Source organism: Cecembia calidifontis (assembly GCF_004216715.1).
Taxonomy (GTDB): Bacteria; Bacteroidota; Bacteroidia; order Cytophagales; family Cyclobacteriaceae; genus Cecembia_A; species Cecembia_A calidifontis.
This window is the reverse complement of sequence record NZ_SGXG01000001.1, coordinates 1,786,958-1,844,628: the sequence shown is the minus strand read 5'-3', so window position 1 is coordinate 1,844,628 and position 57,671 is coordinate 1,786,958. Positions and strand designations below refer to the sequence as shown.

The 57,671-nt window shown below is 40.8% G+C and carries 59 protein-coding genes and 3 pseudogenes (2 of these 62 running past the window's edge); 23 read left to right on the top strand and 39 right to left on the bottom strand.

The window, feature by feature from the left end; genetic code table 11:
• A protein-coding gene (locus BC751_RS08060) for an acyl-CoA carboxylase subunit beta (RefSeq protein WP_130275101.1) crosses the window boundary here: on the bottom strand, positions 1-959 show its 5' portion. 625 nt of this gene lie to the left of the window's left edge; the window shows 959 of its 1,584 coding nt (coding positions 1-959); its start codon is at positions 957-959; the stop codon falls past the left edge of the window.
• Positions 960-1,126: 167 nt separating this feature from the next.
• Here BC751_RS08060 and BC751_RS08055 point away from each other — a divergent pair, with 167 nt between their 5' ends.
• From BC751_RS08055 to BC751_RS08040, 4 genes are all read left to right on the top strand, one after another.
• Positions 1,127-2,083 carry a Ppx/GppA phosphatase family protein gene (locus tag BC751_RS08055; protein ID WP_130275100.1) on the top strand — a complete coding sequence of 319 codons (957 nt, stop codon included), beginning with the start codon at positions 1,127-1,129 and terminating at the stop codon, positions 2,081-2,083.
• Positions 2,084-2,107: 24 nt separating this feature from the next.
• Positions 2,108-3,178, top strand: a complete 1,071-nt coding sequence (locus BC751_RS08050) for an Ldh family oxidoreductase (RefSeq protein WP_130275099.1) — start codon at positions 2,108-2,110, stop codon at positions 3,176-3,178.
• A 325-nt stretch (positions 3,179-3,503) separates the two neighbouring features.
• Complete coding sequence (locus tag BC751_RS08045) at positions 3,504-4,871, top strand: Gfo/Idh/MocA family protein (RefSeq protein ID WP_130275098.1); 1,368 nt, start codon at positions 3,504-3,506, stop codon at positions 4,869-4,871.
• A gap of 119 nt (positions 4,872-4,990) precedes the next feature.
• The gene (locus tag BC751_RS08040) at positions 4,991-5,707 is read left to right on the top strand and encodes a DUF4397 domain-containing protein (protein ID WP_130275097.1); all 717 of its coding nucleotides are present in this window, start codon (positions 4,991-4,993) and stop codon (positions 5,705-5,707) included.
• A 58-nt stretch (positions 5,708-5,765) separates the two neighbouring features.
• Here BC751_RS08040 and cysM read toward each other — a convergent pair whose 3' ends face one another.
• From cysM to BC751_RS08020, 4 genes are read right to left on the bottom strand one after another with little or no spacing between them, the layout of a single operon-like run.
• Complete coding sequence (gene cysM / locus BC751_RS08035; RefSeq protein WP_130275096.1) at positions 5,766-6,644, bottom strand: cysteine synthase CysM; 879 nt, start codon at positions 6,642-6,644, stop codon at positions 5,766-5,768.
• Positions 6,645-6,646: 2 nt separating this feature from the next.
• A complete protein-coding gene (locus BC751_RS08030; RefSeq protein ID WP_130275095.1) occupies positions 6,647-7,474 on the bottom strand; it encodes a serine O-acetyltransferase in 828 nt (275 codons plus the stop codon).
• 23 nt (positions 7,475-7,497) lie between these two features.
• Entirely contained in the window at positions 7,498-8,049 is a 552-nt protein-coding gene (locus BC751_RS08025) for a hypothetical protein (RefSeq protein WP_130275094.1), read from the bottom strand.
• Positions 8,030-8,317, bottom strand: a complete 288-nt coding sequence (locus BC751_RS08020; protein WP_130275093.1) for an FtsB family cell division protein — start codon at positions 8,315-8,317, stop codon at positions 8,030-8,032. Before BC751_RS08020 ends, BC751_RS08025 begins: the two co-directional genes overlap by 20 nt.
• 166 nt (positions 8,318-8,483) lie before the next feature.
• On the opposite strand from BC751_RS08020, the gene BC751_RS08015 reads away from it, so the two are divergent.
• Positions 8,484-11,273 (top strand): WD40/YVTN/BNR-like repeat-containing protein, encoded by a 2,790-nt coding sequence (locus BC751_RS08015; RefSeq protein ID WP_130275092.1) that lies wholly within the window; start codon positions 8,484-8,486, stop codon positions 11,271-11,273.
• Positions 11,274-11,335: 62 nt separating this feature from the next.
• Here BC751_RS08015 and BC751_RS08010 read toward each other — a convergent pair whose 3' ends face one another.
• The 10 genes from BC751_RS08010 to BC751_RS07965 form a co-directional block, all read right to left on the bottom strand.
• Positions 11,336-11,923, bottom strand: a complete 588-nt coding sequence (locus tag BC751_RS08010) for a porin family protein (protein ID WP_130275091.1) — start codon at positions 11,921-11,923, stop codon at positions 11,336-11,338.
• 77 nt (positions 11,924-12,000) lie between these two features.
• Positions 12,001-12,378, bottom strand: a complete 378-nt coding sequence (locus BC751_RS08005) for a response regulator (RefSeq protein WP_130275090.1) — start codon at positions 12,376-12,378, stop codon at positions 12,001-12,003.
• Between the two features lie 131 nt (positions 12,379-12,509).
• Positions 12,510-13,898, bottom strand: coding sequence for a sodium-dependent transporter (locus tag BC751_RS08000; protein WP_130275089.1), 1,389 nt, complete (start codon positions 13,896-13,898; stop codon positions 12,510-12,512).
• A gap of 39 nt (positions 13,899-13,937) precedes the next feature.
• The gene (locus BC751_RS07995) at positions 13,938-14,855 is read right to left on the bottom strand and encodes an SDR family oxidoreductase (RefSeq protein WP_130275088.1); all 918 of its coding nucleotides are present in this window, start codon (positions 14,853-14,855) and stop codon (positions 13,938-13,940) included.
• A gap of 3 nt (positions 14,856-14,858) precedes the next feature.
• Positions 14,859-15,698 (bottom strand): peptidylprolyl isomerase, encoded by an 840-nt coding sequence (locus BC751_RS07990; RefSeq protein ID WP_130275087.1) that lies wholly within the window; start codon positions 15,696-15,698, stop codon positions 14,859-14,861.
• A complete protein-coding gene (hemC, locus tag BC751_RS07985) occupies positions 15,695-16,633 on the bottom strand; it encodes a hydroxymethylbilane synthase (protein ID WP_130275086.1) in 939 nt (312 codons plus the stop codon). Before hemC ends, BC751_RS07990 begins: the two co-directional genes overlap by 4 nt.
• Complete coding sequence (rimK, locus tag BC751_RS07980) at positions 16,605-17,537, bottom strand: 30S ribosomal protein S6--L-glutamate ligase (RefSeq protein ID WP_130275085.1); 933 nt, start codon at positions 17,535-17,537, stop codon at positions 16,605-16,607. The genes hemC and rimK overlap by 29 nt, the downstream gene beginning before the upstream one ends.
• On the bottom strand, positions 17,534-17,965 hold the full coding sequence (locus BC751_RS07975; protein ID WP_130275084.1) for an ATP-dependent zinc protease family protein: 432 nt from the start codon (positions 17,963-17,965) through the stop codon (positions 17,534-17,536). Before BC751_RS07975 ends, rimK begins: the two co-directional genes overlap by 4 nt.
• Positions 17,966-17,967: 2 nt before the next feature.
• On the bottom strand, positions 17,968-19,113 hold the full coding sequence (locus BC751_RS07970; protein ID WP_130275083.1) for a DNA polymerase III subunit: 1,146 nt from the start codon (positions 19,111-19,113) through the stop codon (positions 17,968-17,970).
• 6 nt (positions 19,114-19,119) lie between these two features.
• On the bottom strand, positions 19,120-20,322 hold the full coding sequence (locus tag BC751_RS07965; RefSeq protein WP_130275082.1) for a GlmU family protein: 1,203 nt from the start codon (positions 20,320-20,322) through the stop codon (positions 19,120-19,122).
• A 24-nt stretch (positions 20,323-20,346) separates the two neighbouring features.
• On the opposite strand from BC751_RS07965, the pseudogene BC751_RS07960 reads away from it, so the two are divergent.
• Positions 20,347-20,634, top strand: a pseudogene (locus BC751_RS07960) (Uma2 family endonuclease); the annotation flags it as partial.
• 59 nt (positions 20,635-20,693) lie between these two features.
• Here the strand turns inward: BC751_RS07960 and BC751_RS07955 are convergent.
• From BC751_RS07955 to BC751_RS07945, 3 genes are all read right to left on the bottom strand, one after another.
• Entirely contained in the window at positions 20,694-20,939 is a 246-nt protein-coding gene (locus BC751_RS07955) for a type B 50S ribosomal protein L31 (RefSeq protein ID WP_106568998.1), read from the bottom strand.
• Positions 20,940-21,147: 208 nt separating this feature from the next.
• Complete coding sequence (locus BC751_RS07950) at positions 21,148-22,029, bottom strand: hypothetical protein (RefSeq protein ID WP_242617405.1); 882 nt, start codon at positions 22,027-22,029, stop codon at positions 21,148-21,150.
• Positions 22,030-22,290: 261 nt separating this feature from the next.
• Positions 22,291-23,598, bottom strand: a complete 1,308-nt coding sequence (locus BC751_RS07945) for an IS1380 family transposase (RefSeq protein ID WP_130273823.1) — start codon at positions 23,596-23,598, stop codon at positions 22,291-22,293.
• A 414-nt stretch (positions 23,599-24,012) separates the two neighbouring features.
• On the opposite strand from BC751_RS07945, the gene BC751_RS07940 reads away from it, so the two are divergent.
• From BC751_RS07940 to BC751_RS07910, 7 genes are all read left to right on the top strand, one after another.
• Positions 24,013-24,627 carry a hypothetical protein gene (locus BC751_RS07940; RefSeq protein WP_130275081.1) on the top strand — a complete coding sequence of 205 codons (615 nt, stop codon included), beginning with the start codon at positions 24,013-24,015 and terminating at the stop codon, positions 24,625-24,627.
• A complete protein-coding gene (locus BC751_RS07935; RefSeq protein ID WP_130275080.1) occupies positions 24,617-24,922 on the top strand; it encodes a winged helix-turn-helix domain-containing protein in 306 nt (101 codons plus the stop codon). Before BC751_RS07940 ends, BC751_RS07935 begins: the two co-directional genes overlap by 11 nt.
• Positions 24,923-24,964: 42 nt before the next feature.
• Positions 24,965-26,218 carry a DUF4153 domain-containing protein gene (locus tag BC751_RS07930; protein ID WP_242617404.1) on the top strand — a complete coding sequence of 418 codons (1,254 nt, stop codon included), beginning with the start codon at positions 24,965-24,967 and terminating at the stop codon, positions 26,216-26,218.
• Positions 26,219-26,343: 125 nt separating this feature from the next.
• Positions 26,344-28,029 carry a hypothetical protein gene (locus BC751_RS07925; RefSeq protein WP_130275079.1) on the top strand — a complete coding sequence of 562 codons (1,686 nt, stop codon included), beginning with the start codon at positions 26,344-26,346 and terminating at the stop codon, positions 28,027-28,029.
• Positions 28,030-28,064: 35 nt separating this feature from the next.
• Positions 28,065-29,897, top strand: coding sequence for an ABC transporter ATP-binding protein (locus BC751_RS07920; RefSeq protein WP_130275078.1), 1,833 nt, complete (start codon positions 28,065-28,067; stop codon positions 29,895-29,897).
• A gap of 31 nt (positions 29,898-29,928) precedes the next feature.
• Entirely contained in the window at positions 29,929-30,294 is a 366-nt protein-coding gene (locus BC751_RS07915; RefSeq protein ID WP_130275077.1) for a hypothetical protein, read from the top strand.
• A gap of 79 nt (positions 30,295-30,373) precedes the next feature.
• Positions 30,374-31,912, top strand: coding sequence for a YifB family Mg chelatase-like AAA ATPase (locus BC751_RS07910; RefSeq protein ID WP_130275076.1), 1,539 nt, complete (start codon positions 30,374-30,376; stop codon positions 31,910-31,912).
• 233 nt (positions 31,913-32,145) lie between these two features.
• Here the strand turns inward: BC751_RS07910 and BC751_RS07905 are convergent, their stop codons facing one another.
• Both BC751_RS07905 and BC751_RS07900 read right to left on the bottom strand, forming a co-directional pair.
• Positions 32,146-33,246 carry a trans-sulfuration enzyme family protein gene (locus tag BC751_RS07905; RefSeq protein WP_130275075.1) on the bottom strand — a complete coding sequence of 367 codons (1,101 nt, stop codon included), beginning with the start codon at positions 33,244-33,246 and terminating at the stop codon, positions 32,146-32,148.
• A gap of 75 nt (positions 33,247-33,321) precedes the next feature.
• Entirely contained in the window at positions 33,322-33,801 is a 480-nt protein-coding gene (locus tag BC751_RS07900) for a DUF4293 domain-containing protein (protein ID WP_130275074.1), read from the bottom strand.
• A 106-nt stretch (positions 33,802-33,907) separates the two neighbouring features.
• Between BC751_RS07900 and truA the strand changes: the two genes are divergently transcribed.
• The 8 genes from truA (at position 33,908) to BC751_RS07860 (ending at position 40,944) form a co-directional block, all read left to right on the top strand.
• A complete protein-coding gene (gene truA / locus BC751_RS07895; RefSeq protein WP_130275073.1) occupies positions 33,908-34,660 on the top strand; it encodes a tRNA pseudouridine(38-40) synthase TruA in 753 nt (250 codons plus the stop codon).
• 12 nt (positions 34,661-34,672) lie between these two features.
• On the top strand, positions 34,673-36,445 hold the full coding sequence (locus BC751_RS07890; protein ID WP_130275072.1) for an ABC transporter ATP-binding protein: 1,773 nt from the start codon (positions 34,673-34,675) through the stop codon (positions 36,443-36,445).
• Between the two features lie 102 nt (positions 36,446-36,547).
• A complete protein-coding gene (locus BC751_RS07885) occupies positions 36,548-37,132 on the top strand; it encodes a hypothetical protein (RefSeq protein WP_130275071.1) in 585 nt (194 codons plus the stop codon).
• 2 nt (positions 37,133-37,134) lie between these two features.
• The gene (locus tag BC751_RS07880) at positions 37,135-37,662 is read left to right on the top strand and encodes a hypothetical protein (protein ID WP_130275070.1); all 528 of its coding nucleotides are present in this window, start codon (positions 37,135-37,137) and stop codon (positions 37,660-37,662) included.
• A 57-nt stretch (positions 37,663-37,719) separates the two neighbouring features.
• A complete protein-coding gene (locus BC751_RS07875; RefSeq protein ID WP_130275069.1) occupies positions 37,720-38,280 on the top strand; it encodes a hypothetical protein in 561 nt (186 codons plus the stop codon).
• A gap of 49 nt (positions 38,281-38,329) precedes the next feature.
• Positions 38,330-38,812 carry a collagen-like triple helix repeat-containing protein gene (locus BC751_RS07870; RefSeq protein WP_130275068.1) on the top strand — a complete coding sequence of 161 codons (483 nt, stop codon included), beginning with the start codon at positions 38,330-38,332 and terminating at the stop codon, positions 38,810-38,812.
• 118 nt (positions 38,813-38,930) lie between these two features.
• Positions 38,931-39,956: a uroporphyrinogen decarboxylase gene (hemE, locus tag BC751_RS07865; RefSeq protein WP_130275067.1), complete on the top strand. Its 1,026-nt coding sequence runs from the start codon at positions 38,931-38,933 to the stop codon at positions 39,954-39,956.
• A 250-nt stretch (positions 39,957-40,206) separates the two neighbouring features.
• On the top strand, positions 40,207-40,944 hold the full coding sequence (locus BC751_RS07860) for a DUF6733 family protein (RefSeq protein ID WP_242617403.1): 738 nt from the start codon (positions 40,207-40,209) through the stop codon (positions 40,942-40,944).
• 54 nt (positions 40,945-40,998) lie between these two features.
• Here the strand turns inward: BC751_RS07860 and BC751_RS07855 are convergent, their stop codons facing one another.
• Entirely contained in the window at positions 40,999-41,793 is a 795-nt protein-coding gene (locus tag BC751_RS07855) for an MOSC domain-containing protein (protein ID WP_130275066.1), read from the bottom strand.
• Between the two features lie 4 nt (positions 41,794-41,797).
• A complete protein-coding gene (locus tag BC751_RS07850) occupies positions 41,798-42,172 on the bottom strand; it encodes a hypothetical protein (protein ID WP_130275065.1) in 375 nt (124 codons plus the stop codon).
• A 163-nt stretch (positions 42,173-42,335) separates the two neighbouring features.
• Here BC751_RS07850 and dnaK point away from each other — a divergent pair, with 163 nt between their 5' ends.
• Both dnaK and BC751_RS07840 read left to right on the top strand, forming a co-directional pair.
• Positions 42,336-44,249 carry a molecular chaperone DnaK gene (gene dnaK / locus BC751_RS07845; RefSeq protein ID WP_130275064.1) on the top strand — a complete coding sequence of 638 codons (1,914 nt, stop codon included), beginning with the start codon at positions 42,336-42,338 and terminating at the stop codon, positions 44,247-44,249.
• A 218-nt stretch (positions 44,250-44,467) separates the two neighbouring features.
• Positions 44,468-44,842 (top strand): co-chaperone GroES, encoded by a 375-nt coding sequence (locus BC751_RS07840; protein WP_130275063.1) that lies wholly within the window; start codon positions 44,468-44,470, stop codon positions 44,840-44,842.
• A 78-nt stretch (positions 44,843-44,920) separates the two neighbouring features.
• Here BC751_RS07840 and BC751_RS07835 read toward each other — a convergent pair whose 3' ends face one another.
• From BC751_RS07835 to BC751_RS07760, 17 genes and pseudogenes are all read right to left on the bottom strand, one after another.
• A complete protein-coding gene (locus tag BC751_RS07835) occupies positions 44,921-46,066 on the bottom strand; it encodes a DUF4221 family protein (protein ID WP_130275062.1) in 1,146 nt (381 codons plus the stop codon).
• A gap of 427 nt (positions 46,067-46,493) precedes the next feature.
• A pseudogene (locus tag BC751_RS07830) lies at positions 46,494-46,631 on the bottom strand (porphobilinogen synthase); the annotation flags it as partial.
• A gap of 144 nt (positions 46,632-46,775) precedes the next feature.
• Positions 46,776-47,141 carry a hypothetical protein gene (locus tag BC751_RS07825; RefSeq protein ID WP_130275061.1) on the bottom strand — a complete coding sequence of 122 codons (366 nt, stop codon included), beginning with the start codon at positions 47,139-47,141 and terminating at the stop codon, positions 46,776-46,778.
• 42 nt (positions 47,142-47,183) lie between these two features.
• Positions 47,184-47,453, bottom strand: coding sequence for a hypothetical protein (locus tag BC751_RS07820; protein ID WP_130275060.1), 270 nt, complete (start codon positions 47,451-47,453; stop codon positions 47,184-47,186).
• A gap of 220 nt (positions 47,454-47,673) precedes the next feature.
• Positions 47,674-48,285, bottom strand: a complete 612-nt coding sequence (locus BC751_RS07815; RefSeq protein WP_130275059.1) for a hypothetical protein — start codon at positions 48,283-48,285, stop codon at positions 47,674-47,676.
• Between the two features lies 1 nt (position 48,286).
• Positions 48,287-48,562 (bottom strand): hypothetical protein, encoded by a 276-nt coding sequence (locus BC751_RS07810; protein ID WP_106569023.1) that lies wholly within the window; start codon positions 48,560-48,562, stop codon positions 48,287-48,289.
• 10 nt (positions 48,563-48,572) lie between these two features.
• Entirely contained in the window at positions 48,573-49,202 is a 630-nt protein-coding gene (locus tag BC751_RS07805) for a hypothetical protein (RefSeq protein WP_130275058.1), read from the bottom strand.
• A 158-nt stretch (positions 49,203-49,360) separates the two neighbouring features.
• Positions 49,361-49,969, bottom strand: a complete 609-nt coding sequence (locus BC751_RS07800) for a hypothetical protein (RefSeq protein WP_130275057.1) — start codon at positions 49,967-49,969, stop codon at positions 49,361-49,363.
• An 11-nt stretch (positions 49,970-49,980) separates the two neighbouring features.
• Positions 49,981-51,273 carry a hypothetical protein gene (locus tag BC751_RS07795; RefSeq protein ID WP_165389814.1) on the bottom strand — a complete coding sequence of 431 codons (1,293 nt, stop codon included), beginning with the start codon at positions 51,271-51,273 and terminating at the stop codon, positions 49,981-49,983.
• A gap of 240 nt (positions 51,274-51,513) precedes the next feature.
• Positions 51,514-51,654, bottom strand: a pseudogene (locus BC751_RS07790) (porphobilinogen synthase); the annotation flags it as partial.
• A gap of 31 nt (positions 51,655-51,685) precedes the next feature.
• On the bottom strand, positions 51,686-52,063 hold the full coding sequence (locus BC751_RS07785) for a type II toxin-antitoxin system death-on-curing family toxin (protein ID WP_130275055.1): 378 nt from the start codon (positions 52,061-52,063) through the stop codon (positions 51,686-51,688).
• Positions 52,060-52,239 carry a hypothetical protein gene (locus BC751_RS07780; RefSeq protein ID WP_130275054.1) on the bottom strand — a complete coding sequence of 60 codons (180 nt, stop codon included), beginning with the start codon at positions 52,237-52,239 and terminating at the stop codon, positions 52,060-52,062. Before BC751_RS07780 ends, BC751_RS07785 begins: the two co-directional genes overlap by 4 nt.
• 136 nt (positions 52,240-52,375) lie before the next feature.
• Entirely contained in the window at positions 52,376-53,344 is a 969-nt protein-coding gene (gene hemB, locus BC751_RS07775) for a porphobilinogen synthase (RefSeq protein ID WP_130275053.1), read from the bottom strand.
• A 398-nt stretch (positions 53,345-53,742) separates the two neighbouring features.
• Positions 53,743-54,951 carry a porin gene (locus tag BC751_RS07770; protein ID WP_130275052.1) on the bottom strand — a complete coding sequence of 403 codons (1,209 nt, stop codon included), beginning with the start codon at positions 54,949-54,951 and terminating at the stop codon, positions 53,743-53,745.
• Positions 54,952-55,297: 346 nt separating this feature from the next.
• On the bottom strand, positions 55,298-56,041 hold the full coding sequence (locus BC751_RS07765; RefSeq protein ID WP_207226854.1) for a hypothetical protein: 744 nt from the start codon (positions 56,039-56,041) through the stop codon (positions 55,298-55,300).
• Between the two features lie 292 nt (positions 56,042-56,333).
• Complete coding sequence (locus BC751_RS22040) at positions 56,334-56,780, bottom strand: hypothetical protein (protein ID WP_207226853.1); 447 nt, start codon at positions 56,778-56,780, stop codon at positions 56,334-56,336.
• Positions 56,758-57,671, bottom strand: the 3' portion of a protein-coding gene (locus BC751_RS07760) for a DUF4221 family protein (RefSeq protein WP_130275050.1). It continues 259 nt past the right edge of the window; the window shows 914 of its 1,173 coding nt (coding positions 260-1,173); the start codon falls outside the window, past its right edge; it ends in the stop codon at positions 56,758-56,760. The genes BC751_RS22040 and BC751_RS07760 overlap by 23 nt, the downstream gene beginning before the upstream one ends.

Below are 57,671 nucleotides of genomic sequence, written 5' to 3'. Positions count from 1 at the left end.
ATGTTGTCCGCGTAATTTTTATGCACTTCAAAGAAAGAACCTTCGTCCACTATTCCATCAATCACCTCACGCATATCGTAAGGATGGTTGGGATTGTCAGGAATAATGCTGTCGAGCACTTCCCTGGTCTCATCTTCCTTCAGCTCATACTCATATACAGGCGCCTCGTCTTCGCAGTTTTGAGGGATATAGCTCAGTAGTTTTTTGATATGGTCGATGCATTCCAATTCATTGGCACAGGCAAAATGGGTGACCCCACTTTTGGTACTGTGGGTGCTGGCTCCTCCCAATTCCTCTGCCGTGACGGTTTCCTGGGTTACAGTTTTCACTACATTTGGGCCAGTCACAAACATATAAGAGGTATTTTCTACCATCAAAATAAAGTCCGTGATGGCAGGTGAATACACTGCACCACCGGCGCATGGCCCCATGATGGCAGAAATCTGAGGTACCACACCGGATGCCAAGGTATTCCTGTAGAAAATATCCGCATAGCCACCCAAGGAAACTACCCCTTCCTGAATACGGGCACCTCCGGAATCGTTCAATCCTATCACAGGAGCCCCATTTTTCATGGCCATGTCCATGATTTTACAGATTTTTTCGGCATGGGTTTCTGAAAGTGACCCTCCAAACACTGTAAAGTCCTGAGAATAAACGTATACCAAACGCCCATTGATTTCACCATAGCCTGTCACGACACCATCTCCCAAGTAGTGTTCTTTATCGAGTCCAAAATCCTTGGCCCGGTGCATAACAAATTTATCTATCTCCTGAAAAGTCCCTTCATCCATTAAAAGGTGGATACGTTCCCTGGCAGTAAGTTTGCCTTTTTTGTGCTGGGCGGCAATTCTGCTTTCCCCTCCCCCTTGTAGTGCCTCTTCATTTTTTTTCTTTAGAAGTTCAAACTTATCCTTATTGGTCGGCAGGGTGTACACACCTTTAATATTGCTATCCATATTTCTAAAGTCATTTTGGTTTGGCCCAAATATAAGGACCGTGGAATAAGGTAGAAAATAATTCTTGATGAAGATAGGGGCAATTCCAAAATCCGGAGATTAAAAAAGTAATTTTCATGGATTTACGATAAACTTTCTATATTCGCACAACTAAAAATCAGGCTGGCATGATTCCTAATAAGGCAGCAATTATTGACATGGGCACCAATACATTTCATTTGTTATTGGTTGAGTTATACGAGAATCGATTCGAAACCATTTACAAAGAAAAGTCCCCGGTAAAAATCGGACAGGGAGGTATCAGTAATAATATGATCCATCCTGATGCGGAAAAGAGGGCGTTTTATACCCTTCAGCATTTTAAAAATCTGATTGACGGAGAAGGTATCACCAATATTTTTGCTTTTGCCACAAGTGCGGTCCGCAATGCGGATAACGGAGCGGAATTTGTAGAAAAAATCCGTGAAAAATTCAAAATTTATGTGAATGTGATCGATGGTGAAGAAGAAGCCCAGCTGATTTTTGAGGGTATTAGGCTCAGCGGTGCACTTAACGACCAAACCAGCCTGATGATGGACATTGGAGGAGGGTCTGTAGAATTTATTATTGGGAACCAGCAACAGGCCTTTTGGAGAAAAAGCTTTGAAATCGGTGGGCAGCGCATGTTGGATCTTTTTCATTATCATGATCCAATACTACCCGAGGAAGTTGAAAACCTAACTGTTTATCTCTCTGAAAAACTTCAGCCTTTGGCAGAAGCCATTCAACATTATCAGCCAACAGGTCTTGTAGGAGCTTCCGGAACTTTTGACACGCTTTCCGACATTTACTATGCTTCATTGCATCAAACAAAACAGAGAACAGAGCAAGTATTTCAACTACCCCGTGAAGAATTTGAGATCATCGCAAGGAAATTATTGACTTTGAATAAGGAGGAAAGGTTGAAAATCCCTGGAATGATTGCCATGCGGGTGGATATGATTGTCGTGGCATCTTGTTTGATAGAATACATATTAAAATTATTACCTGTCAATATCCTCATCTGTTCCAATTATGCTTTAAAAGAAGGGGTGATTGCCCGGTTGATGGGAAAAGATTCCCTTGCAACGGTTGAAAGCAGGTAAATCATTCATTGCTTTATTGATATAATGATCTTCAGTTATTCCCGCTTATTTGAATTTACGCAGTCTGTTTTGGTAAAAATAGGCTGCCCTGAAAAAGATGCACAACTTGCAGCCGACGTACTCTTATCTGCTGATTTAAGGGGAGTAGATTCACATGGAGTTGCCCGCTTATCAGGATATGTAAGACTTTGGGAAAAAGGCCGGATCAATTCAAAACCGGATATCAGGATTGTCCATGAAAGTCCAAGCACTGCGGTGGTAGATGGAGATGGGGGGCTTGGTTTGGTAGTGGCTCCTTACGCCATGCAGGTAGCCATTGAAAAAGCTAAAAACGCAGGTACAGGCTGGGTGGCCGTCAAAAATTCCAACCATTATGGAATAGCCGGATACCATGCCATGATGGCTCTGGAACACGACATGATAGGCATTTCCCTGACCAATGCCAGTCCTTTGGTAAGTCCGACCTTTTCTAAAGAAAGGCTTTTAGGAACTAACCCCATTTCAGTAGCAATTCCAGCCAAAGAGCAACCCCCATTTGTGGCAGACATGGCTACTACCACTGCTGCCAACGGCAAATTGGAAATCCTGCAAAGAAAAAATCTGGATGCCCCTTTAGGTTGGGTCCAGGACAAAGAAGGTAATCCCACTACTGATTCGAATGGGGTAAAAAAAGGAGGGGCTTTACTTCCATTGGGCGGTGACAGAGAACATGGATCGCACAAAGGCTATGCTTTAGGCGCTATAGTGGATATTTTTTCAGCAGTTTTATCAGGTGCCAATTATGGCCCATGGGTTCCTCCATTTGTGGCATTTCTTGATCCAGACCCCAACCCGGTAGGAGAAGGAATTGGTCACTTCTTCGGTGCCATGAGGGTAGATGCATTCCGTCCCGCAGAAGAATTCAAAACACATATGGATAACTGGATCACCCGGTTCAGAAAAGCCACACCTACGCCGGGAAATGAAAAGGTAATCATCCCGGGAGATCCTGAAAGAGAATTGGAGGCTGAAAGGCGCATCAGTGGCATTCCCCTCCTTGCTCCTGTGGTGGAAGATTTAAGTCAATTGGGAGATAGATTTGGAGTAAAACTTTAAAATCTATCGGGTATATTATATCCGCAAAGACTCCAGTATTCGTGAGAAACGCTGTTTTACCCGTGCCGATATTTCTTGATATTTGGATATTAATGGGTCTTGATTTTAAAATACAGGTAGGTTTTAATGCGTTCAGATTGTGGAATGCTTGCGGATAATCTTAATCCTGAAAGGAGTATTGACCTATTCCAGCTTTGAAAGCCTGATTTTGCCCAAAAGCATCTGAATTCTTTTTATTTAGCCATTCATCAAAAGGCATTGGTTTGGTTTTAGGCTTTTTGTAAATTGTCCAAACAATTATGAAAACCTATTAACCCAATAACCTATGGCTCAGCTCAACAGAAGAGAATTTCTTAAAACAGGAAGTGCCGCTACCCTAGCCCTTGCCAGTATGGGGCTGACGGGGATGTATCCCATAAATAACGAACAACCTCTAAAAGTTGCCCTAATCGGTACTGGTTGGTATGGAAAAAGCGATCTTTTCAGGTTGATGCAGATAGCCAACTGTGAGGTAGTAGCCCTATGTGATGTGGATTCAAATCTTCTAAAAGAGGCCGGGGAATTAGTAGCTAAAAGGTCAAAATCCGGAAAAACACCACAGCTTTATAAAGACTACAGGGAATTACTCAAAAACCACAAACTCGACATTACCGTCATAGGAAGCCCAGACCATTGGCATGCATTACAGGCTATTGCAGCTATTCAGGCGGGTTCCCATGTTTATCTCCAAAAACCCATTTCCGTAGACGTAATCGAAGGAGAGGCGGTGGTGGCTGCAGCCCGGAAATATAATAAAAAAGTGCAGGTTGGGGTTCAGCGGCGAAGTACTCCCCACCTGATGGATGCCAAAAAAGAAATTATAGATACAGGTAAATTGGGGAAAATATCCCATATCGAGATTTGCTGCTATTATCATATGCGTGCCAATGGCAATCCACCTGAAGAAGCGGTACCGGATTTTCTGGATTACGAAATGTGGACAGGACCTGCCCCCTTGAGACCTTATGATGGACTTCCCCATATCCGATGGTGGAGAACTTTCATGGAATATGGCAACGGTATTACAGGGGACATGTGTGTACACATGTTGGACACTGTCAGATGGCTCTTAGGGTTGGGATGGCCAAAAAAAATCACCTCAACAGGTGGAATTTATGTCCAAAAAGAAGGAAAATCGAATATTTCTGACACCCAGACTGCCATCTTTGAATATGATGAATTGAATGTGGTATGGCAGCATAGAACATGGGGCAACCCTGTCGACCCCGAATATCCATGGGCATTCAAAATATTTGGAGAACATGGCATGTTGGCAGGAAGTACCCTAAAAGCAGAATACTTCCCTTATGGAAAAGGGGAAAAGATCCTTTATGACTGCCTATACGAAAGAGAAAAATACCCTGAAGATCTAAGTGAAGACAGAATTGAACTCAATGCGGCTCCTGCTACAAGGAGACAGATGCAGAACCTGATAGACGCTATCAAACAAAATAAGCTCCCCGTAGCAGATATTGAGGAGGGCCATATTTCAACAGCTTCCTGTATTTTGGCAAATATTTCAATGGATCTGGGAGGTAGGCCACTGGTATATGATCCTAAAAAAATGATCGTTGTCAATGATCCGGAGGCAACTTCAAGACTAAGGAGACCTTACAGAGGACCCTGGGTTCATCCCGAACCCGACAAAGTTTAACAGAAATAAACCTCCATAAATCCCCAACAAAATTTGGGGATTTTTTTTTATCCTGCCTGTAGCACTTTTGGTTCTGGTTGCGTCTTCATTTTTAGAAGACTAAACCAACTATTTAAAAAATGAAATCCCATTTAATTAAATTCAGCAAAAGCATTGCAGTATTAATGCTGCTCACTTCTTCTTTCCTTTGGTTTGGCTGCTTGCCTGATCACAATGACCGTCCTTTACCGGATGCGGCATTTGTTTCCATTTATCATGGCTCACCGGACGCTCCTGATCTTGACATTTATACAGAAGCCAGAAAAATCACGCAATCTCCACTAAGATTTGGAGAGTCCTTCCCTTATAGTCAGTTTTTTACAGGAAAACGACTGTTGAGATTTACTCCCTACCTTGCCGTAAACACCTTATTGGAATCGGAATTTACTTTTGAAAAAGACAAAGTTTATACACTTTTTTTGGCAAATACGGTTTCTGACCTTGAAGTGGTTCAGGTGGAAGATAAATGGAGCGATCCGGATGCTGATCATGCCCAAATAAGGCTTGCCCATTTATCCCCTGATTCCGGAGAAATAGAGGTTCTTTTGAATGGAAACCTAAAGCTTTTCGGGGAATACCAGGGTTTCAGGGAAATTTCCGAATTCAAAAAAATCGAAAAAGGCAAATACAATGTGGAAGTAAAGTCAAGAGTCACCGGAGAAGTATTGGTAAGCAGCAGTGAAATCGACCTAAGGGGAAACCGGGTTTATTCCCTGGTAATCAGAGGACATGAAACACCTATAAACGGTAGTAAACCATTAAGCATCCAACTAATAACCAACTATATTAAATTCTAAGCTGTTTTTTCTGGGTTAATTTTTATCAATCCCGGAGGCCATAGCTTCCGGGATTTTTTTATCCAAACAAATCTGAACTTAAATACCTGTCTCCTCTATCACAGGTAATGCAAACAATCAATCCCTCATCCAAAGACTCCGACAATTTTAAGGCAGCATGGAGTGCCCCCCCACTGCTCATCCCGGCCAGGATTCCCTCCTCTCTGGCCATCCTCCTTGTCATTAAAGTCGCTTCTTCCTGACTTACATCAATCACTTGATCCACCCTGGAAGCATCAAATATCTTGGGAAGAAATTCCGGTGTCCATCTTCTAATTCCTGGAATATTGGAGCCATGCGTGGGCTGTGTCCCAACAATCTGAATGGCAGGATTTTTTTCTTTCAAATACATGGACACACCCATAATGGTACCCGTAGTACCCATGGCAGATACAAAATGGGTAACTTTCCCATGGGTATCCTTCCATATTTCAGGACCAGTGCTATAATAATGGGCCAAATAATTATCAGAATTTGCAAATTGATTGAGGATAATATAACCCTCTTTTTGAGCCATTTCTTCTGCCAATTCTCTGGAATATTCAATCGTCCTTTCTGCGGGTGTTAGTATTACTTTGGCTCCATAAGCTTCCATAGAAAGTACTCTTTCTCTGGTGGAATTATCCGGCATAATCAAGGTCATCTCCAGCCCCATTACATTGGCTACCATGGCAAGTGCTATTCCGGTATTTCCGCTTGTCGCCTCTACCAGTCTATCTCCAGGCTTAATATCCCCTCTTTCCAAGGCACTTTTTATCATATTGTAAGCCGCCCTATCTTTTACACTTCCTCCGGGGTTTTGGCCTTCCAGCTTACAAAAAATCTTGACCTTAGGCTTCACTGGAATATGAGACAACTCCACCAAAGGGGTATTTCCAATCAAATCCAGTAATTTCATGTTTAATTTTTTATTATGTAGGTATCGGTCTCATCAGAAGCTGGATTGTACATCTTAGCCTGATAATAAATTTTGCTATTGGCAGGCACACTTTTGGTAAGCCATACATTACCTCCAATAGTAGAATGATGGCCTATTACCGTGTCACCTCCAAGGATAGTAGCACCAGCATAAATCACTACAAAGTCCTCAATAGTTGGATGTCTTTTTTTATCGGCGTCAGATTTTTCAACACTGAGCGCACCCAAAGTCACGCCCTGATAAATTTTGACACATTTCCCGATGACCGTGGTCTCTCCTATCACAATACCTGTCCCATGGTCAATGCAGAATCTTTCGCCGATTTTTGCTCCAGGGTGAATATCGACGCCTGTTTTGCTATGGGAATATTCTGTAATCATCCTGGGGATCAGATTTACACCTAATGAATGCAGCAAATGCGCCACCCTGTATGCCGCTACAGCATAAAAGCCGGGATAGCACCTAATAACTTCTGTGGTGCTTTTAGCAGCAGGATCACCATCAAACAAGGCCTGTACATCTTGAATCAAAAGGTCATAAACCTGTTCCAATTTTTGAAAAAAAAGGTTGGCAATTTCGGAACCATCCCCATCATGCAGGTGCTTGTTTCTGATCAGAATCCTGCTCAATTTATGCCTTAACTCTTCAATTTTTTCTGCAATTTGATCTTCCTCCTTCATCAATTCCGTGGCAAAATCCGGAAAAAGTAATCCAAGAATATTGTCAAAAAAGGTATGGATAACTTTAGGAGCAGGACATTCCGGACAGTTTTTGTGGGATTGACTAAGTTTTCGGATCAGGGATTCCATGTTTATTGTAGGGAAAGTTGATGTTATAATACAAAACCTACTCTAATTACATATGGTTCATTGTATGGAGAACGCCTATTATCATGCAAGAGGTTGTACAGAAATGTAAAATTAGCGCCCCCTCTGCTTCCAAACGGCGCGAAGTACCCAGCTCCTAAAAAAAATCCCGGCACCCAGGTCCTTTCAAACCTTTCAGAGAGGGGATTAAATAAATCAAAATTCAAACTTTCATATTCGGTATGGAGAAAAATATTGGGAAACACATTATACCTTCCAAATACCCTCCCGCCATAAAGACTGCTACTTCCCCCTATAAATCTTCTATCATCGAAATATTGGTAAGTAGCACCTACGCCTCCCGAAAGCCTATTGGTAATCATGGCCCCAACCAAAGGTGAAACATCAATAAAGGTGATTGTGCCAAAAGACATTCCGAAATTGCCCCCATAATATAACCTGTCTTTCAAAGGGGGGCGGTTACCTTCATCGATTTCTCTCTGTGCAAAAACACTTAAACTCGAAAGAAAAAAAGAAAAAATTAATAAAAAATGAAGTTTATTCTTCAACCACAACATAAAGATCCTCGGTTTTTCTCTTCATCAAATACCTTTCCCTTGCAAATTTTTCCAACATTTCATAGTTGCTCATAAGTTCCTCTCTGTCCTCCTGTATCTTCTCCTTTCTCTCGAGGTAAAACTCTTTCTGTTTTTCCAACTCCCTCAGCTTTGACCTCAACTTGAACTGTGAAAAGACATCATTGGAATCCATAAAAACCATCCAGATAAGAAAAAACAAGGTAAAGACCACATAGAAGTTTTTGGTGTATTTCAGGTACTTGGCCATTTTATCTAATTTGGTACAAACAAAGATAGGAATTGAACGCATAAAATTCCAATGAAGCAATTTAAGGAAAATTTTTTCCAATTATCTAATTACCGGTCATTCCATCATCAAACAACAGAGAAACAATGCCCAAATGATTATATTGATGAATTAATCTGACAGCAAAATGAACAAAAAACTTTCCATGATCGCTTTTTGGACAGCAGCAATCTGTTTGGCTTTTCAAACCAATCAGGCTGAAGCCCAGCAGATCCGACCCACTTCTGCAAAAGAAATGCAGGAGTCCGTCAAAAAACACCAAGAAATGTTGGAAAACAGCCCATACAGGGATTATCCGGCAAGAAATGTGGGACCTACAAATATGAGCGGCAGGATAGTGGATATTGAGGTCAGCAGTGACTTCAAGACTTACTATGTAGCGGCAGCATCAGGAGGAGTTTGGAAAACCATGGACAACGGGCAATCCTTTACCCCTATTTTTGATCACTTGGGTGCTATGGGGATTGGAGACATGGCCATAGCTCCTTCCAATGATCACATTATTTGGGTTGGTACCGGTGAAAACAATTCCAGCCGGTCTACCTATGCCGGGGCAGGCGTGTACAAAAGCTCTGATGCCGGAAAATCATGGGAATTTATGGGCCTGCCATTTTCGCAGCATATCGGACAGATCCAAATACACCCACAAAACCCGGAAATTGTTTGGGTAGGATCCATGGGCTCACTGTATTCCAGAAATGAAGAAAGAGGATTGTATAAAACCACGGATGGAGGAAAAACCTGGAAGAAAACACTTTATATCAATGACAATACCGGTGTAATTGATATCAAAATCCATCCACAAAACCCCAATATAATCTTGGCTGCAACCTGGGAAAGATTCAGGCAGGCCCATGATTTTGTAGGTAATGGCAAAGGCTCCGGCATTTGGCGTTCTGAAGACGGAGGTGACACTTGGACAAAAGCCATGGAAGGGTTCCCCCAGGATGAATTTGTAGGCAGAATTGGTTTTGACTTTAGTGTAAGCAGGCCTAACGTGGTCTATGCCTTACTGGACAATCAAAAGCCTCAAGAAAATTCCAGGCCACAGGGCCCTAGAAACCTTTCTAAAGTCGACCTCAATTTGGAAAGCATCAGATCCATGACCGTTCAGGATATTTTGAACCTGGAAGATGAAAAACTCGAAAAACTACTTAGAAGCAACAGATTTGCATCGAAATACAATTCGGCCAGTGTTAAAAGGCTGTTAAGATTAGGGAGAATTACTCCAGCCCAAATTGCGGATTACCATGGAGGGGGCCAGGATGCCAATGCCTCTTTGTTCGATACCTCCATTGCGGGTGCTGAAGTTTACCGATCGACAGATGCCGGGAAAAGTTGGTCGAAAGTGAATGAAAGCAATTTAGACAGGCTTTATAACACCTATGGTTATTATTTCGGGGAAATCCGGGTTAACACCCAAAATGAAGAAGAAGTGTTTATCTTAGGTGTACCGCTGCTGGTTTCGAGAGATGGTGGAAAAACTTTCGCCAGGACCGATACGGTCGGTGACGTACATTCTGACCACCAGGCACTTTGGATCAACCCACAAGACAGTAAGCACTTAATACTTGGCAATGATGGGGGGCTTTATATTTCCTATGGTGGGGGAGAAAGGTGGGACCACCTCAACAATGAATTGACCATAAGTCAGTTTTATTCGATCATGGTGGATGAAAAAACACCTTATAATATTTATGGGGGAATGCAGGACAATGGGGTATGGTATGGAAAATCAACTGGAAAACCATCCGATGTCTGGACTTCCCTAATGGGAGGTGATGGCATGGTGGTTGCTGTAGATACCAGAAGCAATGATATAGTCTACACCGGTTTTCAATTTGGAAATTACTTCAGAATCAACACCACAACCGGGGAAAGAAAAATGGTCACCCCATCCCATGATATTGGCAGGGCACCCAATCGTTGGAACTGGAGAACACCTGCCATCCTTAGCCAACATAATCAGGATATTTTCTACATGGGTTCACAGTATGTGTACAGAAGTTTGGATAGAGGGGATACCTGGGAAACCATCTCCCCTGACCTGACCAAGAACCAAAAAAGCGGTAATGTCCCTTTTGCTACCCTGACTGTAATAGAGGAGTCTCCTTTTGAATTCGGAACCCTCTACGCGGGTTCGGATGATGGGAATTTGTGGGTCACCAAAGATCATGGTTCTAATTGGGCGGATATAAGCAAAGGGCTTCCCCAAAATCGCTGGATAAGCAGCATAACCCCTTCCCAACACAAAGAAGGACTTGTTTATGTCACCCTCACTGGATATAGATTTGATGAATTCACGCCTTTTGTTTATAAAAGTCCGGATTATGGAAAAACTTGGACCTCCATTGCTGCCGGATTGCCTTTCGAGGCTGTCAATATTTTAAAAGAAGATCCCAAATTTGACAACATCCTGTATGTTGGAACCGACCATGGACTTTATATCAGTACCGATGGCGGAAAAAGTTATGCACTATTTCAAGGTCACCTTCCCAATGTTGCCATCTATGATATGGCCATTCAAAAAAGAGAAAATGAACTGGTCATAGGCACTCATGGTAGAAGTGTGTTTATTATTGACCTCAAACCCATCCATCAACTTGTCTCTTCTAACTCTAAAGAAATCCAGGTCATCAATACTTCGGAAATCAGGTACAATCCCAGGTTATCTGCTTGGTACGAAGGAATCGTCAATAAACCCAGACAGCAAATACTTTTCTATACTCCAGTGGAAGGGGAAGTGAAGCTGGAAATACAAAATGATAAGGGAGAGGTGATACAATCCTGGTTACAAAAAGCTAGGGCAGGCTTCAATCAGAGTAGTTGGGAATATGGGGAGATGGGAAGAGGAAAATACAAGGTATACGTCTATAGTGGTAATGATAAAGGGGAGTTGGAATTTGAAGTGAAATAAAAAGGTGAGAATTGCAATTCAGACAAATAAAAAAGAGCAGCCAAATAGGTTGCTCTTTTCTATTAAAACAACCTAAAACCTGCAGATAAAACTAACTGGTTGAGTCTTTGGTCCGTCTCAAACCCAGCAACACTCCTGGCTATTTTGCTTAATGAATTTTCATACTTAAAATCCAAAATCAAATTCTTTATATCAAGTCCTATGCCCGCCTGATACCCTAAAGTGGCGGATTTATAATCTACGTTTAGGGCATTTTGAAAGGCATCTTCGAATTGGTAATCCAACAAAACAGAGGCAATAGGTCCTGCCTGAAACCTAAAAAAACCACCTAACTTAAAACCAAACATGACGGGAATATCAATCCTGTTAAAAGTTGCATCATAGGTCAGATCCAAAGCATCCGTGGATTGAATGATCGTTCCGCCTGTTTGGGTAAACAAAAACTCGGGCTGAAGAAAAATAGAATGCCCACCCATCCTGACAAAAGCACCCAGGTGATAGCCGAGTTTTTCTTCACCTGACTCAAAAGTATCTCCATTTACGGTGATGTTAGAACGGGAAAGGCCAAATTTAGGACCAATAGAAAAATCCTGGGCATACGTTAAAACTGCCACATTAAGAAAGTAAAACATAAAAAGGAGCCTTTTCATTTGAGGATCTTTTTGATGAATTTACTTAAAAAAAACTTCAGAAAAAAATTAAGCCTATACCAAAATACGGTTAAACCTTAATTTATTGCACTGCTACCCATTCCAAAGGCTTTGGCGATTCCGTAAAGCTCATGAAAATCCATGGGTTTGGGTAAAAGCCTATCAAAAGAAATGACACTCGTCCTCTTAAAATACTCTATATCACCTGCTGTAAATCCTATGATGGGAATACTACTAATGGCATCGTTTAATTTAATTTCAGCCAAAAGTTGAATGCCGTCCATTTTGGGCATCATGATATCTGTAATGACAACATTGAAGTCAGGTTCTTGGATGAGAATCTCCAAGGCCTCCTCTCCGTCACTTGCCGTGAACACAGTATCATTCTCCCTTTCAAATATTTTTTTCAGAATAAGCCTGTTAATGGCATCGTCATCTACCACAAGGACTTTCATAAATTCAAATTGTTGATGTATCGATGCTAAGTTACATATTTTTTTATGCAAAATGCATTTTAATGAAGTTAATTTACAAAAAAAGAGAGGCGAACACCTCTCTTTTTTATGTATGTTTCTTAAAACATCGATCAACCGCCTTCCTGTGGGGTTCCAAATACCCCAAGTAAATCCAAAAGCACCAAAGCTATCACTATTGGACATACCCACTTGATAAAGAAAACCCAGGCTGTTCTAAAGAAACCTTTGAAACCCGGAGCCCCTTGTGCCAATTCATCGGCATAATCAGAGATTTTCTTTGCCCAACCCGTATATAAACTCAGCATCAAGCAAATCAATACTACTGCAAATGTCCCAAAGGTGAAATCCATAATACTGAAAAATCCCACTTGGGTATTACCAAGGAATGTGATGGTCAGGTCACTAAAATAATTGCCCTCAATGGAAGAAAGTGCAGAAGGAACAGAAAGCGCCATGGCGGCGATTCCAATGGTCCATGCAGCTTTTTTCCTACTCCATTTTCTTTCATCTATAAAATAAGCTACAGGAACTTCCAACATAGAAATGCTGGAGGTAAGCGCTGCCACTAAAAGCAACAAGAAGAACATAGCTCCAATGAAGTTTCCTCCAGGCATGGCATCAAATACAGCTGGAAGAACCTCAAATACCAGCGCAGGTCCTCCTGCCGGATCTTTTCCGGGCAACAAGGCAAACAAAGCAGGAAATACCATCAAACCACCTAAAAGCGCTACAACCGTATCCATCCCTGCAATCCAACCTGAAGATTTGACAATGTTACTGCTCTTAGGCAAATAAGATCCAAAGGTAATCATCAAGCCCCATCCAACAGACATGGAGAAGAAAGCTTGCCCGAGGGCCTGCAATGCAACCTTTGTGCTGATTTTAGAAAAATCAGGTTTCAAATAATACTCTATTCCAGCGCCTGCACCCTCCAGTGTCACTGCTCGACCTGCAATGAAAATGATAATGATGAAAAGTATCGGCATCAAAAACTTAGCAGCCTTTTCAATTCCTCCGGAAACCCCACCCAACACAATACCGATAGTCATTAGAATAAAGATAAAACAAAGCGGAATCACATACATGGGAGTATCTTGAAATTCGCTGAAATTGATCGGAATATTGATCAATTCTGTAAAGATGTACCCTATGGTCCAACCTGCAATTACTGAGTAATAAGACAATACACAGAAACAAACCAAAATACAGAGAATCCCGGCTATCTGCCAGAACTTGTTGCCACCGGTAACTTTAATGGCACCTATTGGGTTTTTACCCGAAATTCTACCAAGGGCAATCTCATTCAGTAAAAGTGGGAGACCTATCAGCAGTACACAAATGGCATAAACAAATACGAATGCGCCACCACCGTTTTCACCTGTGAGGTAAGGAAATCTCCATATATTTCCCAAACCTACCGCAGAACCGGCAGCCGCCATAATAAAACCCAAACTGGAACCCCATTGCCCCCTGCCCTGGGTATCAGAACTCATCGCCATAGTCTATTGATTAGTAGTGTTTTAATGAAAATTTAACATTTAAAGATCGGCTAATTTAATTTGTTTTGATAAAATACCAATTCCGTCCATAAAACTTTTGGGGGAATATCCCAACTGAGACTGGGCTTTTTCAATGATAAAACCGGTTTTTAAAGGACGCCTTGCGGGCTGCTTAAAAATACTTGAATCCACTTCCTTGATGAGGGATTTATCCAGACCAAAATATTCCGCCGTCATCATGGCCATATCATAGGGGGTGAGGAAATCCTTTCCTGAAATATTGAAAATACCGGTAGCTCCCTTTTCCATAATCAGAATGCATCCTTCTGCCAGATCTTCTGCCAAAGTAGGCGTCCTCCACTGATCATTTACTACTTGAATGGTTTTTCCCTCTTCTAGAGACTTTTTTACCCAGAGGATGATATTGGAGCGGCTCATATCTGCTGCCAAACCGTATACCAAAACGGTCCTTGCTATTGCCCATTTGATCTGAGATGCCTGAAGCAATTGTTCGGATTTCAACTTGGTCATCCCATAGTAATTTACTGGATCCGGAACTCCATCTTCATCATATGGCCCATCCTCTCCACTGAAAATAAAATCTGTTGACAAATGAATAAAATGGGTACCTGTGGATTCACATGCATGTATCAAATATCTGACCGCCTCAATATTGCAAAGGTCACATGCTGTTTTATTTGTCTCACAATCATCTACATTAGTCATGGCGGCTGTATGGATCAAAAAATCCGGCCTCACCTTTTCAAATACCTCCATCACCTGTTCAGCATCTGTAACATCGAGTTCTATCCATTGATAGCCTTTTTCCCAATCCTCAGGAAGCCTGGATTTTCCTTTACCTGAAGCGTAAACCTGATAATTCGGATTGTCTTTTAATTTTTGAACCAATTTCTGCCCAAGAAGCCCGTTAGCTCCCGATATCAACACTTTCTTCATGTATTACTTACTATAACTATAACCAAAATCCTTTTCAATTTTGGATTTGGGCAGAAGTTCAACACTAACCTTCATGTAAACCTTATTCACAGGAATATCCCTCTGACCGGTAGGCTCAGCAGCAATTTTTTCCATGACATCCAGACCCTTGACGACTTTTCCAAATACGGTATATTCTCCATCTAAATGAGGCGTTCCTCCAAAAGTAGTATAAGCTTCAATCTGTTCCTTGGTCATGGGCTTTTCCAAGCTGATGCTATAGAATTTCTCCATATTGGACTTCTCTGCCAACATCATTTCATTTAGGGTTTCATACTGCTCTTCTTCATAAAGTTGGGCATATTTTTCCTTTAATTCGGAATTACTGGCCAGCTGAATGTATTTAAAAAAAGTTTCTCCCAACAGCCTCATATCAGTGACCAATTCATCCCTGGTATATACTTTCCCCTGAACGATATAAAACTGGGATCCGCTGGATCTCCTTTCGGGATTGACATTGTTGCCCATCCGGGCTGCAGCTATCATTCCCTTGGAATGGATTAATCCAGGTTTAATCTCTGCGGGAATTGTTGGCCAGGCATCCTGGGGCAGGCCTTCTTTACCAAATACATCTCCTCCCTGGATCATGAAATTTTGAATGACCCGATGAAAGTCCGTGGAATCAAACCTGCCAGCTTTGGCGAGTTCAATAAAATTTTCCTTGTGTCTTGGAGTCTCATCAAATAAAATAGCATACATATCCCCATGTCTGGTATGAATTTTCACCAAATAATCCTTTTCTGATTTACAGGATGAAAATATAGTGAGTAACAGTGCAAATGATGCAAAAACGGTAAGTTTCATTTTTTTAATGCCGATTTGATTTCCTTTAATATTTTTTCTCCGCCGGAATCCATTACAAGACCTGCCAATTGCTCACCTAATTTTTCAGCTTCCTCAGGCTTTCCAACAACTCTATGTACAATCCGCTGATGACCATCCAGAGAAACAATCCCGCCATTTAGTTTAAGTTGACCCTGCTCCAAATTTGCAAGGGCAAAAACAGGAATGCTACAGCCCCCTTCTAAAACTCGTAAATAACTTCTTTCCGCGATCAGCCTGTAACCAGTTTCAACATGATGACAGGCCTCCACAATTTTACTCTTTATTGCCGGGTCCAAACCTACCGCAGACTCTATGGCTACAGATCCCTGACCCACAGCTGGGGTAAACTCCTCCAAAGAAAGTTCATACCTGATCATATCATCATAACCCATCCTGTGGGCTCCGGCATAAGCAAGCAATAAAGCATCACAAATCCCTGACTCCATTTTGGCTATCCTGGTCTGAAGATTTCCCCTGACTTCAACGGTTTGAATGTGAGGATAAAAGTGCTTCAAAGTAGCCACCCTCCTTGTAGAGGATGTCCCCAGCAGCAATGGTTTTGATGCATCTCGGTAATCAATATCCTTATTATGGCTTAATAGAATGTCATTTACCTTTTCACGCTCTGTAAACGCAATGATTTCAAAACCATCCGGCAACCTGGACTGCATGTCTTTGGCACTATGAACAGCGATATCGATTCCTCCGGAAGCCAACTGTTCTTCCAACTCCTCAGTAAATACCCCTTTGCTTCCTATTTTTGCAATGGATACGTCCAGTATCTTATCTCCCTTGGTTTCTATGATCACTATCTCTGCATCCAAACCTTTGGCTTTCAGCAAATCAGCTACATAATAGGCTTGCCAGAGGGCCAGTTTGCTGCCTCTAGTGCCTATCCGGATTGCTCTCTTCATTTTTGCTTTTCTTTTTTCTGATCTTCTTTTCGACCGATTCCTCTATAAATTTCACTATCTCCCCTGCAATATTGACTCCGGTAGCTTTTTCTATTCCTTCTAATCCCGGACTACTGTTCACTTCCAAAATCAAAGGTCCTCTATCGGATTGCAACAAATCCACTCCCGCAATATCTAATCCCAATGCCTTGGCTGCCCCAAGAGCGGCTGCTTTTTCAGCTTTAGACAACTTGATCACAGTGGCTTTACCTCCACGGTGCAGGTTGGATCTGAACTCCCCTTCAGCGCCCTGTCTTTTCATAGCCCCTACCACTTTCCCGTTGACAACAAAAGCCCTGATATCTGCCCCCTTGGCCTCCTTTATAAATTCCTGAACAATGATCCTTGCCTTGAGTCCATGAAATGCCTCAATCACCGACTGACCGGCCTTTTTGGTCTCAGCCAAGACAACCCCCAAACCTTGTGTACCTTCCAGTAATTTGATTATCAGAGGAGCTCCTCCCACCCTTTCGATAAGGGCTTTCTCCCCGCCTTTGGAAAAATTTGTAAAAGCGGTCTTGGGCATACCCAAACCGGCTTTGGATAAAATCTGAAGACTTCTGAGTTTGTCCCGGCTCCTGACAATTGCCTGGGACTCCACAGCGGAAAAAACGCCCATCAACTCAAATTGACGGACAACGGCCGTACCATAAAAAGTTACAGATGCACCAATCCTAGGTATAATAGCGTCTACCTTAGATAACTTCTCTCCTTTGTAAATTATCGATGGACCTTCCTGCTCAATGATCAGGTCACAGATGGAATGATCCACTACAAGCGCTTCGTGACCTGCATCTTTGATGGCTTCAACCAGCCTCCTGGTAGAATATAGATGGGGATTCCGGGATAGAACCGCGATTCTCATTTCTTTGATTTTTTTGACAAATTAACTTGCTGAACATCCACTAAAAACCTCCCACTCAACATTTTCCTGCCCAATAAAATCGGGTTTTTCATTTTCGACCTGTCCGTGAGTGTAAATTCTGATTCAAATTCTTCCCCAAACATAAGGACTTTCGTAGTCACTTTGTAGCGGACTTCTTCCTGGCCAAAGGAATTCCTTACCTTTTTTTGGGTAAAATTCCGGGTATGCAACAGTTTATCTTTGAATTTTTTGTGGGAAGGATCAAGGACCTTGAAGTAAAGTACCTTTTTTCCTTCTTCATTTCTTTCTTCACAATAAGTACAATGGATAGAGGAGGTATAAGCGCCTGTATCAATTTTGGCAACCACATTTTTCAAATCCCATTCCGGAATGGAAATCCTTTCTCTTCTGCCAATTACTTTTTTCATGATCAAGCAGTCTGAAGTGGTTTCATGGCCCGGGTGATTTTAAAACTTAAATCCGTAAACAAAACCCTGGCGTTGGCATTTCTCTCCAAATGGTAATGGGCCTGGTTCAGCAGTTCATAAACCCTCATAAGCTTCTCTTCGTCCATGACATGCACGCCAAGCTTATGGATAAAATCCCTGTCCTTTTCGACACTGCGCATCAAATCAGGAAGTTGGGATTTGTCCAGCATCACTTCTCTAATTACATTTATCCCGCTTAAAAGCAGGGATTTTTGTGCTTCTTTGTCCTTGCTGCTGAATTTCTCCACAAATGAAAGGATGTCATTCACCTGCAAGGAATAACAGGCCCTAAACCAATCCCGGATCATGGTGGTATTCTCATCCTCCACCTGGTCAATCATCCTGTAAGCTTCTCTTAGATTCCCATCGGCCAAAGGAGCAATCTGCGCAGCAACTTCTCTAGAACAAAAACCCTCATTTACCAAGTGGCTCATGATCTCTTCATCGGTAAAGGCCCTTACCATGATTTTTTGGGTCCTTGACAGGATGGTGGTCAACAGTTGCTCGGGATGTGAAGTCACCAAGAAAAACATGGTTTTCTCGGGTGGTTCCTCCAAAATTTTAAGGAGGGCATTGGCAGCGTTGACGTGCATATATTCCGGTGACCAGATCAGCATGATTTTATATCCCCCCTCAAAGGATTTGAGAGAGAGTGTTTTGATGATCTGTCGCGCTGCGCCTTTTGAAATGTTAAGCTGCTTTTTTTCAAAATCATTCTGATAGATCCAGTCTGAAACATTGCCATAAGGGTTATTGATCGCAAAATTTCTAAAGGCCCCCACAAAATCCACTTTCTTCTTATCCTCGTCCTCTTCTTTTGCATCCCCTGTTCCCGGCATTGGAAAAGCAAAGTTCATGTCCGGATGAACCAACTTGCTCATTTTTTGGCAAGAAGGACAAACACCACAGGCATCCTCTTCTTTAGGATTTTCGCAATGGAGATAAGTAGCTAGGGCCAATGCCATTTTGAGGTTAGCCGATCCTTCTGGTCCGTGAAACAGGAGTGCATGCGCCAAATGGTTATTCCGAACAGCCAGAATAATTTTTTGTTTTACTTCTTCAAGTCCCGGTATGGAGGAAAATAACATAGTCTATCAAGCCTCTTTGTCCCAAATTCGGTAATGCCTGGTCAATTCAAAAACCTTTTGGATAATTTCTTTTTCAACTTCATTGAATTCCATTCCCCTGCGCTTCATTACAGCTATGGCTGTTTCTTCAAACTTTTTCAATTGGAAAGTACTGAATCCCGCAGCACCTCCCCACGCAAATGAGGGGATAAAATTCCTTGGGAAACCATCCCCAAAAATATTGGCTCCTACCCCGACCACAGTTCCTGTATTGAACATGGTATTGATCCCGCATTTGGAATGGTCACCCATCATCAGGCCACAGAACTGCAAGCCTGTGTTGGTAAATCCTCCTTTGGTGTAATCCCAGATTTTGACCTGGGCGTAATTATTTTTCAGATTGGAATTATTGGAATCTGCCCCCATATTACACCACTCCCCTAATACAGCATTTCCCAAAAACCCTTCATGCCCTTTGTTGCTGTATCCAAAAATGACAGCATTTGACACTTCCCCGCCAACTTTGCAATGAGGACCAATGGTGGTATCGCCCCGCATCTTAGCCCCCATGTTGACAGTGGAACCTTCACAAAGGGCAAAAGGCCCCCGGATAAGTGATCCCTCCTGAACTTCAGTGTTTTTCCCGATATAAATAGGCCCTCCTTCTGCATTCAGAACGGCAGCTTTGATTTTGGCCCCTTCCTCAATAAAAATATCGGACTCATTATATAAAATGGTATGCGGGTCAGGACACTTTTGGGAAGTCCTGCCTGCGGTGAGCAGCTTATAATCTGCACGGATTTGCTCTCCATTGAACTGGAAAATATGCCAGCTTTTCTGTATGACTACCAACTCATCCTTAAATTCTATCTGGGGTAAGTTTTTAGTTTTATCGGGCTGAAAAACAGCCGGTTGATCAGCATGCACAGCCAGCAAAATGTTTTGACCATAATAAAGTGCTTCTCCGGGATTCAAGGCCTGAATGGACGCCCAAAGTTTTGGGTTGGGGCAAACAGCCCCATTGACCATGAGTGCCGGCCCTTCATTTTTTGGGAATTTGACTGATAAGTAGTCCTGTGTCAGATAGCCTGGTTTGATACCACTGTATCTCTCCCATTTTTCGGAGATTTTAAGAATCCCTATCCTGATGTCGGCCACCGGCCTGGTAAAAGTAAAAGGCAGCAAAGCACCCCGTATGGCGGGGTCATCGAATAAAATCAGATTGTCCATGTCACAAAAATAAAAATTCCAACGGAAAAACTCGATGATTTGGGCTGTTTAGGCGCTTAAGATCTGATTATAGAAATCCTTTCCCCTTCCAACAACAAAAAACAACTCCAAAATAAGTATGAGGTCTATGAGGAAAGAGGCGTGCTAGAATACTGGATCATCCATCCTTATGAAAAAACATTGCTGGTTTATACCCTTACCGACAGGAAATATGTTCCCTCCAAACTTTTCACTTTCGGGGACCGAGTATCCACCCAGTGTATTGAGGGTTTTGTGCTGGATTTGGATGAGTTGTTTGAGGGATTGCAATAAAAAAATCTCCCGGCTTTTTACCGAGAGATTTATACTGATATCGTTTGAAGAAATAAAAATTATTTCTTAGCGTATCTTCTGTTGAATTTCTCAACCCTACCAGCAGTATCCAAGATCATCTTCTTACCGGTGTAGAAAGGGTGAGAGTTAGATGAAACTTCAATCTTATATACAGGATACTCCTTACCGTCTTCCCATACGATAGTCTCGTTAGTCTCGATAGTAGACTTGGTCAAGAACTTATACTCACTGGAGGTATCGTAAAATACGACGTCTCTGTAGTTAGGATGAATGTCTTTTTTCATTGTATTACTATTTATCTTTGATCGCTTTTTCCAAATGAGGCACAAAGTTATTTCTTTTTTGAAATGATTCCAAAATTCTCCAAAAATTATTTGGATTGAAAGGTTTCCATTCCACCCAAATTCCCGAATGATGGCAAAATTTGGTTTTGAATCGTCTCAACCCTTTCAAAAAAAAGCCAATCACCTCCATACAATTTAAACCACATATTTAATAACTTACAAATTCATCCCCGAAATTAAATTTCATCAAAGCCTGCCTCGTATGATTTCTGGCAGCTCTTCTGACTATGCCCCCGGAAATACTTAAGCCAATATTGGCCATGGTCAAGGGAAGCAAGATATTACTGGGCGTAGAAGACTGAATTTGGGGAGTCAGGATATACCCAACAAAAACCACAGTCGAAGCCAAGCCTACAATTCCCAGCGCCGAACTCCAGTTTTGGTTTCTTTGGGATTTTCGCATATACTCGGCAAACTCTGGAAATTCCAACATGTACTGATTGAGGCGGCTTTTGGTCAAAAGATTCGGCCCATCATAAATGTCGATTTTTTCACCAAGGTGATTATTACGAAAATCCATACTCAAGTAAGGCTTCGTAATATCATCTTGCCTGATCAGGTAATTGTGCTTGTTTAACAAGGTATTGATTCTTCTGACGCCATCCCTGTTCATTGGCCTACCTGCTCCCGCACCTATTCCGCCTATTGTAGTGGCTATAATCCAATTTCTGACAATTTGATTGTTTAAATTATCCCTGTTGGCAATAGCGTATCCCAAAGCCCCCCAAACTACCACTTGTCCTCCCAATAATAATCCTGTTCCCGTCATGGCTTTGGTGTGGTTTTTCATAAAGTCGTTGGCATCCCCGGGCATAATTTCCATGTAGGCCCGGACCTCTGAGGCCTTTATCTTATCACCACCAACAAAATAAACCGGGTTGCCAAGGAAATTTTCCTTAAGGCTTATTACTGGATAATCGGCATATCGATTTTCAGAAAAGAAATTGGCCGCTTGGCCAAACACCTGACCAGGTTGAATGAAAACAAAGAACAAGAACGTAAGGACAAAAATTCTGAAAGGAATTTTCATGTGTCTGCAAATTGAGAGAAACTAAATTCCTAAAATCCGCAGGATTTTAGTTTGGAGATTTGAATCTGCTTGTTTGTGTTCATTTTTGGTCTAGTTCGGGAATTTCTTCCCTTTGATTGAAGAGTGTTCATAGTTTTGAGACAATGGATTTTAGGTTTGAGGATAAAATGGACGGTTTTTTTCCTCAATTTTAATGGAAAAGGCATACCTCTTCCCTGTAAATCTTTATTTTTTGAGCTCCTGAGGGGTTTTTATCTGAATTTAGTTCAAAATCGGCTTGTAATCCTTACTCGTGAACAGTTTGAGCACTTCTCTTCTTCCCGTTCTTATCCACTTGGCTGAAACAGTGATAAATCTGAAGATAAACTTCTTGAGCCTGTCGGTAGGCTTAAGCCAATCAACTTTTCTGGAATACTCTCCAATGATATAGGTGTAAAAATTGGCATACATAGCCGTCATAAGCATAAAGGAGGTATTCTCTGCAAGGAACGAACAGGGCAACTTAGACCAGCCAAAGTCATTGTTGAGTACATCAAACAAGCGTTCGCTTGCACCCCGGGCGTTATAAAACCTTACAACAGCTTCATTGGACGATGTATGTTCATTGGTCAGAATAGCCCTGTAAGTAAATGCATCTCCACTAAACACATCTGCCTGCCCGTCTTTACGCCTGATTCTGGTAATGACCAGCCTGTAAGACCTGTCTTTACCGAAAGGTTTGTAGTCGGATAGGTCAGTAACTTCCATTTCCTGTACACCCAAACGTATTTTCTGCCACTTCTCAGGGGCTATACTTCCAAGGATATTATCCAGTTTGGCACATCTGTTTGCCCGTATATAAAAGCTTTCGGTATGTGCTTCCAGTGTGCGGAGAACTTCTTCCTGATAGGATGCTGAATCGGCTCTGAACCTTCCGATACGGATATTTTCATTGGTAAGCTGCCCAAACATGCGTGTAAGTGTATCAGCCTGCAAATATTTGGCCTGACTGTTGCCATTTCTGCCCTCTACGTACACAGGAATGGCCTGTGAAAATTCAGGATGTGCTATGGAAGCTACACCTGGCTGATATCCATAGACGTGTTTATATGTCTTTTTTGAATCGTACTTTTCAGTTGGAATGACGGTGTTGTCATAATCGAGGTCGTAAGCAACACCTGACTTGAGTAATCCGGTCTTACAAGCTGATTTTAACAACAAGCTGTTGAGTTTTCCATTGATATTAAATTCATGGCTTACTCCACTGGACGGATTTATAAAGAGTTCTGTATCAACAGCAAGCTCTTTGATACCTCTCAGAATTGTATCGGCACTGCATACTGAAAATGAAGGGACCTGTTCAAGTGCGTCTCTCAAGTGAACATTGATATCTTCAGTACAGTCGCCACCATTAAAGAAAATAGCCATATGATTGGCGAAAATGTCACTGTATGAAAACCCTCCCCTTAAGGCTCTAACCCCCAATTGATTATCAATGAGTTCTGGGAGACCAGAATTTTTGAAAGAGTTAAAAACAAAATTAAAACCTCCGAAAGGTGTGATTTTTTCTGTCGAATTCGTAATTTTCATACCGCTTATCTAGTTTGAGTGGTATCATCTAAATAAGTGAAAAAAAACGAGCCGGAAAAGCCTGAATTGAATAAATTCAGCCACTTTTTCGGCTTTTTTTAAATCCGCCCTGCGGATTTAAGGAAATTAATATTTTAAACGAATATTGTAATACATTGGATCAAAAAAATTAACCCTTCGAAGTAGTTGCAGCAGAATTTTTACCTAAAAAGAGAGCGGGTTGCTGCCCTATCTGTGAAAGGTTTACACGGGATTTAGAAGAGACTTTTTAGTAGACTAGGGAAACTTATCCCCTGCCTCCAATTGACATTGTTAAAAGATGATAATTACTTGTTCATAACGCAAAAATAATTCAGAGAATGCATAGGTATGTCGGAATTTTGATTTTACTTTGTATTTCAAAGTACTTTTAAAATGAAAAATCCCCAGCAAGATCTAGCAGAAATCAAATCCATGATGGAGCGGAGCACCCGTTTTCTATCCTTGAGTGGCTTATCAGGAATATTGGCCGGAATTTATGCCATTTCCGGAGCCTATCTGGCCTATTCTTGGCTATATTCTCCCAATGTCCCTTGGGGATTGGAATCCAGTGTCCAGATCGATAGCCCGCTTTTAACGAAATTGACTTTAACAGGAATCGTAGTAATGATTCTTTCCATCACTACAGCTTGGGCATTTAGCAGGAAGAAAAGCAAAAAAACAGCGAGCCAACTGTGGACTCCTGCCGGCAAGCGATTTCTTCAGGCGTTGTTTATCCCAGTCATCACAGGAGGATTCTTTTGCATGGCTTTATTACATCAGGGATATTTCCATTTTATTGCCCCTGCCACTTTGGCCTTTTACGGATTGGGGCTTTGGCAGGCTTCCCATTTTACCCTGAGTGAAATCAGGTATTTGGGATATGGACAGATCTTGCTAGGAATAATCGCTGCTTTATTTCCACAGTTTGGATTGCTGCTATGGACCCTAGGTTTTGGTGCTTTGCATATCATTTATGGCAGCTTGATGTATTATAAGTATGACCGGTGAATTGAAGGGCAATTACGATAAGGCATTTGAAAATGTCACTAGGCTCCGCATCATGTCTATTCTTATGGTCAATGAGCAATATGACTTCAATTCCTTCAAGGAATTGCTGGAAGTCACCGATGGTAACCTGGCTTCTCACTTACGCTATTTGGAAAAACAGGAATATATTCAAGTCGAAAAATCATTTGTCGGAAGAAAACCACTGACCAATTACAAAGCCACTGACTTAGGACGAATGGCTTTTCAGCAGCACCTGGAATTCCTTGAAAACCTGATCCATCAAAACAAACCGTAAAAAAATTTTCCCATCTACTTTGAATTACAAAGTACTTTCTGAATGAATCAACTTAATCATATGCAAAACGAAATCCTTAACAACCTGACCCAGCCTGCCCAACTTGAAAAATTGTATCGAAACCGAAAGATTGATTTCAAGCTGGCTTTTTTAGAACTCTACCCTCAATTGAAAGGAAACCTCCTTGCAGATGCCTGGCATGAAAGGTTAAAACATAAACCTGATTCCATTCAATGGGGGAAAAGGAAAGAAATCCAACTGGTCATCAGTATCCTGTTCATTTCAGGAATGCTTGCCAAAATTCCATCCTTTTCCAGTCTACAAGAGGAGTTCTTCTATCCAAGAAATATCGGTTTTATCATTATTTCAGCAATAACAACTTACTTCCTGTGGATACAGGAGGTCCCCAATAAAATCAAATTTTCCATCATCGGCTTCACTGCACTTTGTATGATATATATCAATACCTTGCCTGTCATAGAAAGTGACACCTTTATTTTGGCCTGTATCCACCTGCCTATCCTGCTTTGGGGTATGCTGGGTCTAGCTTTTTCGGGGTCAAGCCCTTTGGACAATGACAAACACCTGGATTTTTTACGCTTCAATGGTGAAACATTGGTAATGACTGCCATCTTGGCCATTGCGGCAGGAATCATGTCCGGTGTGACAATTGGTCTTTTTGAGTTGATCGGCATCAAGATCCAGGATTTTTATTTCAAAAACATTGTGGTCTTTGGATTCCCCTCCATTCCGATTTTAGGTGCTTACCTCACCCATAATAATCCCAACTTGGTCAACAAAGTATCGCCTCTTGTGGCTAAAATCTTCAGCCCTCTGGTGCTCCTGATGCTGATGACCTACCTTGGTGCGATTCTTTTTACAGGAAAAGATCCTTATCATGACCGGGAGTTTCTGCTCTTATTCAACGTGCTCCTAATCGGTGTCATGGCTTTGATTTTCTTTTCTATTGCCGAATCTTATTCCAAAAAGAAAAACAAATACGGAATGGCCGTATTGGTATTGCTCTCCGTTTTTACCATCATCGTGAATGGCATAGCGCTATCGGCCATACTTTTTAGGATATCTGAATGGGGAATTACGCCAAACCGATTGGCTGTGTTTGGAAGCAATCTATTGATGCTGGTACATTTGATTCTTATCACCTTCCAATTATTCCAATCAATATCCGGCAGGAAGCCCATTTCCAGTATTGGAAGATCCATGGTGAAGTACATACCGGTTTATTTGATCTGGGCCGGTATAGAGGTATTTGTATTTCCCTTGCTATTTGAATAAAATAACCTTCTCATTTTTTACGAAAAAAGGACTCTGGTAAGGGCGCAAATTCTGGAATTTGCCTTGCCGGAGTTCTTTTCTTTTGCATACTTTTTTTAGCTTTACATCTTTAGCATGGACACTTTATGAAAAGATGGATCATTTTAACCTTTTTAAGTCTGTTATTTTTCGGTCATGAAAGCTTTGGGCAAGGCGCTTATGTACCTTTCAATAGAGACTATTACCACCTGATAGAAAGGTATGAAATCCTTCAGGGGGAAAACAATTCTGAATTCCATTCAGGTTTCAAACCTTACAGAAGAGATCAGCTTGGGGCATTCCTGGACTCAATTTCCTATGCCGGAACCATTCAATCCAGGGCAGACCGGTTCAATCTGGAATACCTGAGCAACGACAATTGGGAGTTTGTCAGCCGTGATACCCCGTATTCCAAAAATCCACTTTTCCGAAAACTTTACAGGAAACCCTCCGACTTATTCCACCACAGAGACGAAGTGGTCGATATCCACGTGAACCCAGTACTTTATCTGGCCGGAGGAGTGGAACAGGATGTGGACAGGTTAAGATTAAGGAACAGCAGAGGACTTGAACTCAGGGGAAGCATTGACAGAAAGGTGGCATTTTACACCTACATGACTACTACCCAAACCATCTTCCCTTCATGGGTTAAGGACTACATAGAACATTCCGGTGCTGTTCCCGGAGAAGGATTTTGGAAAAGATTTGAAGGGGAAGGATATGGCTATTTCTCTGCCATGGGGCATGTAAGCTTCAACCTTACCAAGCACATTCATGCACAGATTGGCCATGACAGGAACTTTGTAGGAGAAGGTTACCGCTCCATGATCCTTTCTGATTTTTCCAATCCTTACCTTTTTGCCAAAATCAACACCAAAATCTGGAAATTCAACCTGACCAATGTATGGGCACAATTGAATGCGGATGTGATCTTTGATGGTCAGGGAAGGCCTACTGACGGCCGCTATCCACAAAAGTGGTTTTCCTTTCACCGTTTGGGCATGAACATTGGCAAAAAGCTGAATGTTGGTCTTTTTGAATCGGTCATGATGAACCAATTCAACTGGAATTACCTCAATCCTATTATTTTTTACCGATGGGTAGAGCATCAGTTGGGAACGCCTGATAAAATCATGTTAGGCATGGATGCCAAATGGAATTTTACTCCGGGCATGCAGCTTTACGGACAGTTTGCATTGGATGAATTCGTTTTCGGTGAGTTCTTCGGAATTGATGGCAAGCAGTCCAGCCGAAATAAATATGGACTCCAGGCAGGTTACAAATACATCGATGTCTTCAAAATTTCCAACCTGGATTTACAATTGGAATACAACCAGGCAAGGCCTTATACTTATCAGGAAAAATCCGACTTCCAGTCTTTTTCCAACTACAGGACAGCTTTGACCCATCCGCTTGGGGCAAATTTCAGGGAGGCTGTAGGGATTTTGAGGTATCAACCTGCTCCCAGGCTTTTTGCCAATTTTACCGGGATTTTCCAATATTTTGGAGATGATCCTTCGGAAGATGTGAATTTTGGAAAAAATGTACTCAAAAACAGGCTGAACCCCAATACCGGAATCGGTCTTTTTGGAAACAGAATAGGCCAAGGGATAGAAAACAGGGTAATCATGGGTAGTCTGAACCTGAGTTACATGATCAAGCAAAATGTTTTTTTGGACCTGACCCATACCTATAGAAGAAGAACTGCACAAGATCTCAATGCACCGGAAATCAATCAGTTTACACAAGCAGGCATCAGGGTGAACATGATAAGAAATGATTTCAACTTTTAATTCCGTAACTTGCGGGGGAATTTCAAATCCATTGCATGAATACTTACCTTAGGATATTATCCTATGCAAGACCCTTTAGGCGCTATTTTCCTATTTATGTGGTCTATACCATTTTGGCAATCCTTTTTGGCTTACTGAATTTTACCCTGCTCAAACCTTTGTTTGATGTCATCTTTGGGCAGGTAGATCCCTCCAGTTTGACCAAATACATCGAAAAGCCCGAATTCAGTTTTTCACTGGAGTATTTTTTCCATCTCTTTTACCACTATTTCATCAGCATTGCAGAAAGTCATGGAAAATTCGGGACCCTTTTGTATGTCTGCCTTATCATTGTAGCTTCGGTTTTTTTATCCAACTTGTTCACTTATCTGTCTGGAGTGGTTTTGGCAAAAGTCCGTGCGGAAATCATCAAAAAAATGCGGATGAACATTTTTGAAAAGGTAACCAACCTGCACATCGGCTATTTTTCCAATGAACGCAAAGGGGATTTGATGTCCAAAATGACCAATGATATACAGGAGGTAGAAAACAGTATTGTCCAATCTCTGAAGGTGGTTTTTAAAGAACCTGCTACGATTATTTTGTACTTTGCCGTTTTATTTTTCATGTCCCTGAAGCTCACTTTGTTCACCATCTTGGTAATCCCCATTTCCGGCGCTGTGATAGGAGGAATAACCAAAAGACTGAAAAAGAAAGCTGTCGCCAGTCAGGAGTCACTGGGCAGGATCGTAAATATCCTGGATGAAACCATAGGCGGCATGAGGGTAATCAAAGCATTTGCGGCGCAACCCTTTATGCGCTCAAAATTTGACAGGGAAACAGATTACTATTCCAATGTCAACATTTCTATGGCAAGGAAAAACGAATTGGCTTCACCTGCTTCGCAATTTCTTGGTGTTTTGGTGGTAGCCGGAATTTTATTGTACGGTGGATCCCTGGTATTGAGCAATAATTCCGCTTTAGGCGCTTCTGACTTTATCACCTATATTGTGATTTTCACACAGGTTTTGAACCCTGCCAAAGAGATTTCCAGGGCAGCGAGCAGTATTCAAAGGGGATTGGCTTCGGCGGAAAGAATTTTTGAAGTAGTGGATACCCCAAGCGCTATCCAAAATTCAGAAAATCCGGTGACTGTTGAAAAATTTGAGGAAGCTATCCAATTTCAGCATGTTTCCTTTAGATATGAAAAAGAACTTGTGCTAAAGGATATTGACTTTGTCTTGGAAAAGGGAAAAACCATCGCCCTGGTAGGTCCTTCCGGAGGAGGAAAATCCACCGTAGCGGACCTGGTACCCAGGTTTTATGACCCTACCGAAGGTAAAATCACTTTGGATGGCAGGGATCTGAAGGAAATCGAACTTCAAAGCTTAAGAAAGTTAATGGGAATAGTGACCCAGGAATCCATTCTCTTCAATGATACGGTATTCAACAATATTGCCTTTGGGCTAGAAGGGATTTCTGAAGGAGAAGTCATAGAGGCCGCGAAGATTGCCAATGCCCATGAATTTATCGTACAGCTTGAAAAAGGCTACCATACCAACATCGGAGAGCGGGGGTCGAAGTTATCCGGAGGTCAAAGGCAAAGGTTGAGTATCGCCCGAGCGGTATTGAAAAATCCACCTATCCTGATTTTGGATGAAGCAACTTCTGCCTTGGATTCACAATCTGAAAAACTCGTTCAGGAAGCGCTTACCAATCTTATGGCCAACAGGACAACCTTGGTCATAGCGCATAGGCTAAGTACAATTCAGCATGCAGACGAGATACTGGTAATCAAAAAGGGGAAAATTGTTCAAAGGGGCACCCACCAACAATTAATGGAAGAAGAAGGCCTTTACCGGAATCTTTCTACCATGCAGTCTGTTTAGTATATTAGCAATTCAAACAGAATTCCTTACCATGAAACAAGTCAATAAAATCACCCATTTGCTCGTACTTTTATTTTTCGCCATAAGTCTCGTGTTCTTTTTGTCATTCAATAGCATCAAAGGATTGATGGGAATTGAAGAGCTTACCACATCTGTAGTCATCAATTTTCTCTTGCTTGGACTGGTTCTTTTCCTCATTTCATGGGCAACAGGGCATACTTTGTCCAACAACCTCTCAAGGGAATTAGAAAAAAAGGAAGTTGAAAAAAATGAGCTTAAAGCCAAACTGTATGATATGGAGCAGGGCATCAAACTGAAAAACCTGGAAAGCAAAATGAAGCAGAAGGAAGAGGAAAAAGAAAGCTCCGTCATCCGTCCAAGACAAAATTTCAAGTAAAAAGATAGATTAGTTGAAAAATCTCTATATTAGGAAACCGATTTTGGTTTCCTTTTTTGTTTCAAACAATTAACATGGCATGGTAGCAAAAACTTTTGGAAGCGCGGTATCAGGAGTGGACGCCAAACTGATAACCATTGAAGTAAATGTGGGGCAAGGCACCAATTTTTATATGGTAGGCCTTCCTGACAGTGCTGTTAAAGAAAGTCAGCAAAGGGTAGAATCTGCACTCAAATATTCCGGGTACAGAATGCCCAGACAAAAAGTAGTGATCAATCTTGCTCCGGCAGATATCCGGAAGGAAGGTTCTGCTTATGACCTGCCCATTGCACTCGGCATACTCAAAGCCTCTGAGCAGGTCAGCTTCCCTGAATTAGAATCTTATGTCATCATGGGGGAATTATCCCTGGATGGTCATTTGAGACCGGTAAAAGGGGTACTTCCCATAGCTATTGAAGCCAGAAAGAGGGGATTTAAAGGCTTTATCCTTCCCAGGGAAAATGCATCTGAAGCGTCTATAGTCAACAACCTGGATATTATCGGTGTGGAAAAGCTCCAAGATGCTATTGATTTCCTGGAATGCGAACTGGACATCAGCCCCTTGGTCACAGACACCCGGGATATTTTTTTCAACTCCTTGGAAAAATATGAATTTGATTTTGCGGATGTCCAAGGACAGGAAAATATCAAAAGAGCCATGGAGATTGCAGCAGCAGGTGGGCATAATGTGATCATGATCGGTCCTCCCGGTGCAGGCAAAACCATGCTCGCCAAAAGGCTACCCTCCATTTTACCGCCCCTGAGTCTTCAGGAAGCATTAGAAACTACCAAAATCCATTCGGTCGCGGGCAAATTGGGGAAAAACGCCTCCCTTATTGCCCAAAGACCCTTCCGCTCACCACACCACACCATTTCGGATGTAGCCTTAGTTGGCGGAGGAGGAAATCCACAGCCCGGAGAAATTTCCCTTTCCCATAATGGGGTCTTGTTTTTGGACGAATTGCCGGAATTTAAAAGAACTGTTTTGGAAGTCATGAGACAGCCTTTGGAAGAAAGGAAGGTGACCATATCAAGGGCAAAGGTTTCGGTAGATTACCCTGCAAACTTTATGTTAATTGCAAGCATGAACCCCTGCCCCTGTGGTTATTATAACCATCCCGAAAAAGAATGTGTCTGCGGGCCTGGAATCGTACAGCGGTACCTGAATAAAGTAAGCGGACCTTTGTTGGACAGGATTGATCTCCATGTGGAAGTGACCCCCGTGAAATTTGATGAGATGACCTCGACCCGGAAATCAGAATCTTCCAAATCAATCAGAGAAAGGGTAGTACGGGGAAGAGAAATCCAAATAGAAAGGTTCAAAAATAATCCTGAAATCTATTGTAATGCCATGATGCCTTCCCACTTGGTAAAGGAAGTATGCAGTATCAATGAAGCAGGAAAATTACTCCTCAAAACAGCCATGGAAAGATTGGGACTTTCGGCAAGGGCTTATGACCGAATTTTAAAAGTTTCGAGAACCATTGCAGATCTGGCACAATCTCCTGATATCAAAGTGGAACACCTCGCCGAAGCAATTCAGTACAGAAGTTTGGACAGGGAAGGTTGGGCTGGTTAATACACTGACAACAAAGGATATTGAAAAATTTCAACCAATAAAAAAATAATACAACAATTATTTCCGAAAGTGAAAAAAGATTTTTTAATTTGTTATACGGAATTAGAACAGAAAAGCTGCTAAAATCACCCTAATTGCTTTTTTATTAAATTAATTTCGCCCAAAAACAAAAAGTAAGAGAGGCAGTCTGATGACTGCCTCTTTTGCTTTAGCATAAAAATACAAGAAGAGACCTACTGAAAAGCCTCTTCAAAATCTTCTATCAAATCTTCCGAATTTTCTAAGCCGACGGATACCCTAAGCAAATTAGGGGGTGTCTTGGAGTCTGGACCTTCAACAGCAGCCCTCCTTTCTATCAGGCTCTCTACTCCTCCTAAACTTGTCGCATGGGTAAAATACTTCAATTTTGAAATCACTTCATCCGCTTTAGCTGCTCCCCCTTTGACCATCAAAGAAAGTACTCCACTGAACCCACTCATTTGGCTTTTGGCAATTTCAAATCCTGGATGATTTTCCAAACCAGGGTAAAATACTTTCTCTACCTGGGGATGCCCATTTAAAAAGGCGGCAAGTTTCATGGCATTGTCATGATGTCCCCTCATTCTGTAGGGTAAAGTCTTGATACTTCTGGTCAGTAAATAACAATCAAAAGGTGAGGGTACTGCCCCACCAACATGTTGAACCAGTCTGATTTTTTCCCAAAACTCACTTTTTCCCCGGGTAATTAAAGCTCCCCCCAAAATATCACTATGTCCACCTAGAAACTTGGTAGTACTGTGCATTACCAGATCGGCACCTAATTTCAATGGGTTTTGAAACACAGGGGTAGCAAAGGTATTGTCACAGGCCACTAAGAGCCCATGCTCTTTTGCTATTTTGACCAATGCCCTGATGTCTGTGATTTTCAATAATGGATTGGATGGCGTCTCTACCCAGATCAATCTGGTATTTTTCTTCACGGCTGCTTTGACTGCCTCTTCATCAGCCAAATTCACAAAGCTGGTTTCATGGATTCCATGAAACACTTCCACCAACTGTTTTCTGATCCCATGGTACATGTCATCAGGAGCGATAATATGGCTTCCTGCAGGCAATGCCTGAAAGACGGCCATGGCGGCAGCATTGCCGGAAGAAAAGGCAGCAGCATCATCACCAAATTCCAATTGGGCCAAAACCTGCTCCAAAGCCAGCCTATTGGGATTGTTGGCTCTGGTATAAATGAGGGAACCCTCATGATGCTCAAAGGTTGTTGAGGTGGTGATGGGCTGAATGGCGGGCCGGTGGCTATCTGTAATGATTGTTCCTGCGTGGATGGCAATGGTTTCGATTTTCATGGATTTAGAATTGAAACATTAAAGATAAAAAAAGCCGACAGGTGATGCTGTCGGCTTTGGATTTATTCTTATTTATTATCGGATCCTATCTACTGACCGGACCAACATTTCGTCTTTGCGGATAAATCTATTGGCCAAAAGGTTCATTACCATACCGGCAAAAATAGACCAAAACCCCATTACAAAGGCCCCGTTCATGGAAGGGTTGAAAACCTCATTGGCCGAATGGCTCATCCAAACGATCATTCCCACATTGATCACCATGACCAAAGAATTGATCATATTGATGAGTATTTGCTTGCTCCTGTTTTTATATTGGAAGATACTGACCAATGCCAGAATGGCTGCAACGATAGCCAAAATCCCAATAACCATTTTGTTTTCAGATTCAATCACTTCACCGCTTGCCACATCTTTGGTCACCAAGCTCCAGGCATCCAATGTCATCATTTGGGTCTGGCCCGGATTGACCTGATGCCATATTGGAAAAACCATTACCAATACCATGGCAACGGCTACCAAAAAAAGAAATACTGTCTGAATTCTTTGTATCATATTACCTTCAAATTTTGACAAAGAAACAGGGTAATTTCTGGAATCGCAAGGTTTGGATAAACGGAGATAATTTTTTGAAAGCGAATACTATCTTTGTGATTGGAAAATGAAAACCAACAGATACTTTCTAGAACTGGGCTATAAAGGCACCCATTACCACGGCTGGCAGATCCAACAAAACGCCCATACGGTACAGGCAGAATTGGAAAAAGCCATTTCTACCATCCTGGGTGTTCCTACCGGCATCATGGGAAGTGGGCGTACAGATACAGGCGTTCATGCCTCCAAACAGTTTGCCCATTTTGATACCATAGAGGAATTGATTGCAGATGAATTCCTGAAAAAATTAAATGGAATCCTTCCCAAAGACATTGCCGGATACAGTCTTAGGAAGGTGCATGAAGAAGCACACACCCGGTTTGATGCGATCTGGAGGAGTTATGTCTACAGGATAAGCCTAAGAAAAGATCCATTTGAACAAGAGTCTGCATGGCAGCTCTTCAAAAAACCGGATATCCAAGTGATGAATGAGGCAGCCTCCCTGTTGCTTGAGCATGAGGATTTTCAATGTTTTTCAAAAGTGAAAACAGATGTCAACACCTTTCACTGTAAAATAAAGGAGGCTTATTGGGAACAAAAAGGCCAGCTTTTGTTATTTCATATAACGGCCAACCGATTTCTGAGAGGAATGGTCCGTGCAATTGTAGGTACCCTGATTGAAGTTGGGACCTTCAAGATTACTGTAGAAGAATTTCAAAGAATACTGGAAAGTAAAAATAGAAATGAAGCCAAAGCGGCTGCACCTGCCCACGGCCTCTTTTTATGTGACATTACCTATCCTGACAACCTGTTTATTTAAACCATAGGTCTTTTGAGCTTAGAAAAAGAAAACGTCCATAGTGGGGAAATCATAGATACCCAAGTCCTTAAAAAGCTCTACAAATTTGTAAAGCCTTACAGGGCACAATTCTACTTTTTGGTATTTCTAACCATTGCTTTGGCAATTTTAGCCCCTACCCGACCTTATTATATACAGGTGGCCATTGATGATTATGTGGCCATCGGGGACGGAGCAGGCCTTGTACGTATAATTTATCTTTTGATTTTTTTGATGGTTCTTCAGGCAGTAGTACAGTTTGCCCATACTTACTTATCCGGCTGGATCGGTCAGGTCATTATCAAAGACATCCGCATCAAATTGTACAGGCATTTGCTGAAAATGCGTCTGAAGTTTTTTGACAATACCCCCATTGGAAGATTGGTAACCCGAAACATTTCAGACATTGAAACCCTGGCAGATGTGTTCAGCGAAGGTCTGGCTGCGATCATCGGTGACCTACTCCAATTGGTAACCATTTTAGCAGTCATGTTCTACATCGATTGGAAACTTACCCTCGTCAGTTTATGCACATTGCCACTGTTGATCATATCTACTTACATTTTCAAAGAAAAAATCAAAGTGGCCTTTAACGAGGTAAGAAATGCCGTTTCCAACCTGAATTCATTTTTGCAGGAACACATTACCGGAATGAACATCGTGCAGATTTTTAACCGGGAAAAAAGGGAACTGGAAAAATTCCAAGAAATCAACAAAGAACACCGCAAGGCACATATCAAATCCGTCCTCTATTATTCCATCTATTTCCCCGTAGCAGAAATCATTCAGGCCATAGGAATAGGCTTGGTAGTGTGGTACGGTGCCACCGGCGTATTTGACGCAGATATCAAAGTGGGTGTATTGATTTCCTTTATCATGTACCTGCAGCTCTTCTTCCGCCCGATCCGGATGATTGCAGACCGCTACAACACCCTTCAATTAGGTGTAGTAAGTTCCTCAAGGATATTTAAGCTTCTGGAAAGTGAAGAACAGATCCCTAACGAGGGCAATTTCAAACCTGAAAAAATCAAAGGCAATATTGCTGTTGAAAATGTCTGGTTTGCCTACAATGATGAGGAATGGGTATTGAAAGATATCAATTTTGAAGTCAAACATGGAGAGACCGTTGCTTTGGTCGGAGCCACTGGTGCAGGAAAGTCCTCCATCATCAATCTGATATCAAGGTTTTACGAGATCAACAAGGGAAGCATTAAAATCGACGGAACGGATATCCGGGATTTCGAATTGGGCACCTTGAGAAAACATATCGGGGTGGTTTTGCAGGACGTGTTCCTTTTCTCAGATACGATTTATTACAACATTACCCTTGGCAACCCGGATATCAGCAGGGAAGAAGTGATGCAGGCAGCAAAACTCGTCGGTGCCAAAAAATTCATAGAGAAACTGCCGGGAGGTTTGGATTACAATGTCAAAGAGAGAGGTGCGACCCTATCTGTTGGCCAAAGGCAATTGATTTCTTTTGTCAGGGCAATGGTCTACAATCCGGAAATTATCATCTTGGATGAGGCCACCTCTTCCGTGGATACCGAAACTGAAGAAATGATACAAAAAGCCATTGAGAAAATGATGAAAGGCAGGACTTCCATTGTCATTGCGCATAGGCTTTCGACCATTCAAAAAGCCCATAAAATCATCGTGTTGCACCAAGGTGAGATCAAGGAAGTGGGTACCCACGAATCCCTTTTAGAAAAAGGCGGCTATTATGCCCAATTGCATCAGATGCAATTGAAATCCATGGCCATCTGACCTGGATTTTAGATTCAATTTTCTTCATTTTCCTGTCAACTTAAGATAACAGGCCCTATTTTTGCGCCGTTGACAGCGTAGATATAAACTGAACCAAATAACGTGAAGAGAATTATTTTATTGATGGCATTTTACCTGCCATTTGCTGCCATGGCTCAAGAAGATGGAATAGGGATTAGGTTAGGAGAACCCTTATCCATCACCATGAAAAAATTTGTAGATGACCACTTTGCTTTTGAGGGAATGTTTGGCGGTGCGGGTGCCTTCAATGCCAGGTATTACCAAAGGTCTTTTGACAACAACCGGCCAAGTTCCAATGCCTTTTATGCCGGTCACAGTACCCGCAGCATACTTTCTTTCAATTTACGGGGCATTTACCATGAAGACATTACCGATATATTCGGTATAGATGTGGGTTATTTGTTAGGTTATGGCGGTCTGGGCGCACAGTTAAGGAGCACACAAGTGGATTATTCCTATACAGATCCTCCCCGTAACCCCAACGCAGTGTTCAGGGAGACCAGAACCAATTTGGACTTTGGTCCTGAAGTTTTTGGAGGAGCAGAGTATTATTTTGATGACCTTCCAATAAGTGTATTTCTTGAAGCAGGATTGTTTATGGAGTTATTGGACCGTTTCGGACATTTCAGGTTCCAAGGGGGAATTGGTATAAGGTACATATTCTAGAGATGAAAAAAACAATTGCCGGAATCCTTATTTTATCCATCATCGCAGTAGGCTTTTATACATTCAAAGCCCTTGGCGGATTCAATGAGATTCAGATTTCCCAAAAAAATCTGGGCAAAATTGAATTAGTAGGCATACATTACAGAGGGACACCCCAGGATGAATCTTTGAAGAATTCGTTTGTCCAAATAGAAAAACTTCAAAAAGAAAACTCTGGGTCCATTTTACATACCATTTATTATATAGAACCTGCCGGAAAGTTAGATACAATGGAGGTTTTTGTGGGCATTGAGAGGCGTTGGCTGGAGGATATAACCGGAAAACAAATCCTATCTTTAGATGGTCATGAAGCCATAGTAGCGGAAATTGAAGCCAACCGTTTTGTTATGCCCGGTCCGAATAAAGTTAAGTCAAAGATCGAGGATTTTGCAAAATCCAATAACATGCCGGCCCCAAACATCTACGTTGACCAAATACTTGGCCCTGAACACGTTAGGGTCATCGGGATTTATCAGGCTGAAAAAAAGTAAACCTAAAAAAATATCATTCGTTTCAATTTATTGCAGCAATCTTTGTTAATAATCAGTATGAATTTTCTAAAAATTCATAAAACTTGTCTTTTAGACAATACTATGCAAAAAAAAATCTATCTATTGATCCTTTTTACTTTTTTTTTAAAATTTTCTAAAGGACAATCGACTTTAGAATACTTTAACAATACGGCTTACAGTGTTCAGAAGATTTTAACTCCTACGGGCTTCATTCTTCCCCAAGCAGTGGTCGTAGACTCAACAGAACCAGATTTTGAAATTGAAATTATTCAAAACCCACTCATTCAAAGAGACAATCGGGGAGTTATTACCAATGTGACATTAAATTTTGAAATTCAAGTTTCAAAATGGGTTAATTTGAGGAGAAGTGGAAATAACGGTGGAACTAGTCCTTCAGTTAGTAACCCTCGTGGAGGAAATACCCAAATAGAAAGAGTTTTGATTAACTTAGGGTTTGGAAATCATGGAAGCCAAGGAACAGTTATAGTGACTGAAATTATACAGGTAGGTTCTGGAAGATTAATTTATCAAACACCAACAGGAATATTTACTATTCCTATAAATATATTTATATCTCCCTCAACAAGTAATCTCTAAAAATATGAATAAGATAAATTTAACAGCTTTATTTTTATTAATTTCGGTTATGATATCATGTGTTGGGCCCGAAGGGCCTCAAGGCCCCATTGGACCTCAGGGGGAACCAGGTATCAATATTTTAGGAACCACATATGAAGTTGAAATTGATTTCACCTCCCAAAATGATTATTTTGAGGTATTTAATTTTCCAGTTAGGTTAGAGGACAGTGATGCTGTATTAGTATACAGATTAGTCGGAGTTGAAAATAATAGAGATATCTGGAGATTGCTTCCTCAATTTTATTTTTTTGAAAGTAACATATTGATTTACAATTTTGATTATTCAAATATAGACTTTGGAATTTTTTTAGACGGTAACATTCAATTTTCCACTTTGGGGCCTCAATGGAGGCTAGGTCAAGTATTTAGGGTCATAGTAGTACCTGCTGATTTTGCTTCCAGCAGAATTGATTTTACAGATTACGAGGCTGTGATGAAACTCATCGGCGCTACCGAAGAAGATGTGATCCAGATTCAGCCAAGGAACTAAAAGTCAATTGACCAATAAACTAAAAACCCTCCCTACAGAGGGTTTTTCTTTTTCTTCCCATAATCTGAATTTTCCAAACTTATTCACAAAATAAAATTTCCTCAGCTATCTTTGCGCCATGCAATTGAAGAATGATTTATTATTGAGGGCAGCCAAAGGGGAAAAAGTGGAAAGAACCCCCGTATGGCTGATGCGCCAGGCCGGAAGGATACTTCCTGAATACAGAGCAGTAAGAGAATCCGTAAGCGGTTTTATCGAATTGGCCAAAACGCCTGAATTAGCCGCTGAAGTGACCATTCAGCCGGTGGACATCTTGGGCGTAGATGCTGCTATCATTTTTTCCGACATCTTGGTCATCCCGGAAGCCATGGGACTTCCCTATGAAATGGTAGAAAAAAGAGGACCTTGGTTCCCGGACACCATCAAATCAGAGGCAGATCTTAAAAAACTCAGAATAGCTGATGGCGTGGATGATTTGAGCTATGTCATTGATGCCATTAAGATCACCAAAAAAGCATTGAATGGACGGGTTCCGCTCATAGGTTTCGCCGGGGCTCCCTGGACCATTTTTGCCTATATGATAGAAGGCTCGGGAAGCAAAACCTTCTCGAAAGCAAGGGCAATGCTTTATACACAACCGGAGTTTTCGCACCAACTACTCCAAATGATCACTGACAGCACCATCAATTACCTCAAGGCGCAAATTGCTGCCGGTGCAGACCTGATTCAAATATTTGACAGCTGGGCTGGAATCCTGCCCCCTGATCACTACCAGGAATATTCCTTGAAATATATTTCACAAATCTGTGATGCCATTACAGAAGTCCCCAAAACAGTCTTTGCCAAAGGCGCATTCTTTGCCAGAAAAGAAATGGGGGCACTGAATTGTGAAACCATTGGTTTGGACTGGAACATGGGCATTGCCGAATCACGTGAACTGATTGGTGCTCACAAAACTTTGCAGGGTAATCTAGATCCCGCTGCCCTATATGGCAGTCCTAAAGAAGTGGAAGCAGCCACCAAGCGCATGATGGATCAGTTTAAAGGTTCCAGACATATCGCCAATCTGGGACATGGTGTCTATCCTGACATAGACCCAGAAATGGTAAAAGTTTTTATTGAAACTGTAAAGAATTACAAATAACGCATCCAAGACCCCAAAAAGGCCATTCTGTAAGCAGGATGGCCTTTTTTATTTTTCAACACCTTTTGGGTTTGATTGAAATTTCGATAATAAAACCATGTTTTGGTTAATTTTTTAACCACAAAATTTGTTTTTTATTGCTTTATTGAAATTTATGATTAATTTAGAAACCAAAAATCAGCAATTAATCATTTTTATGACAAATGCTGGTTCAAAAACAAACCTATTATTCATAAAACCTATTCAACCTATGAAAAACAAATTTACTTTACTGCTTAAGAGCAGTTCACTGATAGCCTTATTTATATTGGCTATTACCTTTCAGACAGCAAATGCTCAAGATGATGACAAGTTCAGTTTTGATGTAAGTTTGAACTCAGATCAATTCTTCGGATTTTATCCCTTCTTTCAGGGCAATTACAAGTTGAGCGACAACACCGCGTTTACTTTTTACGGTATCCTTTGGTCAGGTGGAACCGGTGGTGCTTGGGGCAATTGGACCGAGTTTGGTGTAGGGATGAATTTTGATGTAGCTGATGGAGTCTCTGTCAATCCTCAAATCGGTATTCTGGGTGGCAACCTCCTTTCCTCAGGAACTATTGGCGCCGGAAGATTTGGCGATGGCGTAGTACCTAACCTTACTATAGGATTGGACAAAGCTAAAACTGAAGGACAGATCTATGCGGGTTTTTACGCTCCATTACGAAATGAGGCTCCTCCAAGTGGAACCACACTTTCCTACCTTCACTATTGGGTAAATTTCGGTTACAAAGCCTCTGATTTCTTTTCTTTTGGGGGTCACTTTGAGCACCTAGTAAATACCGGTGGATCCAATGTATCTACATCCACAGACGTGTATCAGTGGTTGGGACCCTACGTACAATTTACTAAGCCAGGAGGCGGACCGTTTGCTAGGTTCTCTTTCGGAACGGACTTGGTAGAAGGAAATGATTCATTCTTTAAACTGACTACAGGATTCAGCTTCTAAACAATAAGAGCCGGTTTTTCCGGCTCTTTTTTTATATTTTTTTCCCTATTACAATCAAATGGGAACTATTTTATCACCAACCTGAATCTGACTGCCTTCCAAAAGGAGCATGTTTTGGCCAAACATGACCTGATTCTGAACCGTACGGTAAGCAGCCAAAGTCTTGAGAGGTTCTTTCCCCTTTTCCCCGGTCTCCTGATCCACGGTGGTCATTACACAGCGGGCACAAGGTTTGGTCACTTTAAATACCGCTTCCCCTATTTTAACTTTTCCCCAGGAATCTTCTTCAAAGGGCGCAGCACCATTAAAAACCAAGTTGGGTCTGAAGCGGTCCATCGGGACAGGAACCCGCAGTTTTGCATTCAAATCATCCAATGAACTTTGCCCGATGATCAAGTAAGGCATGCCATCGGCAAAGCTAACAGATTCTCCATGGATTGCGTATTTAGGCTTCAGCCTTCTTTTTGTGCTTTCAGGCATCAAGACCAGACGGCAATCCAAACCTAAAATTTCACTGAACCAGTCGTTGATTTCCTTTTTGACAACCTGCCCTTTGACTGTATCCTCCCAAATCGTGACATCAATTAGGTTTTCAGAATGGGTATGAAATGGAATTTGGAGCTTGTTCTTGGACTGAAATTTTTCAAAAACTTCCATCCTGTCATCAAACAGTTGAACCTGAAGCAATGCCATTTGGGTTAAAGTCCTCTGACTTAAGAACACCCCTTCCCTATCCACCAACATCCACCTGCGGTCAAACTGAATGCCTTTTTCTTCCAATTTGGCAGCATCAAGTCTAATCCCACCCAAAGATTTGATGGGATATACGTAAATATCCTGTAAAAACATCCTGTTACATTTTGAACTTCTTCAACTTATCCGGTACGTCTCCTGTTTTAAAAATAGTCAAAATCTTGTAGAAGGGGTTTTCCTGTTCCATCTTGAAAAATTCCAATGGATGTACCAAATGGTACGTAATAGACCGGAATGAAAGCTGGGAGGAAAAAGCCATTGAACTTAAAGCACAGATGATCACTACGGCCACCCATCTCTTTCTTTCTTTCCTGAGTTTAGCATGAAACCTCCTTTCCATATAACTAAGATACAGCATTTCTTCAAGAGGTTGCATCGGTGCATCCTTTTGTAACCAAATTATTATTTGGGCAGGATTTTTCAAATCAATATGAAGCCGGTAAGCCCTATGAAGTCCCAGTGGCAACTCTGACAAACTCAGCAATCCCAATGACAAAATATTAAGTCCAAGAAGCTGCTACTGACAAAAAATCTGTCAATCTGACACGAAAACACACCGATATCACCTTGGCACAAGCATTGCCCAATAGGACATGTAACTGAATTTGTAATCAATAACAGAAATTAAATATACAATCATGGGAAAAATCATAGGTATTGACTTGGGTACCACCAACTCTTGTGTGGCCGTAATGGAAGGTAACGAGCCGGTGGTGATCCAAAACTCAGAGGGAAGAAGAACCACGCCATCTATCGTGGCTTTCTTGGATAATGGTAACGGAGAGAGAAAAGTGGGAGATCCTGCCAAACGTCAGGCGATCACCAACCCTGCAAATACCATTTCTTCCGTAAAAAGATTCATGGGCAAAAAATTCTCAGAGGTTTCTGAAGAGAAAAAACATGCCTCATACAAAGTAGAACAAGGACCAAATGACACTGTTGTTATAAGAATTGGTGACAGGACTTATACCCCACAGGAAATTTCTGCCATGATCCTTCAAAAAATGAAGAGTACGGCGGAAGATTTCTTGGGTCAGACTGTCACTGAAGCGGTCATTACCGTGCCGGCTTATTTCAACGATGCAGAGCGTCAGGCCACCAAAGAGGCTGGTCAGATTGCAGGTTTGGAAGTGAAAAGGATCATCAACGAGCCAACAGCTGCAGCACTTGCCTACGGTATGGATAAGAAAAACAAGGATATGAAAATCGCAGTGTATGACCTTGGTGGTGGTACATTCGATATTTCCATTCTTGAATTGGGAGACGGTGTATTTGAAGTGAAATCCACCAATGGTGATGTTCACCTGGGTGGTGATGACTTTGACCAAGTGATCATCAACTGGCTGGCTGATGAGTTCATGGCAGAAGAACAAATGGACTTGAGAAAAGACCCAATGGCACTTCAAAGACTGAAAGAAGCTGCCGAGAAAGCTAAAATAGAATTATCAAGCTCCGCTTCTACCGAAATCAACTTGCCTTATATCACTGCCACACAAACAGGCCCTAAGCACCTGGTAAGAACTTTGACAAGAGCCAAGTTTGAGCAATTGTCCGAAGACTTGGTAAGAAGGACAATGGAACCTTGCAAGAAGGCACTTCAGGATGCAGGTATGACCCCTTCAGATATCGATGAGGTGATCTTGGTTGGTGGTTCTACACGTATCCCTAAAATCCAAGAAGAAGTTGAGAAATTCTTCGGCAAGAAACCTTCTAAAGGCGTGAACCCTGATGAGGTAGTAGCTATAGGAGCTGCCATCCAAGGTGGTGTATTGACAGGTGAAGTGAAAGATGTGCTTCTATTGGACGTGACACCGCTTTCTTTGGGTATTGAAACCATGGGCGGGGTATTCACCAAGTTGATCGAAGCCAATACAACCATCCCTACAAAAAAATCAGAGGTGTTCTCCACCGCTGCAGACAACCAGCCTGCCGTGGATATCCACGTATTGCAAGGAGAAAGACCATTGGCCAAAGACAACAGGACCATCGGTAGGTTCCAACTTACCGACATTCCGCCAGCACCAAGAGGCGTACCTCAAATTGAAGTAACCTTCGATATTGATGCAAACGGTATTCTGAATGTGTCAGCAAAAGACAAAGGAACTGGCAAAGAGCAAAAAATCAAAATCGAAGCTTCTTCAGGTCTGTCCCAGGAAGATATTGACAGAATGAAGCGCGAAGCTGAAGCAAATGCTGCAGCCGATAAAGCTGAAAAAGAGAAAATTGAAAAGCTTAACCAGGCTGACAGCTTGATCTTCCAGACTGAAAAACAATTGAAAGAATACGGAGACAAATTGTCCGATGGCAATAAAGCCTCTATCAATAGTGCGCTGGAGACTTTGAAAAAAGCATATGAAGCCAAAGACCTTGCAGGTATTGATGGAGCGATGGCCAATTTGAACAATGCTTGGCAGGCTGCTTCGCAGGAAATCTACAATGCTACCCAAGGTGCAGGGCCTCAGCCAGGTGCAGGGGCCGGAGCCAGCAGCACGAATGCCGGAGACGGTGTGTCTGACGTAGATTACGAAGAAGTATCTGAAGACAAAAAGTAATAACAACTGAACCAACAAAAGACGGCATCTGTATCTGATATGGATGCCTCTTTTTTTAGAGTCGAGAGATTAGAGTCGAGAGATTAGACACTCTAAAAGAAAGAAGGATGAAAGGGATGGGATGAAAGAATTGCAGTGTAATCCTTCAAAATTCTACCTTCCTCCATTCTACAATCTTATCTCTAATTTCTCGCTTCTAAACGCTAATAGTCTAAAAGATGAAATTGACTCCCGACAATAAACTTAAAAAACTGATCATCGTGGGTGACCGCGTACTGATCAAACTGAGAAAAGCAGACGAAAGGACCTCATCCGGTCTTTACCTTCCTCCAGGAGTACAGGAAAAAGAAAAGGTCCAGCAGGGCTTTATCATCAAAACAGGTCCAGGCTATCCTATCCCAGCTCCGGTGGAAGACGATGAACCTTGGAAAGAAAGGGAAGAAGCCATTAAATACATTCCCTTACAGGCCAAAGAAGGCGATTTGGCAATCTTCCTCTTGAACGGCTCCTACGAAGTGATGTATGAAGGAGAAAAATATTATATCGTACCCCAACATTCTATTCTGATGCTGGAAAGGGAAGAGGAACTCTAACCGCTTATTGAGAATTCATCAAAAGACCTGTCAGGTTTTTGAAACCTGACAGGTCTTTTGATGTTTCATTCTTAGCTCTTAACTATCCAAAAATTGCAGGGAAAATTTTTGAAACCTAAAGTGCTCTTCACTATTTTCCGGATTATCAGGATGATTAAGAGAAATAAACAAACCTTCTTCATTGATAAAAAAATTGGAAGGCAAGTAATCCCCCTTTTCAAAATAGCTCTCCCCTATGACATTGAGGTCATTGTCAAGAACCATGATTACAAAAGGTCCCGGTGCAGTTCTCAATCGAAGTACATCATTTTCTTCACTTACTTCAAGCGTAGGATAGGCAAACCTATAAAACACTTTACGATAAGGATCATACACCAAACTCTCGTACCTAGAAGAAGCTAGAAGGTATTGCTGTGTTTCAAATCTTCCTCCCTCAAGCGGGAACAATTTTAAGTTTTTTTCTAAAAAGGCACTTGGCGCTTCCTTGGATAAGAGTTTTTCATCATAAGAACCAGCATAAAACAACCGGTGATCTCCAAATAAGGAATAAACTATCTTATCCTTATTTCTAGCGATACTTGGCTCAAAATGCTTTAAGCCATTGGCCAGATAATCCTCAGGATAGGTATGATTCAAAAACCTCGTCTCTCCAGTAGAAAGATTAATGGCATAAACCATATGCTTTTGCTTCAAAGCATTATTATCTACCTCCCTGTAATTGCCTGCAAAATGTGTTTTTACGATCAATTCTCCTGACCTTAATTCTGGTGGTGATAGAAAATAACCGGGATGGACAAATGCCGATGAATAACCATCGGGTATTTGATACCTGACCTTTTGACGGACAAAACCCGAAGTATCGGTTAGGTAAATAAATGGATCCATCTGGCTGAAAAGGAAAATACTGTCTAGGTTGTGCACATGAAATCCAAAAAGTTCTCCCACTCCCTGATCCCCCTCAACCTCAAAATTTAGATTTTTGATTAGCTTTCTACTGGCAAAATCATAAATCTGGAGTTGGTTGTAAGCCCAATTGATATTGAACAACAAACCTGAATAATAATCCATCCCCATACTTACATTAGGCGTCTGATCATCAAGCTGAAATTCTATAATTTTCCCATCGGCCTGAAGCATGGCTTTTGTGTTTTTTTGATCTTTCTGACTGCAGGATATTAAAACTAAAGGAAGTAGGAAATTCAATAGATAAGCGTTGTTTTTCATGGAAAATTAGCTTTAGATAAAAGAAACTTAGTAGAGAAAAACTCGGAAAATTATTTTTTATGACCATCTGCTTTTAGCAAATATTCAATAAAAGAGGTGTTTGTTCCATTGTGGAAACAAACACCAAATGAAACCTACTGATTTGGCTTTGGTCTTGTGCAATTATAATTAACACAATTGTCAAAACCTTGATAATCACAGCATCTGGCTGGATAAGTCGGCTCATAACTTGCCGCCTCTACAGGGCTGTTCAACATAACTATAGAAGCTACTACTAGTGCTGAAAACAATGCAATTTTTTTCATTTCGTTTAAAATTTTAAGTTAGAAATTGATTAATAGCCCGGCCCGACTCCTAGCAATTAAAAAAAAAAAAATAAGATATCAAATAGTTACCTATTTAATTTTTACGTTGTAGCAACTATCTATTAATTTTTTAAAAGCCCAAACTCTTTCGCAAAGTAACTTAAAATCACATTAGCCCCGGCGCACTTGATACTGAGGAGACTTCCCAGCATGGCCCTTTCTCCATCTATCGAACCACGTTCAGCTGAAGGTTTAATGATTAAATTTATTTTTCTTTTTGTGCTTTTTATTTGTCTAGCTTCTAAACCTTGATGTCAATCTAACCTAGGACAGTACTTCTAAAACCTCCCACTGAATACCTAAAACGACCTGCATATAATTTTGAGACCAAATTCAGAGAAGAATTAGTACATTATTAAACCGAATGTTACTACTTCATTCCACCCCTGGTCGGTTCTTTTATAGATTGAAATAGCATTACTTCCTGAACCTATACCCCAATGATAGGAAACATACGACCTGTATAGGAAACAAAATCGATCTGCTTCGCCAAAAAATACTGGTTTTGAGATTTCATAGAATTCCAAAAACCGTAACTTATCTTCCTTGAGGCTATCCGTTTGTGACAAGAGAGCCTGATGAATATACTTCCGGTCCAAAAGCTGTATGCCGCTGGATAAATAGCTTTTTTGGAATGTGTACTTTTCAAAAGACTCTTGTATAACCTTTTGAAACTCATCTCCTCCACTAAACACATCGAGTACAGACATATTCTTCACCCTGGTAGAATACCTATTGGAATTCTGCTGAAATTAATGCCAATGGTACAAATTTCGCATTCCAATTATGCTTGATTCAGGCAACTTACCTCTCCAATCAAACACAGCTTCCTCAACCAAAAAGAATATCGTATCTCTTTCAATTAATGGAAGATAAAGAAAATTGATAAATTCGTGTATTTGTGTGGTGTCTTCTCTCGACCCTTCTAATCCAGTCTCAGTATCATCTTTGGTAGTTTTACCACAGGAAATCAAAAGGCTGACAAGGAATAAGTAACTAAAAACCCTCATAAATATTAACATGCTTTTTTGCCTTAAGGAGTGGTCCCTTGATATGTGGTCATCAAAAAATCTTCAATACTTAATTGTTTGATGCAAGAAACTCCTTCTCTCAATGTCTTTTTTTAACAATCTAAATAAAATGGCTTGAACAAACAAACGATTTAGTTGTTCCAGATTTCACTTCTGATATATTCAAGCCTCAAGGCAACTTTGAGGCTTGAATAGCTTTAGATAGCTCCTATCAAACCAGATAGAAGTTCTGCCCAGCAATCGGTTTCCATGTACCATCTATTTTTTCATAAATAGTCAAAACTGGCCCAACACAAAGGATTGGAAAACAAACCGATTGCCTGTATATTTTTGCGTACCTATAGTTTTTGGTGAAAATGGGTTTTGATAATTTTTCATAATACCTAAACTTGTCCATTTCCTCGGTAATATATATTGGGCCACCTCTCTTTACATTTTCTTCTAAGGAAGCAATCATTTTGTCAATCCTTTCCTTAGCTACAAGACTAATCTGCGGATGTAGCTGAGTAGGCAAAAACTTATAGGTTTTACCAATTTCATTGCATATAAGCTCGACATCTTTTTCGGTGTATATGGTTGATACTTCTATTTTATTAAATGAGTTGCTCCCCATAAAATCTTCTAACCATTCAAAGTCACATTGTGAACCCTCCTGGTATCCTTCCCAATCCAATACGGCATCTTGTATAAAATAGACGGAATCGCCTCTTACAACATCCCTTTCGAAAATAGCCCCAAGTAAGGACGCAATCTCTTCCTGCTCCTTAGTTTGACAGGACGCACATCCAATAACTACAATGAGTACTTTTATTAATGTTTTCATATCAATCACATGCTTTCAAAGCCTTAGGTGCCGTTACAATATTAGTATAACCACCATTGGAATTGTTTACAGCTCTAACGACTGACTCACCCTTAATCTCCGCATTAATTCTATCTTTTATCCTGTTTTGTTCAGCTATAGTTTTGGAGTTTTTGAAAACATCAGTTTCAGTCAGACCACCCCAGACCATGTCCTTGAAAAACTGATCCCCAAGGGTATTTACGTTATAACCCACACTCGAAGCATAGTTTCTCAGTTCGGTGGCGATATTCCCCAATGATTCTAATCTATACCAACATAAGCGTAATTGTAAAATAGTGTGTCCAATCGCCGTCATCCTTCTTGTAGACAGAGAAATGGGGACCTTCTCTCGAGATGTACAAGAACGCATACCTGTATCCTTGCAAGAAGACCGGTTTGGAAATCGCCTTGTACTTCATGTATTTTCTCAGTTCCATATCTAGTTCGACTATTTCCGGTTCGCCGAGATGTTTGTAAAACGCCTCCACAATACTGTCATACCGACTCCTATCCGGAGAGACATGTATCCCCTCCGGAAACATCTCCTTACGGAACCTGTAGGGTTCTCTCCCCTCCCTGCAAATCTTTTCGACATCCTCCAGTGTAATAATATCTTTAGTCGACACTTTATGGTGAAAATCGCTTTCCAGGCTCAGGATTCCTTCGGCCGAACAAGAATCAAGCCAAGGAACTTCCCAGTTAGTTTCTGCATCCTCAAACAAAATGACTTTGCGACCAGCGCCCAACTCCTTTTGGAACACGGCGGTCATCAAGGCTTTGATCTCCCTCTCTTCCCTTGTTGTGCAGCCCAGGCATGTCAAGGTAACTATTCCAATGATGAAGATATAAGGTTTCATTTTATTCACAGGCTTTCTACCCTCTCGGAATTGCTCCATAGTAGTTTTTGTTATAGAGTTCAGGTTCTATTCAGTTGGTAATCCTACTTCAAGCCAGGGAATTCCTTACGGTATCATCATCTTTTCTATGAATAATACAATCTACTAACTCCCCCTCAATTAATGTAACTTTACGGCCATCATCAGCCCACTTTGGTTTATGTCATCATCAGCATCTGGGATAATATCAACTTCCATTCTCCATCATCGCATTTTTCAAAAAACAAAAGTGATGTACCGCCATCGATCATTGGAGCTGAGATGGTAAACCTTTCGTAATACACAAACGCATATTTGTAGCTTTGAAAAAACACTGGTCTTGAGAAACTATACCAAGCTATTACCCCAATCTCTGGTGTCTGCCCATCAACTCTAAATTTTTCAAGTAACCCCTGGATATACTCATACGGAACAATCGATACATCTTCGGGAACATGTTTCTGGCTAAATCGGAAATCGACTACGCTTTCTCTGCATAACTTCTCGTAATCCGATTCGGATAAAAAGTCCGATTCGAAATTTTCTGACTTAAATAATCCCAGCTCCAATTTGTTGTTCATTATCAAATCCCCAAGGATACAGGAATCCAAACCCGCCCTCTCTATCCAGTCAGTCACGGCTTGATTTGAAACAAGTACTGTGTCGACAATGTGGTTCGCCTCTCCTGCCACCAAGGACTTCACTAAAAGCCTGGTCTCCTTCACCTCCCTGTCAGTGCATGAAAGCATTAAGAACAGAGAAAATACCATGAATATAAATCTTTTCATAAAACACAAATTCAATCGCATGCTGTAATACCAATTGGCGATGCACTGCTACTCCCATAGGTATGAGATCCGCCCGTCAATTCAGCTTTTACCCTGGCATTGATTCTATTTTGCTCAGAAATTGGTTTTGCTTTAAACAGGTTCGTTTCGTGAAGCCCTCCCCAGGCCATATCCTTGAAAAACTGATCTCCCAGGGTGTTTACGTTATATCCCGCACCCGCAGCGTAGTTTCTCAGCTCGGTGGCGATATCGTTCAGGAACTTTGTTTCGACATACAGGTTATGATGTGCGGGATTTAAATTATTCCCCCCGTATTTGCTGATATAGTTGTTTAGTAAGCAGTTCAGGTCACAACCTGACGGGTAGTTCTGTTCAAATATCAAATAAGCGTGCAGTGTCTCATGTAACATGGTCCTAGCAAACGAAAGGTCTGTTGCGTTTTGATTCACGGATTGGCTGATGGTGATGGTAGCCCATCCGTCTTGGATGTTTTTACTAGTACAAGCTGTTGCCCCTAGCGGACATGTACCGTATTGAAATTTAACATTATAATTTCCAGGTACTGGTTGATTTCCGTTAAATTTTTCAAATATTCTTTTGAATTCTTGCTGTGATGAACCTATCAATTTTTTAATAATATCTTTATGACAATCAGATAAAACTTCCATATCAATTTCCTCCTCCTCTTCGGTCTCTAATCCATTTCCACCTACTCCACCATTTTGTCCATCATCCAAGCAAGCGTCTTGGGTATTTCCTTCGCAACTTGATCCGCAAGTCGTATGACTGTACTCTTCATAACCATTACTATATACCCAATACCAGTCTATGCAATTTTCAAAATTGAAATTTGAAATATCTGTGTTTGATTGGAGAAAACGGTCTAAGGATCGCTCAACTGACAATCCGTTTGCTTGAAGACCATCGACAAGCCTAGAAGCAAAATCAGACCATAAATAGGTTACTTTGGGAGATTTTATGCCATTCAGAAAGCCCTCGATTAAAATATCTTCATTGATTAGCAGCAAGTTTTCCTCTTTGGTGGACATTTCTAAAACACCACCTTTAATCACTTGGCCGCTAGCATCAAATTTAAATACTATTCTGCGTAGATATTCATGTGCATAGGTTGCCTGTACTTTTCTATGGGCAGCTACTATTAAAATCTGCTCATCAACTAGATACTTTGAACTTTCCCAATATGGATAAACTTCAAGTTCTGCCTGTATTCTTGCATACATGCTCCCTTGGGTTGTTTTTTCTTGATTATAGTAATCCTTTGACTTTGAAAGTGGGTCTGCCACCTCTAATTGTGCGGGAGTCTCAATTTCATTGAGCGTACAGGACCAAAATGAGATTAGCGCTAAAAAGATTAGACTAAATGATAGTAAATGTGTGTGTGGGGGGGGAGGGGGTGTTTTTTAGTTTCATAGTGAAATTGGTTAGTTTCAAAGGAAAGGATTATAGTTGACAAAAAAAATACCCAACATTGGGTATTTTTCGATAAAATCTAAGTTTAAACCTTCCTTTGGGAAAAAAATCATTTACCTGTTCTTTTCCAACAAACCAAATTCCTTTGCAAAATAACTTAAAATCACATTCGCCCCTGCACGCTTGATGCTGAGGAGACTTTCCAGCATGGCCCTTTCTCCGTCCAGCCAGCCCTTTTGGGCAGATGCTTTGATTTACAGTAGGCTTTATTTTTTCTAATCTATACTACTTTTGAAAAGTTCTTTGTTTTATCCAATCAACAATATCATTAAAACACAGTTTACCTGATGCTATTGAAATAATAAAATCATATTTTTCATTTTGGGTTGCATAAATGTCTTTGTCAAAGTTCATTAAAACTAAACGCATCAATACATACCCAGTTCTCTTGTTTCCGTCTAAGAAAGGATGATTTTTAATAATGCTTTCAAGGATAGCTCCTGCTTTTTCTTCTGGGCTTGGATAAAACTCAGTTTCCCCTATACCACTGAAAGGTCTTTCAATGGCTGATTTTAGTCCATTTTCGTCTCTAACTCCTTGCAAACCTCCAAATTTGGTTATTAAAATTTGGTGGATTTCAATAACCTCTTCGTGGTTTATCATTTTGCTAATTTTTCAAGTAGTTCAGCGTCTTCTTTTAATATGGTTTTTAAGTTGAGAGACAAACGCATTTTTTCAGTAGAAGTTTTTTCAACTTGGCGAAGGTAATTTAGAAGTTCACCCAAAATTTCTTCCGGTAGTTTATTTACAATATCAACAATTTCCTTCTTTTGTTCCATTGCATTTTCTTTTTAACTATTTGTAAAACAATAATGAAATACTTATCGTTCGTTTTGATAATTAAGGCTTTTTAATAGAACTAAGTTAAAGAAATATTCCTTTAATTACAGATTATCAACTTTCTTTTTGTTGACCCTATTTTTCCAACAACGCAAACTCCTTAGCAAAGTAACTCAGAATCACATTCGCCCCGGCACGCTTGATACTCAGGAGACTTTCCAGCATAGCCCTTTCTCCATCCAGCCAGCCCCTTTGTGCAGATGCTTTGATCATGGCATATTCCCCACTGACATTATAAGCAGCAATAGGCAGGTTCGAGTTGTCTTTCAACAGGCGGATAACATCCAGGTATGCTAATGCAGGTTTCACCATCAGAAAGTCTGCTCCTTCCTCTGTATCCAATTCTGCTTCAATCAAAGCTTCATAGTAATTGGCCGGATCCATTTGGTAGGTTTTTTTATCACCCATCTTCGGGGCAGAATCCAAAGCATCCCTAAAAGGTCCATAAAATGCTGAAGCGTATTTGGCAGTGTAGGACATAATGGACACATCAATATATCCATGTTGGTCAAGGATATTGCGGATATAGCCTACCCTGCCATCCATCATATCGGAAGGCCCAAGGATATCCGCACCTGCCTGAGCCTGTGCAAGGGACATTTTCCCCAGGATTTCTAAAGTTTCATCATTTAGAATTTTACCGTCCTTCACCAGGCCATCATGCCCATCAGAACTATAAGGATCCATGGCCACATCTGTCATGACCACAACTTCGGGAAAGGTTGTCTTGATTTTATGGATGGCTTTAAGGTAAAAAGTGTCGGGATTGTAACTCTCCGTTGCAAATTTATCTTTCTTGACCTCAGTATAAGCCGGGAAAATATCAAAGGCCTTGATGCCTAGCGCCAAGCATTCCTCAATCTCCTGCAACATCAAATCCAATGAAAGTCGATATATGCCGGGCATAGAAGCCACTTCCACTTTTTGGTTGACCCCATCGATCAAAAACAATGGAAAAATGAAATCCTTAACCGAAAGTCTGGTCTCCTCGACCATATCACGTATTCCTTGGGATTTTCTGTTTCTTCTAGGTCTTCTCAGCATATCAGCGTCTTTTCTTCGCAAAGGTAAGGGGAATACCCTAGACTTGAAATTGGAAATTGGATTTTATGGGGCTTATATCAAGACATGTAATATCGCAAGTGGCATCTATCCGTCAATTTCAATATATTTCTTATTTCTAACTATCCTCAACCATTTCACCCAAGGACCTTAAATTATGCTTTTTTATAGCAAAGCATATTTATCAATACTTTATACTTGGTACACCGTACTTGGTAAGCTTGTGTTTTTTCTCTTATCCTTCGCTTCCTCCTTCCCAAATACAATTTCAGAACTCTTTCTCTTGATTCTTATATCTTGTTTCTTGCCTCCCACCAAAAAAACAGGCCCCAAAAGAAGCCTGCTTTTTAAAATATATAGACTAAACTTTATAATTTTCTTTAGAAGTTGACCTGGGCCTGTAACCTTAATAAACTGCCTTTTTGCCTATTATTGGGGTTCAGTGAATTTTCAAAGGTCCTGTCCGAAATGGTGTACATGGCCACCAATTCAAAGGCCTTATGAGGCTGCCACTCTACCCCCAATTCCAACTCCTTGACCCGATGTCGTGTAGCATCCAGTTCATGTTTCTTTCCGCCATTATAATAGTGGAACCTCGAGAATGGAATGAAAATATCCTTTTGGGTTCTCAGCATGTAGGTGGCCATAACATACCCACCTTTGATGGGAGCGTCCTCCACATTGTTGGTTTCAGGATTGTATTCTGGGCCTCTGCCCCAATTGAACTCCGCTTGAAGACCAAAAGGCTGGGGATAGATGACAAGCGTAGGTCCATAACGGAATTCTTCAAACTCGGTCTGATCAAAATCAGTCAACGGATTTCTATTGATCACAAATTTTCCCGTGTAGGCTTGAAAAGAAGTTTCGATAATTTGGCCGGAATTCAGTTCCCAAGGATAGCTTGCCCGAGACACTACATGTAAACTCCTGTTCCTTTCCGGGGCATTGGCAGTTTGACCATTATATAATCCAAGCCCAAAAATCCCATAATCTCCAGACCCTTTCAGTCCCGAGGATACCAGATAACTGAAACGCTTTCTGATTTCGGTCGGGGCATAATAGAACATGACCCCAATATCCCTCTCGTTGGCAACAGCTGAATTCAGCCCATCATTTCTATCCAAGGGAATCCTGTTTTGACTGGATTGCAAATTTTCAAATCCAAAAGGCACTTTGGACTGCCCCAACCTCAACCTAAATTCCTGATTTTCATCCAGGGCAAGATCGAAATAGGCGTCCCTGATCTGCCCTAAGTTTTTCCCATCTGATGCAAAATCCGGCTGGATATATAAATACACGCGCTCATGGATCTGGCCAAAAAAGATCAAACGGATCCTACGGAAGAAAAATCCCCCACCTCCTCCCCATGACCTGTCACATTGGGCACATTGAAGGTTGGGGTTGGTCTCGAATAGACCATTGTACCGCAATTGCGCATAGCCTCGCAATTGAATGGTCTCATACCAATTTTTTTTGACCTGCGCAATTGTGCTAGTCGGTGGAATAGTGTCTTCATCAACGTCCCTTGCAAAAACGTCAATGAATGTCATGAGCACTAAGGCCATGACCACTGCGAACTTTGATCGCATACCAGAATTTTTTATTTAAGTATCAAATACTTATCGTACAGCGATGCAAAATTGCTATTGAAATATTTCTTTATAATGACGCGATTATTATGAATTTGTTAATACCTAAAAGTTAAGGTTTCTTAACATTCGCCCGGAAGAGGCTTGACAAACCAAAAAAGGATGAAAAAACGGGGAATGATGAACCTAAAACCATATTAAGCAAATGTTAAGAAAATTTCAATGTTAATAAATGCTTAAAAAATTGTTACTTGTAATAACCTGAAATTTGATTTTCTTCAGAAATGCTTAATTTAAGATTCATAAACAAAGAATTCGATTAGAGGTAAAACTCCTGTTTTTTCCTTCAATCAAAAAGTAAAGACACTTCTGAAACCGGCTGGATGATAATCCTTATAGGGTCATTTTTTAAAATAAAAAAATTTCCATTTCCATCAAAGCCAATAAACTGCTGATTAAGAAATGTTCCTTCTACTTGTTCCCCACTTTCTAAGTCTATTTCTGACCAATAAAACCCAACTGAACCAGAATCTTCCCCGTCCCTGGAATAAATTAAATGAGCAAGATACAGTAGTCCGTCTTTCACAAAAAAATCGATGTATTTGTCTTCTTTATACTGGATCCTTTCCAAAGGTGTCAATTCAAGCCACTTAAAAGGATTTTCAGTATCAAACTTTGGTCTTTCCTTGTATTCTCTTATAGAAAGTGCCGGAAGGTTAATCCTATTCAATAATTCACCGGAATTTTTATCAAAAACCCACATTTTCAAAGTTTGCTGAGGCAAAACATAGATCTTTTTCCCAAAAACTTTGATTATAACATCTTCTGAACTGAACTCTAGATTTTCCGATAAAAATAAATCCGAATGATTTGTATCAATATTTAATTTCGCAACTACCAATCTATTTGGTTCTTCTTTATCAATAATTTGAATCAAGGCATTTTTTCTGTCTAAAGGTGCAATGTATTTTAACTTTCCTTTTAAGTTAAGCTCTAACGCTTTTGTAAGTTTTATTTGACCTGAAAATATATCTACGAATTTTAGTTGATTTGGGGTGTGCTGAAAGCAGACCAACTGATTTTGATCCAACAGAAATCCTGTAGAAAAACCTCCACCGGTAATATAAAAATGCCCCATACCATACCTGATGTCACTGAGAGTAAACTCCTTTAATTTTTCATCTTCCTTATAAACTAGAACTTTAGCCCCATTATCCACCATCAACCAAAATTTACCATCATGATACTGTACATTTAGATCAAACCTGTCCATTACTTTTTCGATGATCGTGCTATCATTTAATGGTCTATCATTTTCTTCAATTTTATTTTCCCCACAATTCCAAAAAATCACGGAGATCAAAAAAAAGCAACAAGACTTTCTAAATAATTTCTTTGAAATTTGGATATGGAATGGAGTCATATATTTCACTTTTTTTTTGATATAGAATGGCGGGACCTTGCAATAAGTCGTATTCAAATGATTTCCCTAAACTATCCAAATAACACCTTTCACAATTATCCCCCACATAATTCTTGAACTTTTTATTAAAATTAGAATTAAAGATGACTGAAAGGTCTTTCTGATTTTTAAGGTCATCAAGGTGGACATATATATCATTTACACAAGTACTACAACCATCAAGATCAATGATCAAAAGAGAATGATTAGCATGTATTTGATAAGCCTTTTTCAATCCAAAAATCCTTTCTTCGAGAGATTTGGTTGTTTCCGGGTTTTTACATGAAAAACACATTTGCATCACTATAATAAAAAACATATTGAAAACCCAAAAGCCAGCATACTTAGTTTGTACCTGAAAAAACATGATATACGATCTCATCTTCTTTTAAATCCCTGATTCTTTGCCCTATCCGCGGAAAAAACAACCCTTTCTTACCTACTATGAACACCCGTGGATCATAAATTCCACCTTTAAAATGTGTTGTGCCTAAGTGATTGAATTTATCATCATAGGTCAAGATTAAAAAGTCAGTTACTAAATAAGGGTTTTCCTTTTTATGTCTACCGGGTTCATATTGTGTAGGAAGATACAATAATCTATGAATCTGGTTTCTGAAGGGGTCAAATGTTATAGCACCATAGGAGAAAGACTCAAATTTTATTTTTTTTTCCATTTCCGGGGTGATAAATGATGAATTAGAATTTGGCACTTGAAATTCCGGAATAGAAGCATAAAAACTCTTTATTTTAGAAATACCTGACTCATTTACACTGTAAACATCCACCGAGTCAGATATGGTCCATGACAGCAGGAAAGAACTGTCGTTCATTAAATCACCTGAAAATGTGTAAAATTCCATGATATGGTTTTTACCGCGATAGACACTTGGATACTCAAATTCATAAAATTCAAAAAGATTTTTTTTCAAATCCAATATTCCAAAGCTCTCAAAACTGTCTTCACCTATAAATCTATTATCTATGGGATACCTCATAAAATAAATTTTTTGATCCAAAACAAAAGTAGGAGTCGAGGAAGTGGAAAGATGGTTCAAGAGAATACCACCAGGGATATCCGGAATTCTTGGAGGATTTAATTTATCTACAAAATTACCATCCCAATTAACTATTGTACTTCCATGTAATTTAAACCGGGGGAAAATAAAAATTGAGTCCTGATTATGAAACCAAAACCCCTGGACATCATCTATTCCCTCTGGACCTCCTCTTCCAATTTTGATCCTATGGAATAACT

Coding starts and splice junctions, on each gene's coding strand:
- BC751_RS07805 (WP_130275058.1), bottom strand. CDS start 49,202: ATGGAGCAATTCCGAGAGGGTAGAAAGCCTGTGAATAAAATGAAACCT.
- BC751_RS07770 (WP_130275052.1), bottom strand. CDS start 54,951: ATGCGATCAAAGTTCGCAGTGGTCATGGCCTTAGTGCTCATGACATTC.
- hemE (WP_130275067.1), top strand. CDS start 38,931: ATGCAATTGAAGAATGATTTATTATTGAGGGCAGCCAAAGGGGAAAAA.
- dnaK (WP_130275064.1), top strand. CDS start 42,336: ATGGGAAAAATCATAGGTATTGACTTGGGTACCACCAACTCTTGTGTG.
- BC751_RS07855 (WP_130275066.1), bottom strand. CDS start 41,793: ATGTTTTTACAGGATATTTACGTATATCCCATCAAATCTTTGGGTGGG.
- BC751_RS08050 (WP_130275099.1), top strand. CDS start 2,108: ATGATCTTCAGTTATTCCCGCTTATTTGAATTTACGCAGTCTGTTTTG.
- BC751_RS07905 (WP_130275075.1), bottom strand. CDS start 33,246: ATGAAAATCGAAACCATTGCCATCCACGCAGGAACAATCATTACAGAT.
- BC751_RS08000 (WP_130275089.1), bottom strand. CDS start 13,898: ATGGCGATGAGTTCTGATACCCAGGGCAGGGGGCAATGGGGTTCCAGT.
- BC751_RS08055 (WP_130275100.1), top strand. CDS start 1,127: ATGATTCCTAATAAGGCAGCAATTATTGACATGGGCACCAATACATTT.
- BC751_RS22040 (WP_207226853.1), bottom strand. CDS start 56,780: ATGTTTTTTCAGGTACAAACTAAGTATGCTGGCTTTTGGGTTTTCAAT.
- BC751_RS07965 (WP_130275082.1), bottom strand. CDS start 20,322: ATGGACAATCTGATTTTATTCGATGACCCCGCCATACGGGGTGCTTTG.
- BC751_RS07990 (WP_130275087.1), bottom strand. CDS start 15,698: ATGAAACTTACCGTTTTTGCATCATTTGCACTGTTACTCACTATATTT.
- BC751_RS07870 (WP_130275068.1), top strand. CDS start 38,330: ATGATATCATGTGTTGGGCCCGAAGGGCCTCAAGGCCCCATTGGACCT.
- BC751_RS07800 (WP_130275057.1), bottom strand. CDS start 49,969: ATGAAAAGATTTATATTCATGGTATTTTCTCTGTTCTTAATGCTTTCA.
- hemB (WP_130275053.1), bottom strand. CDS start 53,344: ATGCTGAGAAGACCTAGAAGAAACAGAAAATCCCAAGGAATACGTGAT.
- BC751_RS07950 (WP_242617405.1), bottom strand. CDS start 22,029: ATGAAAATTCCTTTCAGAATTTTTGTCCTTACGTTCTTGTTCTTTGTT.
- BC751_RS07925 (WP_130275079.1), top strand. CDS start 26,344: ATGAAAAGATGGATCATTTTAACCTTTTTAAGTCTGTTATTTTTCGGT.
- BC751_RS08015 (WP_130275092.1), top strand. CDS start 8,484: ATGAACAAAAAACTTTCCATGATCGCTTTTTGGACAGCAGCAATCTGT.
- BC751_RS08005 (WP_130275090.1), bottom strand. CDS start 12,378: ATGAAAGTCCTTGTGGTAGATGACGATGCCATTAACAGGCTTATTCTG.
- BC751_RS07875 (WP_130275069.1), top strand. CDS start 37,720: ATGAATTTTCTAAAAATTCATAAAACTTGTCTTTTAGACAATACTATG.
- BC751_RS07825 (WP_130275061.1), bottom strand. CDS start 47,141: ATGTCTGTACTCGATGTGTTTAGTGGAGGAGATGAGTTTCAAAAGGTT.
- BC751_RS07930 (WP_242617404.1), top strand. CDS start 24,965: ATGAATCAACTTAATCATATGCAAAACGAAATCCTTAACAACCTGACC.
- BC751_RS08010 (WP_130275091.1), bottom strand. CDS start 11,923: ATGAAAAGGCTCCTTTTTATGTTTTACTTTCTTAATGTGGCAGTTTTA.
- BC751_RS08030 (WP_130275095.1), bottom strand. CDS start 7,474: ATGGAATCCCTGATCCGAAAACTTAGTCAATCCCACAAAAACTGTCCG.
- cysM (WP_130275096.1), bottom strand. CDS start 6,644: ATGAAATTACTGGATTTGATTGGAAATACCCCTTTGGTGGAGTTGTCT.
- BC751_RS07995 (WP_130275088.1), bottom strand. CDS start 14,855: ATGAAGAAAGTGTTGATATCGGGAGCTAACGGGCTTCTTGGGCAGAAA.
- BC751_RS07815 (WP_130275059.1), bottom strand. CDS start 48,285: ATGAAAACATTAATAAAAGTACTCATTGTAGTTATTGGATGTGCGTCC.
- BC751_RS07900 (WP_130275074.1), bottom strand. CDS start 33,801: ATGATACAAAGAATTCAGACAGTATTTCTTTTTTTGGTAGCCGTTGCC.
- BC751_RS07780 (WP_130275054.1), bottom strand. CDS start 52,239: ATGGAACAAAAGAAGGAAATTGTTGATATTGTAAATAAACTACCGGAA.
- BC751_RS07945 (WP_130273823.1), bottom strand. CDS start 23,598: ATGAAAATTACGAATTCGACAGAAAAAATCACACCTTTCGGAGGTTTT.
- BC751_RS08020 (WP_130275093.1), bottom strand. CDS start 8,317: ATGGCCAAGTACCTGAAATACACCAAAAACTTCTATGTGGTCTTTACC.
- BC751_RS07935 (WP_130275080.1), top strand. CDS start 24,617: ATGACCGGTGAATTGAAGGGCAATTACGATAAGGCATTTGAAAATGTC.
- BC751_RS08045 (WP_130275098.1), top strand. CDS start 3,504: ATGGCTCAGCTCAACAGAAGAGAATTTCTTAAAACAGGAAGTGCCGCT.
- BC751_RS07835 (WP_130275062.1), bottom strand. CDS start 46,066: ATGAAAAACAACGCTTATCTATTGAATTTCCTACTTCCTTTAGTTTTA.
- BC751_RS07915 (WP_130275077.1), top strand. CDS start 29,929: ATGAAACAAGTCAATAAAATCACCCATTTGCTCGTACTTTTATTTTTC.
- BC751_RS07910 (WP_130275076.1), top strand. CDS start 30,374: ATGGTAGCAAAAACTTTTGGAAGCGCGGTATCAGGAGTGGACGCCAAA.
- BC751_RS07860 (WP_242617403.1), top strand. CDS start 40,207: ATGAAAAACAAATTTACTTTACTGCTTAAGAGCAGTTCACTGATAGCC.
- hemC (WP_130275086.1), bottom strand. CDS start 16,633: ATGAAGAGAGCAATCCGGATAGGCACTAGAGGCAGCAAACTGGCCCTC.
- BC751_RS07955 (WP_106568998.1), bottom strand. CDS start 20,939: ATGAAAAAAGACATTCATCCTAACTACAGAGACGTCGTATTTTACGAT.
- BC751_RS07785 (WP_130275055.1), bottom strand. CDS start 52,063: ATGATAAACCACGAAGAGGTTATTGAAATCCACCAAATTTTAATAACC.
- BC751_RS07975 (WP_130275084.1), bottom strand. CDS start 17,965: ATGAAAAAAGTAATTGGCAGAAGAGAAAGGATTTCCATTCCGGAATGG.
- truA (WP_130275073.1), top strand. CDS start 33,908: ATGAAAACCAACAGATACTTTCTAGAACTGGGCTATAAAGGCACCCAT.
- BC751_RS07970 (WP_130275083.1), bottom strand. CDS start 19,113: ATGTTATTTTCCTCCATACCGGGACTTGAAGAAGTAAAACAAAAAATT.
- BC751_RS07940 (WP_130275081.1), top strand. CDS start 24,013: ATGAAAAATCCCCAGCAAGATCTAGCAGAAATCAAATCCATGATGGAG.
- BC751_RS08040 (WP_130275097.1), top strand. CDS start 4,991: ATGAAATCCCATTTAATTAAATTCAGCAAAAGCATTGCAGTATTAATG.
- BC751_RS07880 (WP_130275070.1), top strand. CDS start 37,135: ATGAAAAAAACAATTGCCGGAATCCTTATTTTATCCATCATCGCAGTA.
- BC751_RS08025 (WP_130275094.1), bottom strand. CDS start 8,049: ATGTTGTGGTTGAAGAATAAACTTCATTTTTTATTAATTTTTTCTTTT.
- BC751_RS07820 (WP_130275060.1), bottom strand. CDS start 47,453: ATGTTAATATTTATGAGGGTTTTTAGTTACTTATTCCTTGTCAGCCTT.
- BC751_RS07840 (WP_130275063.1), top strand. CDS start 44,468: ATGAAATTGACTCCCGACAATAAACTTAAAAAACTGATCATCGTGGGT.
- BC751_RS07920 (WP_130275078.1), top strand. CDS start 28,065: ATGAATACTTACCTTAGGATATTATCCTATGCAAGACCCTTTAGGCGC.
- rimK (WP_130275085.1), bottom strand. CDS start 17,537: ATGAGAATCGCGGTTCTATCCCGGAATCCCCATCTATATTCTACCAGG.